General features: G+C 59.6%; 53 protein-coding genes and 1 pseudogene (2 of these 54 running past the window's edge). 29 read left to right on the top strand and 25 right to left on the bottom strand.

The features are described from left to right. The 10 genes from fliO to fliF all read right to left on the bottom strand — a co-directional run. Positions 1 to 346 carry the 5' portion of a flagellar biosynthetic protein FliO gene (gene fliO, locus BRD58_RS11240; RefSeq protein ID WP_012848984.1) on the bottom strand. Its footprint begins 50 nt before the window's first position, so 346 of the gene's 396 nt are visible here — the first part of the coding sequence; the start codon lies at positions 344 to 346; the stop codon falls past the left edge of the window. Between the two features lies 1 nt (position 347). Further along, on the bottom strand, positions 348 to 761 hold the full coding sequence (gene fliN / locus BRD58_RS11235) for a flagellar motor switch protein FliN (protein WP_012848983.1): 414 nt from the start codon (positions 759 to 761) through the stop codon (positions 348 to 350). Beyond that, complete coding sequence (gene fliM / locus BRD58_RS11230; protein WP_012848982.1) at positions 754 to 1,767, bottom strand: flagellar motor switch protein FliM; 1,014 nt, start codon at positions 1,765 to 1,767, stop codon at positions 754 to 756. The genes fliN and fliM overlap by 8 nt, the downstream gene beginning before the upstream one ends. Before the next feature lie 5 nt (positions 1,768 to 1,772). Next, positions 1,773 to 2,252: a flagellar basal body-associated protein FliL gene (gene fliL, locus BRD58_RS11225; RefSeq protein WP_012848981.1), complete on the bottom strand. Its 480-nt coding sequence runs from the start codon at positions 2,250 to 2,252 to the stop codon at positions 1,773 to 1,775. 150 nt (positions 2,253 to 2,402) lie between these two features. Further along, the gene (locus BRD58_RS11220) at positions 2,403 to 3,653 is read right to left on the bottom strand and encodes a flagellar hook-length control protein FliK (RefSeq protein WP_073382975.1); all 1,251 of its coding nucleotides are present in this window, start codon (positions 3,651 to 3,653) and stop codon (positions 2,403 to 2,405) included. Next, entirely contained in the window at positions 3,650 to 4,090 is a 441-nt protein-coding gene (gene fliJ, locus BRD58_RS11215) for a flagellar export protein FliJ (protein WP_015461803.1), read from the bottom strand. The genes BRD58_RS11220 and fliJ overlap by 4 nt, the downstream gene beginning before the upstream one ends. 30 nt (positions 4,091 to 4,120) lie before the next feature. Beyond that, positions 4,121 to 5,479: a flagellar protein export ATPase FliI gene (gene fliI / locus BRD58_RS11210; RefSeq protein ID WP_073382971.1), complete on the bottom strand. Its 1,359-nt coding sequence runs from the start codon at positions 5,477 to 5,479 to the stop codon at positions 4,121 to 4,123. Next, positions 5,476 to 6,228: a flagellar assembly protein FliH gene (fliH, locus tag BRD58_RS11205; protein WP_012848977.1), complete on the bottom strand. Its 753-nt coding sequence runs from the start codon at positions 6,226 to 6,228 to the stop codon at positions 5,476 to 5,478. Before fliH ends, fliI begins: the two co-directional genes overlap by 4 nt. Then, positions 6,221 to 7,213, bottom strand: a complete 993-nt coding sequence (fliG, locus tag BRD58_RS11200) for a flagellar motor switch protein FliG (protein ID WP_012848976.1) — start codon at positions 7,211 to 7,213, stop codon at positions 6,221 to 6,223. The genes fliH and fliG overlap by 8 nt, the downstream gene beginning before the upstream one ends. After that, the gene (gene fliF / locus BRD58_RS11195; RefSeq protein ID WP_012848975.1) at positions 7,210 to 8,928 is read right to left on the bottom strand and encodes a flagellar basal-body MS-ring/collar protein FliF; all 1,719 of its coding nucleotides are present in this window, start codon (positions 8,926 to 8,928) and stop codon (positions 7,210 to 7,212) included. The genes fliG and fliF overlap by 4 nt, the downstream gene beginning before the upstream one ends. Before the next feature lie 252 nt (positions 8,929 to 9,180). Here fliF and fliE point away from each other — a divergent pair, with 252 nt between their 5' ends. Continuing rightward, the gene (gene fliE / locus BRD58_RS11190) at positions 9,181 to 9,495 is read left to right on the top strand and encodes a flagellar hook-basal body complex protein FliE (RefSeq protein WP_012848973.1); all 315 of its coding nucleotides are present in this window, start codon (positions 9,181 to 9,183) and stop codon (positions 9,493 to 9,495) included. 817 nt (positions 9,496 to 10,312) lie between these two features. Next, positions 10,313 to 11,620, top strand: coding sequence for a GMC family oxidoreductase N-terminal domain-containing protein (locus tag BRD58_RS11180; protein WP_073382967.1), 1,308 nt, complete (start codon positions 10,313 to 10,315; stop codon positions 11,618 to 11,620). 178 nt (positions 11,621 to 11,798) lie between these two features. Here BRD58_RS11180 and cspE read toward each other — a convergent pair whose 3' ends face one another. Continuing rightward, a complete protein-coding gene (cspE, locus tag BRD58_RS11175; protein WP_012848969.1) occupies positions 11,799 to 12,014 on the bottom strand; it encodes a transcription antiterminator/RNA stability regulator CspE in 216 nt (71 codons plus the stop codon). Between the two features lie 554 nt (positions 12,015 to 12,568). On the opposite strand from cspE, the gene BRD58_RS11170 reads away from it, so the two are divergent. Then, entirely contained in the window at positions 12,569 to 12,865 is a 297-nt protein-coding gene (locus tag BRD58_RS11170; protein WP_073382964.1) for a hypothetical protein, read from the top strand. A 308-nt stretch (positions 12,866 to 13,173) separates the two neighbouring features. Here the strand turns inward: BRD58_RS11170 and fliT are convergent, their stop codons facing one another. Genes fliT through fliD form a run of 3 tightly spaced genes read right to left on the bottom strand, consistent with a single transcriptional unit; the run spans position 13,174 to position 15,378 of the window. Next, complete coding sequence (gene fliT / locus BRD58_RS11165; RefSeq protein WP_015461797.1) at positions 13,174 to 13,536, bottom strand: flagella biosynthesis regulatory protein FliT; 363 nt, start codon at positions 13,534 to 13,536, stop codon at positions 13,174 to 13,176. A gap of 4 nt (positions 13,537 to 13,540) precedes the next feature. Then, complete coding sequence (fliS, locus tag BRD58_RS11160; RefSeq protein ID WP_015461796.1) at positions 13,541 to 13,948, bottom strand: flagellar export chaperone FliS; 408 nt, start codon at positions 13,946 to 13,948, stop codon at positions 13,541 to 13,543. A gap of 14 nt (positions 13,949 to 13,962) precedes the next feature. Continuing rightward, positions 13,963 to 15,378 carry a flagellar filament capping protein FliD gene (gene fliD, locus BRD58_RS11155; protein ID WP_015461795.1) on the bottom strand — a complete coding sequence of 472 codons (1,416 nt, stop codon included), beginning with the start codon at positions 15,376 to 15,378 and terminating at the stop codon, positions 13,963 to 13,965. Between the two features lie 282 nt (positions 15,379 to 15,660). On the opposite strand from fliD, the gene BRD58_RS11150 reads away from it, so the two are divergent. The 7 genes from BRD58_RS11150 to aqpZ all read left to right on the top strand — a co-directional run bounded on the left by BRD58_RS11150 (position 15,661) and on the right by aqpZ (position 22,523). Next, positions 15,661 to 16,914 (top strand): flagellin FliC, encoded by a 1,254-nt coding sequence (locus BRD58_RS11150; RefSeq protein ID WP_015461794.1) that lies wholly within the window; start codon positions 15,661 to 15,663, stop codon positions 16,912 to 16,914. Positions 16,915 to 17,186: 272 nt separating this feature from the next. Continuing rightward, positions 17,187 to 18,446: a flagellin FliC gene (locus BRD58_RS11145; RefSeq protein ID WP_073382959.1), complete on the top strand. Its 1,260-nt coding sequence runs from the start codon at positions 17,187 to 17,189 to the stop codon at positions 18,444 to 18,446. 185 nt (positions 18,447 to 18,631) lie between these two features. Then, positions 18,632 to 19,354, top strand: coding sequence for an RNA polymerase sigma factor FliA (locus tag BRD58_RS11140; protein WP_015461792.1), 723 nt, complete (start codon positions 18,632 to 18,634; stop codon positions 19,352 to 19,354). A 33-nt stretch (positions 19,355 to 19,387) separates the two neighbouring features. Continuing rightward, positions 19,388 to 19,906, top strand: a complete 519-nt coding sequence (gene fliZ, locus BRD58_RS11135) for a flagella biosynthesis regulatory protein FliZ (RefSeq protein WP_073382955.1) — start codon at positions 19,388 to 19,390, stop codon at positions 19,904 to 19,906. 125 nt (positions 19,907 to 20,031) lie between these two features. Next, positions 20,032 to 20,808 carry an L-cystine ABC transporter ATP-binding protein TcyN gene (tcyN, locus tag BRD58_RS11130; protein ID WP_015461790.1) on the top strand — a complete coding sequence of 259 codons (777 nt, stop codon included), beginning with the start codon at positions 20,032 to 20,034 and terminating at the stop codon, positions 20,806 to 20,808. A gap of 515 nt (positions 20,809 to 21,323) precedes the next feature. Further along, positions 21,324 to 21,482: a hypothetical protein gene (locus BRD58_RS18105; protein WP_012848956.1), complete on the top strand. Its 159-nt coding sequence runs from the start codon at positions 21,324 to 21,326 to the stop codon at positions 21,480 to 21,482. Positions 21,483 to 21,824: 342 nt separating this feature from the next. Continuing rightward, positions 21,825 to 22,523 (top strand): aquaporin Z, encoded by a 699-nt coding sequence (gene aqpZ / locus BRD58_RS11125; RefSeq protein ID WP_012848955.1) that lies wholly within the window; start codon positions 21,825 to 21,827, stop codon positions 22,521 to 22,523. A gap of 96 nt (positions 22,524 to 22,619) precedes the next feature. Here the strand turns inward: aqpZ and BRD58_RS11120 are convergent, their stop codons facing one another. The 5 genes from BRD58_RS11120 to BRD58_RS11100 all read right to left on the bottom strand — a co-directional run bounded on the left by BRD58_RS11120 (position 22,620) and on the right by BRD58_RS11100 (position 27,504). Further along, the gene (locus BRD58_RS11120; RefSeq protein WP_073382952.1) at positions 22,620 to 23,804 is read right to left on the bottom strand and encodes an acetyl-CoA C-acetyltransferase; all 1,185 of its coding nucleotides are present in this window, start codon (positions 23,802 to 23,804) and stop codon (positions 22,620 to 22,622) included. Continuing rightward, a complete protein-coding gene (locus BRD58_RS11115; protein ID WP_073382947.1) occupies positions 23,801 to 24,463 on the bottom strand; it encodes a 3-oxoacid CoA-transferase subunit B in 663 nt (220 codons plus the stop codon). The genes BRD58_RS11120 and BRD58_RS11115 overlap by 4 nt, the downstream gene beginning before the upstream one ends. Before the next feature lie 2 nt (positions 24,464 to 24,465). Beyond that, on the bottom strand, positions 24,466 to 25,125 hold the full coding sequence (atoD, locus tag BRD58_RS11110; protein WP_012848952.1) for an acetate CoA-transferase subunit alpha: 660 nt from the start codon (positions 25,123 to 25,125) through the stop codon (positions 24,466 to 24,468). A 175-nt stretch (positions 25,126 to 25,300) separates the two neighbouring features. Continuing rightward, a complete protein-coding gene (locus BRD58_RS11105) occupies positions 25,301 to 26,068 on the bottom strand; it encodes a 3-hydroxybutyrate dehydrogenase (protein WP_034168060.1) in 768 nt (255 codons plus the stop codon). Positions 26,069 to 26,112: 44 nt separating this feature from the next. After that, positions 26,113 to 27,504: a GntP family permease gene (locus BRD58_RS11100; RefSeq protein WP_069578799.1), complete on the bottom strand. Its 1,392-nt coding sequence runs from the start codon at positions 27,502 to 27,504 to the stop codon at positions 26,113 to 26,115. A 257-nt stretch (positions 27,505 to 27,761) separates the two neighbouring features. Here BRD58_RS11100 and BRD58_RS11095 point away from each other — a divergent pair. Then, positions 27,762 to 28,657, top strand: a pseudogene (locus BRD58_RS11095) (LysR family transcriptional regulator). A gap of 363 nt (positions 28,658 to 29,020) precedes the next feature. Continuing rightward, entirely contained in the window at positions 29,021 to 30,667 is a 1,647-nt protein-coding gene (gene fumA, locus BRD58_RS11090; protein WP_073382943.1) for a class I fumarate hydratase FumA, read from the top strand. Positions 30,668 to 30,751: 84 nt separating this feature from the next. Here fumA and fetB read toward each other — a convergent pair whose 3' ends face one another. From fetB to pyrC, 3 genes are all read right to left on the bottom strand, one after another. Next, positions 30,752 to 31,510 (bottom strand): iron efflux ABC transporter permease subunit FetB, encoded by a 759-nt coding sequence (gene fetB / locus BRD58_RS11085; protein WP_015461783.1) that lies wholly within the window; start codon positions 31,508 to 31,510, stop codon positions 30,752 to 30,754. After that, positions 31,503 to 32,201, bottom strand: a complete 699-nt coding sequence (gene fetA / locus BRD58_RS11080) for an iron efflux ABC transporter ATP-binding subunit FetA (RefSeq protein ID WP_012848945.1) — start codon at positions 32,199 to 32,201, stop codon at positions 31,503 to 31,505. The genes fetB and fetA overlap by 8 nt, the downstream gene beginning before the upstream one ends. Positions 32,202 to 32,271: 70 nt before the next feature. Continuing rightward, positions 32,272 to 33,318: a dihydroorotase gene (gene pyrC / locus BRD58_RS11075; protein WP_073382939.1), complete on the bottom strand. Its 1,047-nt coding sequence runs from the start codon at positions 33,316 to 33,318 to the stop codon at positions 32,272 to 32,274. 351 nt (positions 33,319 to 33,669) lie between these two features. On the opposite strand from pyrC, the gene BRD58_RS11070 reads away from it, so the two are divergent. Next, positions 33,670 to 33,960 (top strand): putative quinol monooxygenase, encoded by a 291-nt coding sequence (locus BRD58_RS11070; RefSeq protein WP_012848943.1) that lies wholly within the window; start codon positions 33,670 to 33,672, stop codon positions 33,958 to 33,960. Between the two features lie 52 nt (positions 33,961 to 34,012). On the opposite strand, the gene rne is transcribed toward BRD58_RS11070, so the two are convergent. Continuing rightward, positions 34,013 to 37,255: a ribonuclease E gene (rne, locus tag BRD58_RS11065; protein ID WP_073382934.1), complete on the bottom strand. Its 3,243-nt coding sequence runs from the start codon at positions 37,253 to 37,255 to the stop codon at positions 34,013 to 34,015. A gap of 577 nt (positions 37,256 to 37,832) precedes the next feature. On the opposite strand from rne, the gene rluC reads away from it, so the two are divergent. After that, entirely contained in the window at positions 37,833 to 38,795 is a 963-nt protein-coding gene (gene rluC, locus BRD58_RS11055) for a 23S rRNA pseudouridine(955/2504/2580) synthase RluC (RefSeq protein ID WP_012848941.1), read from the top strand. 69 nt (positions 38,796 to 38,864) lie between these two features. On the opposite strand, the gene BRD58_RS11050 is transcribed toward rluC, so the two are convergent. Together BRD58_RS11050 and BRD58_RS11045 are read right to left on the bottom strand one after the other, a co-directional pair. Continuing rightward, positions 38,865 to 40,373, bottom strand: coding sequence for a YadA-like family protein (locus BRD58_RS11050; protein ID WP_073382929.1), 1,509 nt, complete (start codon positions 40,371 to 40,373; stop codon positions 38,865 to 38,867). Positions 40,374 to 40,922: 549 nt separating this feature from the next. Next, positions 40,923 to 41,513, bottom strand: coding sequence for a Maf family protein (locus BRD58_RS11045; protein ID WP_073382923.1), 591 nt, complete (start codon positions 41,511 to 41,513; stop codon positions 40,923 to 40,925). A gap of 141 nt (positions 41,514 to 41,654) precedes the next feature. Between BRD58_RS11045 and yceD the strand changes: the two genes are divergently transcribed. The 15 genes from yceD to BRD58_RS10970 form a co-directional block, all read left to right on the top strand. After that, on the top strand, positions 41,655 to 42,176 hold the full coding sequence (gene yceD, locus BRD58_RS11040; RefSeq protein ID WP_015461778.1) for a 23S rRNA accumulation protein YceD: 522 nt from the start codon (positions 41,655 to 41,657) through the stop codon (positions 42,174 to 42,176). Positions 42,177 to 42,192: 16 nt separating this feature from the next. Next, entirely contained in the window at positions 42,193 to 42,363 is a 171-nt protein-coding gene (rpmF, locus tag BRD58_RS11035; protein ID WP_005287307.1) for a 50S ribosomal protein L32, read from the top strand. Between the two features lie 28 nt (positions 42,364 to 42,391). Next, positions 42,392 to 43,426 carry a phosphate acyltransferase PlsX gene (gene plsX / locus BRD58_RS11030; protein ID WP_015461777.1) on the top strand — a complete coding sequence of 345 codons (1,035 nt, stop codon included), beginning with the start codon at positions 42,392 to 42,394 and terminating at the stop codon, positions 43,424 to 43,426. Positions 43,427 to 43,432: 6 nt separating this feature from the next. Beyond that, entirely contained in the window at positions 43,433 to 44,386 is a 954-nt protein-coding gene (locus tag BRD58_RS11025; protein ID WP_015461776.1) for a beta-ketoacyl-ACP synthase III, read from the top strand. Positions 44,387 to 44,410: 24 nt separating this feature from the next. After that, on the top strand, positions 44,411 to 45,340 hold the full coding sequence (fabD, locus tag BRD58_RS11020; RefSeq protein WP_073382918.1) for an ACP S-malonyltransferase: 930 nt from the start codon (positions 44,411 to 44,413) through the stop codon (positions 45,338 to 45,340). A gap of 12 nt (positions 45,341 to 45,352) precedes the next feature. After that, positions 45,353 to 46,087 carry a 3-oxoacyl-ACP reductase FabG gene (gene fabG, locus BRD58_RS11015; protein ID WP_015461775.1) on the top strand — a complete coding sequence of 245 codons (735 nt, stop codon included), beginning with the start codon at positions 45,353 to 45,355 and terminating at the stop codon, positions 46,085 to 46,087. A gap of 154 nt (positions 46,088 to 46,241) precedes the next feature. Next, positions 46,242 to 46,478 carry an acyl carrier protein gene (gene acpP / locus BRD58_RS11010; RefSeq protein ID WP_005293837.1) on the top strand — a complete coding sequence of 79 codons (237 nt, stop codon included), beginning with the start codon at positions 46,242 to 46,244 and terminating at the stop codon, positions 46,476 to 46,478. A gap of 82 nt (positions 46,479 to 46,560) precedes the next feature. Next, a complete protein-coding gene (gene fabF / locus BRD58_RS11005; RefSeq protein ID WP_015461774.1) occupies positions 46,561 to 47,802 on the top strand; it encodes a beta-ketoacyl-ACP synthase II in 1,242 nt (413 codons plus the stop codon). A 92-nt stretch (positions 47,803 to 47,894) separates the two neighbouring features. Continuing rightward, complete coding sequence (gene pabC / locus BRD58_RS11000; protein WP_012848931.1) at positions 47,895 to 48,707, top strand: aminodeoxychorismate lyase; 813 nt, start codon at positions 47,895 to 47,897, stop codon at positions 48,705 to 48,707. Between the two features lie 18 nt (positions 48,708 to 48,725). Further along, positions 48,726 to 49,748, top strand: coding sequence for an endolytic transglycosylase MltG (gene mltG / locus BRD58_RS10995; protein WP_012848930.1), 1,023 nt, complete (start codon positions 48,726 to 48,728; stop codon positions 49,746 to 49,748). Then, positions 49,738 to 50,379 (top strand): dTMP kinase, encoded by a 642-nt coding sequence (gene tmk, locus BRD58_RS10990; protein WP_012848929.1) that lies wholly within the window; start codon positions 49,738 to 49,740, stop codon positions 50,377 to 50,379. Before mltG ends, tmk begins: the two co-directional genes overlap by 11 nt. Beyond that, complete coding sequence (gene holB, locus BRD58_RS10985) at positions 50,376 to 51,362, top strand: DNA polymerase III subunit delta' (protein WP_015461772.1); 987 nt, start codon at positions 50,376 to 50,378, stop codon at positions 51,360 to 51,362. The genes tmk and holB overlap by 4 nt, the downstream gene beginning before the upstream one ends. A gap of 29 nt (positions 51,363 to 51,391) precedes the next feature. Next, a complete protein-coding gene (locus BRD58_RS10980; RefSeq protein ID WP_015461771.1) occupies positions 51,392 to 52,180 on the top strand; it encodes a metal-dependent hydrolase in 789 nt (262 codons plus the stop codon). A 307-nt stretch (positions 52,181 to 52,487) separates the two neighbouring features. Then, entirely contained in the window at positions 52,488 to 53,921 is a 1,434-nt protein-coding gene (ptsG, locus tag BRD58_RS10975; RefSeq protein WP_012848925.1) for a PTS glucose transporter subunit IIBC, read from the top strand. Positions 53,922 to 54,665: 744 nt separating this feature from the next. Beyond that, positions 54,666 to 56,915, top strand: partial view of a S6 family peptidase gene (locus BRD58_RS10970; RefSeq protein WP_073382914.1) — the start only. It continues 3,237 nt past the right edge of the window; 2,250 of the gene's 5,487 nt are visible here — the first part of the coding sequence; it begins with the start codon at positions 54,666 to 54,668; its stop codon lies off the right edge, out of view.

Genomic DNA, 56,915 nt, shown 5'->3' with positions numbered 1-56,915 from the left:
GCAGGTGCTGGAATGAGGTCGGTCGTCCGGCCGCATCGTGCTCCGTCGTCGCCGGCACATCAAAGGTATGTAGATGGGTGATGCTCTGAGCCGTGACGCCGAGCACCAGACATTGGTTATCCACCTCGACCACCACCAGACGCTCACGCTGCCCTAGGCTACAGCTGGCGCGGACGTTGAGCAGACGCTCACCGCGTGGACGGGCGGCGAATCCCAGACGCTTGACCAGCCAGGCCAGCGCCAGGATCAGCAGTAGAATGCCGCCCAGCGTACCGCCCACCTGGGTCAGTACGCTTTCCGTCGGCAGTGCGGGGGCGGCGGGGATCGCCGCGACGACGCTGGACATATCAGCGGCTCAGGCGACGCATGCGTTCTGACGGAGTGATGATATCGGTAATGCGGACGCCGAATTTATCGTTGACCACCACCACCTCGCCCTGGGCTATCAGATAGCCGTTGATCAGCACATCCAGCGGCTCCCCGGCCAGGCCATCCAGCGCCACCACGGATCCCTGCGACAGGCGCAGCAGCTCTTTGATGGTCATCTTGGTGCGGCCCAGCTCCACGGTCAGCTTGACCGGGATGTCCAGGATCAGATCGATATCCTGACCGCTGCCGGCGCCGAGCGTCGGCGTCTCATCCAGATTCTGAAAAATATCGCCGTTATTCTGACCGGCGGTCTGTTGTTCTCCCATTGCTTCCGCCCACAGGTCGGCGGCGTCATCCTGAGCGTCAGCTGACGGCTTGTTGGCGTCACTCATCGGAATTTCCTCGCGAAGTCGCATCTAAAATAGGGTTAATCATTTTTTCTACGCGCAGTGCATACTGGCCGTGATAGCAGCCATACTGGCAGGTTAACACCGGCACACCGTCTACGTTGGCCACCAGGCGGTCGGGCCGGTCGATGGGCAATACATCGCCGATCTGCAGCTTAAGAACGTCAGACAGACGCAGCGGAACGTCGACAAAATTGGCCACCAGCTCCAGCTCGGAGTGCTGTACCTGCTTGCTAAGGGTATCGCGCCAGTGCTGATCCTCCTGTTTGGAGTTCTCCAGCGGCGGGTTGACCAGCAGCTCGCGCAGCGGTTCGATCATTGAGAAGGGGATACAGATATTGAACTCCCCGCTCAGGGCTCCGACCTCAACGGTAAAGGGCGTCGTGACCACGATATCGTTAGGGGAGGTGGTGATATTGGTAAATTTTACCTGGATCTCTGAGCGGACATATTCGACGTCCAGCTTGAAGATGGCGCCCCAGGCATCGCGATAGGCGTCCAGCGCCAGTCGCAGCATGCGCTGGATCACCCGCTGTTCGGTGTGGGTAAACTCACGGCCGTCCACCTTGGTGGGGAAGCGGCCATCGCCGCCGAACAGGTTATCGACCGCCATAAACACCAGGCTGGGTTCGAAGACCATCAGCGCGGTACCGCGCAGGGGCTTCAGGTGCACCAGGTTAAGGTTGGTCGGCACCGGCAGGTTACGGGCAAACTCATGGTAGGGCTGAATACGCACCGCGCCTACCGTGATATCCGGACTGCGGCGCAGCAGGTTAAACAGTCCCATTCGGAACTGACGGGCGAAACGCTCGTTGACGATCTCCAGGGCCTGCAGACGTTCGCGCACGACGCGTCGTTGGGTGGTGGGATCGTAGGGACGGACGTCGCCGTCGTGATTTTCCAGTGACGCATGCTGCTCGCTGGGCGCGGCATCGCTGTCGCCATTGAGCAGCGCGTCTATTTCGGCTTGAGACAGAATGCTATCGGACATAACGGTTACCGCAGGATGAACGCTGTGAACATAACGTCATTGACCATCTGTGCGGGCTGGCCGCTGACGACCGGCGCGCGCAGGGTGGATTTAATTTCGTCCATCAACGCTTTTTTACCCTGCTCGGAGGCCAGCGTTGCAGCCTGCTGGCGAGAGAGCAGCATTAACAGACGGCTACGTACCTCAGGCAGATAGTCGTTTAGACGCTTACGAGTACCCTCATCAGGCAGACGCAGGGTAATGCCGACGTACAGGACGCGGTCGCTGTCGTCGCCGTTACTCAGCAGGTTAACCGTAAACGGATCCAGCGCCATAAAGACCGGCAGAGGAATCGGCGCCTGCTTGACGGTGTGCTGCTGTGTCTGTTGATAATAGTGCCAGCCGAAGTAGCCGCCGCCGGCGGCCAGCGCGGCAAAGAGCACCAACAGGATCAATACCCATTTGCGCCGTTTAGCGGAGCGGTTTGGGAGTGACATATCAGACATAAGGGGGATGATTCCTGTAGCTGTGTGCGCAACGCGCATGGAAATTCGCTAAAGCTATTATCCCTGCCGTCAGGCCGGAACAATGGCGGGAATAACGTCAAAAAACGGGGCTAATCGGGCGATTGCCCCGTTCGGTTTCTGTCAGGCGCGCTAAACGCTGATATCGACTGCGCCCAGATGGCGACGCACCGTGGTTGGCGCAACGGCGTCCAGCGGCGTCGAGACCGCATTGTCGGCCACGATAAACGGCGTGGCGTCCGGCTGCGGGGCCTGCCCCTGCTGTTGGCCATTGCCCCACTGCGATTGGGCCTCGCTGCCGATGCTGCTCTGTCCCAGCTGAATACCGCTCTCCGCCAGCGCCGTGCGCAGATGCGGCAAGGCGGCCTCTAGCGCGGCGCGGACCTGACCGTGCGCGGCGGCCATATGCAGCTGCGCCTGATTATCGTCCAGGCGCAGAGTGATCTGGACGGCGCCGAGATCCTGCGGGTGCAGGCGCAGCTCGGCCTGATGCTGGCCGTTGCGGGCAAACATCAGCACCTGCTGTCCCAGCGCCTGCTGCCACTCACCGCTGCCGAGGGGCGCGTTGAGCAGCGGAGCGCTGGCGGTGGCGGCAGAGGCCAGCGGCGTCGCGCTGAGCTGAGGCGTCGCCGGCAGCGGCGCGGCGTGCAGGGCGGTCGGCGTAATGGCCTGTGCGCTGTGGCTCGGCTGGAGGTCGTGCGGTAGACTGCGGCGATCCGGGGTATTCAGGCTGACCAGTGAACTGGCGGTATCCAGCGTATTGATCCCCGGCGTCGTGGGGGACGCCTTGGCGCTGAGCAGCGGGGCGATGTCGGCGCGCTGCGTCAGGGCGTCAGGGCGCGCGTTGGCGTTGCCCAGCAGCGAGGCCAGCGGGCTCTCCTGCGCCCCTCGGCGCGGGGAGAGCAGACGCATCAGGTCGTCGCCGGTGCGTGCGCTGCCCGGCGTAAAGGTCTGGGACGGGGCATCGGCGCGCGGCGGCAGCATCGCCAGCAGGGCAGCGATCGCCTGCTGGGTCGTTGCGTCGGCGGTTTCCGGCGCGATTTTCTGCGGGTGATCCGACGTCGTCAGCGCCGGGGTCTGGCGCGCCGCCGCGGCGATCTCCGCCGGGTCAAGCCGCTGGCCGTGCTGATTCTCTAGGCTGGCCAACAGCGCCTGACGCTGCGTGGCGCTCATTTGGGACAGGCGGCTGAGCAGGGCGCTGTGCGGCCCGGTCGGCGTCTGGCCTTCCGGCTGCTGCAGCGCCTGGATCAGCGCCTGCTTGCTGCCCGGCTGGCTGATCAGCGCCAGAATATCGGCAAACGGGAAGCCATCGCCGGCATCCGCCGCCGGGCTGTCCGTCGACGCGGAGGCGGTGTTAAGCGTGATGGCAACGGGCGTTGTCATGATTTTTCTCTCCTTTGGCTGGCACGCTGTGCGTACTCATCCATCCGTTTTTGATCCTGTTTATTCAGTACTATCTGGCGCTGCACCTCGGCGCGCTCGTGCAGGGCGCTGAAGGCGCTCAGGCGCTGCTGCTTCTGCTGCCAGCTGTGGGTCGCGTGCTCCAGACGGGAGTGGCACTGGGTCAGCTGCGCCCGGTGCTGCTCGATGGCCTGCTCCAGCGTCAGGATAAACTGCTGGTAGTTGTACCAGCTGGCCGCGGCGATCCCGCCGCTCATCCCCTGATTCAGGCGTTTGCGATACTCATCTTGATAGTTGAGTAGCATCTCCAGCTGCTGCTGAGCCTGTTGACAGGCCTGACGGGCATGCCCCAGCGCCCGGGTCGCCTGATCGACATCCTGCTGCGCCAGTTCGCGTAGGGTGTTTAATGCTGATGACATGCCAACCTCCCCTTAGGCCATCATCGATGGCTATGCGCTGAACAGCGCCTGCAGCGCCGTACAGGCCTGTTGATAGTCGCTGCGCTCAAAAATGCCCTGCTGCAGAAACGCCTCAAGCTGCGGATAGAGCGCGATGGCCTGATCCAGCAGCGGATCGCTGCCGCGCGCATAGGCGCCGACGCTGATCAGATCCCGGTTGCGCTGATAGCTGGAGAGCAGCTGTTTGAAGCTGCGCACCCGCGCATAGTGCGCCTCATCGATCAGCGAGGTCATGGCGCGGCTGATGGAGGCTTCGATATCGATAGCCGGGTAGTGGCCGGCCTCCGCCAGATGACGCGACAGCACCACGTGACCATCAAGGATGGCGCGCGCCGAGTCGGCGATGGGATCCTGCTGATCGTCACCCTCGGTGAGGACGGTATAAAATGCGGTGATGGAGCCACCGCCGCTGATCCCGTTGCCGGCGCGCTCCACCAGCGCGGGCAGCTTGGCGAAGACCGACGGTGGGTAGCCTTTGGTGGCCGGCGGTTCGCCGATAGCCAGCGCGATTTCACGCTGGGCCATGGCGTAGCGGGTCAGGGAGTCCATGATCAGCAGCACGTGCTGGCCCCGATCGCGAAAGTCTTCGGCGATACGGGTGGCGTAGGCGGCGCCCTGCATACGCAGCAGCGGCGAGACATCCGCCGGGGCGGCGATCACCACCGAGCGCTGGCGTCCCTCCTCGCCGAGGATATTCTCAATAAAGTCTTTGACCTCGCGGCCGCGCTCACCGATCAGCCCGACGACGATCACGTCGGCCTGGGTGTAGCGCGCCATCATGCCGAGCAGCACGCTCTTACCGACCCCGGAGCCGGCAAACAGCCCCATGCGCTGGCCGCGCCCCACCGTCAGCAGAGCGTTAATGGCGCGTACGCCGACGTCCAGCACCTGGGTGATCGGCGTTCGCTGCAGCGGGTTGAAGGGTTGGCTGCTCAGTCCGCCGTGGTCGCTTTCATCCGGCGGCGGCAGGCCGTCGAGGGGGCGGGCGCTGCCGTCGAGTACGCGGCCCAGCAGGGCGGGGCCCAGGGGAAGCTGCTTGCCGCTGTTTAAGGCGGCGGCCGGTGCCCAGACGCGGGCGCCGGGCACAATGCCCTCGACCTCTTCCAGCGGCATCAGGAATAACTGTCGGCCGTTAAAGCCGACCACTTCGGCCTCGACGTCCAGCACCTGGTGACCGTCGTGGCGTTCGACGCGGCAGGTGGCGCCGATCGGCAGCTGCAGGCCGGTCGCTTCCAGCACCAGGCCGGTCGCGCGGGTCAGCTTACCGTAGCGGCGCGCTTCCGGTAGGGTAGGGATACGGCGCTCAAGGTTGGCCAGCGCGCCGAGCCAGGTGTCAAGCCGACTGCTCATAGCGGCAGCTCCGGCGCGGCCAGCTTACACAGCTCCTGCCAGCGGGTCGCGATGCTGGCATCCAGCTCGCCGCCCTCGGCGCTGATCTTGCAGCCGCCGCGGTGCAGCTGGGTGTCCGCTAGCAGCTTCCAGCCCTGCTGCTCAAGCTGCACCCCCAGATGCTGCTGTACCAGCGGCAGATCCTGCGGGTTGACGCGCAGCTGCAGGCTGCCGCTGAACAGCGGCTCCTGGTGGATCAGCTGCTGGATTTGCTGCAGCACCCCGCTGGCGTCGCACAGCGGGGTCTGGCCGATGATCTGCTTCGCTGCGGTCAGCGCCAGCTGCATCAGGCGGGCGGCAATGACGCTATCAAGGGAGTTGAGGGAGCGCTGAAACTCGGCTGACAGGGTACGCCAGGAGTCCAGCATCGGCTGCTGTTCGGCCATCGCCTGCTGCATGCCCTGGGTGCGCCCTTCCGCCAGTCCCTGTTGAAAACCCGCGTCATAACCCTGTTTTTCACCCTGCTGTAGGCCGATCTGCAGCCCCTGCTGCTGTGCGTCGTGACGCAGACGCTCCGCTTCGGCCTGGGCGGCAGCCTGGGCTGCGGCACTGCTGGCGGCGCCGTCGCTCTGCTCGTCCGCCTCAATGCGCGGACGCAGCGGTCGGCGCGGCGCGGCAAAGTCATGCATTTCCCAGCGCTTCCAGCGCGGATCGCTGGCTTCGGGGCTGCCCTTGGGCAGCACCTGTTTACGGAATGGAGAGTTAGACATAGGTATCCTCGCCGCCGCCAATCACGATCTCGCCGGTCTCCGCCAGACGGCGGACGATGAGCAGGATAGACTTCTGCTCCGCCTCGACCAGCGACAGACGTATCGGACCGCGGGTCGCCAGGTCGTCGCGCAGGATATCGGCCGCACGCTGGGACATATTGCGCATGAACTTCTCGCGCAGCGCTTCGTCCGCGCCCTTCAGGGCGATCAGCAGCGACTCGTTCTCGACCTCCTGCAGAATCCGCTGGATACTGCGATCGTCGACGTCCACCAGGTTTTCGAACAGGAACATCTCGTCGATGATCTTCTGCGCCAGCTCGCCGTCGTGGGTGCGCATGGCATCGATGACCGACTCTTCCTGCTGGCTCTTCATCAGGTTGATAATCTCGGCCGCGGTGCGAATACCGCCCAGCTTGCTGCGCTTGAGATTCTGACCGTCGAGCAGGTTGTTGAGCACTTCGGTCAGCTCCTGCAGGGCGGTCGGCTGCACGCCGCCGAAGGTGGCGATACGCAGCATGACGTCGTTACGCTGGCGTTCGTCGAACTGCGCCAGAATATCGGCCGCCTGGGCACGCTTCAGGTGCACCAGGATAGTGGCGATGATCTGCGGGTGCTCTTCGCGGATAATATCCGCGGCCGCCTGCGGCTCCATAAAGTTGAGGGTTTCGATACCGTTGGCGGTATCGCGCGACTCCAGAATATCCTCCAGCAGGCTGGCGGCGCGCTCCTCGCCCAGGGCCTTGACCAGCACCGTACGCAGGTAGTCGCTGGCGTTGACGCTCAGGGCGGCGAACTGCTCCGCCTCATCCTGAAACTCGCCCAATACCTCGGTCAGCTGCTGATGGGAGACCTGACGCATGCCGGCCATGGTGGTACTGAGCTGTTGTACCTCCCGGGTAGAGAGGTGTTTAAACACTTCGGCGGCGCGGTCTTCGCCGATGGTCATCAAAAGTACCGCGCTTTTTTCGGTTGCAGTCAGGCTCATTGTTGTTCTGTGCTCATCCATTGGCGGATCACCAGCGCCACGACGCGCGGATCCTGTTCGGCCATTTCGCGTACGCGCTCGGTCTGCGCTTCGGCGGTGCTGCGCTGCTGCAGCTTACGACGCTGCTGCAGCTCCTCATTGCTCGGCTGTTTGGCCGGCTGCACCGATAGCGGCGGGGCGTCGACGCGCTGCTGCGCGGCGGCGGCGGCCCGCTGCTGTTTGGTCAGCATCGGTTTAACCAGCTTGCGCCACAGCAGCCAGGCGACCAGGGCGACCAGCAGATAGCGTCCCAGCGTGGTCAGCAGATCGATAAAGGACTGCTTCTGCCAGAAGGGCAGTTCACCGCCGTTGTCTTCCACGCTGTTAAACGGCGTGTTGACGACGCTCAGGGTATCGCCGCGGCTCTGGGAGAAGCCCATGGCTTCACGCACCAGATTGTTGATCTGGTCCATCTTCTCTTGGCTGAGGGCGATCTCTTTACCCTTGGTGTCGGTGGCGTAGTTAACCACCACGGCGACCGACAGACGCTCGATATTGCCGGCGCGGGCCTGGGTATGGCGAATCGTCCTGTCCACCTCGTAGTTGGTGGTTTCGTCGCGCCGGATATTCTCATTGCGGCTGGTCAGACGACCGTTATTGCTGATGGCGCTGCTGCGGCTCGGGGTCGGCGTATTGCGGCCCGCGGTCCCCTGCGCGCTGCGCGGCTTGTCGATGTTGCCGGTGGCCGGCGGCGCGGGTTCATTGGAGAGGGCGCCGGGCACGCCGCCGTTCAGCTGTCCGCCGGACTGATCGCTCTGGCTTATCTGCTGGCTGCGGATCGCGGCCTGGTTAGGTAACTGGTTGGGCTTGTACTCCTCGTCGGTCTGCTCCCGGCTGGCAAAGTCCAGCTGGGCCGTGACCTGGGCGTGCACGTTACCGCTGCCGAGCATCGGCTGCAGGATCGTTTCGATCCGGCGCTGCAGGCGGCCTTCGACCTCCGAGGTGAACTTCAGCTGGGCGGCGTTCAGATCCCGTCCGGTGCCGTCCGGCTGAGTCAGCAGGTGACCGAACTGATCGACGACGGTGACGTTGCCCGGCGGTAGGCCTGCGACGCTGCTGGAGACCATATAGACGATGGCGTTGATCTGACCATCGTCCAGCGCGCGTCCCGGCTCCAGCGTCAGCGTGACGGAGGCGGAAGGCTGCTTCTGCTCGCGGACGAACAGCGACGGCTTAGGCATCGCCAGATGCACGCGGGCGCTGACCACCGGGCCAAGGGTCTCGATGGTGCGCGCCAGCTCACCCTCCAGCGCACGCTGGTAGTTGATCTGCTCGCTGAACTGGCTGATGCCGAACTTCTCCTGATCGAGCAGCTCAAAACCGACGGCGCCCCCCTTGGGGAGCCCCTGCTGGGCCAGCTTCAGACGTGTGTCATACACCTTGTCCGCCGGCACCATGAGCGTGGCGCCGTTATTGGCAAAGCGATAGGGGATATTCATCTGGGTCAGCTGTGTGACAATGGCGCCGCCGTCGCGATCGCTAATGTTGCTGTACAGTACCCGATAATCGGGCGCGCGCGCCCAAAGCGCCAAAACAACCACGATGGCGATGGCGACGGCGCTGGCCAACAGTAAGGGAATTTTGGGATTGGCTCGCACGCGCTCCAGTATGGCTTTAATACTATTCTCAGCGCTTTTTGCTGCGGTGCCAGCGGTACCGGTGGCTGAAGCGTTCATGGGCTTACCTTATTGTTCAGTTGCGTCCGGACTTGAGGCCGGTATGAATGGATGTGTAACAAATCAGACTCCCTGACGCGGCAATGCGAATCGCGGAAAACCTGCAAAAGCAGGCACTTTATTATTGGCGCATGCGGCAAAATCGATGGCGGGAGAAAGGGTCATTTTTAGCGTTATTTACCCGCTTTGGGTTTCACGCCTTATGGTAGGTTGTCATGCAATCGGTAGTGTTCAATCATTAAGGAGCCTTTCGTGGCAGTCACCGGCATCGAGAACGTTTTACAGCAGCTTCAGGCCACCGCGCTTTCCGCCGCCAACCGCACCCCGCAGGATGGGGTGGCGCAGGGGACGTTTTCTTCCGAGCTGAAGTCGGCGATCGACCGTATCAGCGACAATCAGAACCATGCCCGCCTGCAGGCTCAGCAGTTTGAGATGGGGGTTCCCGGTGTGGCGCTGAACGACGTGATGCTGGATATGCAGAAATCCAGCGTGTCGCTGCAGATGGGGATTCAGGTGCGCAACCGCCTGGTCGCCGCCTACCAAGATATTATGAACATGCAGGTATAGATAGTTTAATTATTTGATAAATAATTAAATTTCCCGTGTGTTAACGATGCATGGGACATCAGTGGGCCTCCGTGATCAGGCACTGATTGAGGATGGCCAACTGAGCCGCATTTTTATCTGACATCCATTTCCCCTCAGCCTTATACATCCTCTGCGCATCGGCATGACCGAGCCGAGGGGCGGTAACGTTGGGGGGCGCCCGCACGTAAAGACCCGCGCGTAGGAGCGATGGGGCGCCGTTGCGGTAGCGTGTCTCGGTTCGCCGCATCGCAAGTTTCCCAAGGCGGGTGAATCGACGCGACGGCGTCATGATGCGCCGCCAGACCACGAGGCGTAACGATCCGTGGATTGAACACGAACGTGCATGGATGCTGTGTCCTCCACCCGAACGCCCTCCGTTTAACCTCAACGAGATACGGTGATCCTCACCGGGGCATTTCAGCCTGACTCCTCAGTACCTCTCTTTTAACCTGTAAGTCTTCCGCGCAGCCGGAATATCTGAAGTCTCGTACTACAATTGAAAAGCAAAATTCGGAGGGATGAAGGACTCTGCTCTCCAAAGCGTGAAAGACCTTGAGGACGACAATTGACGACGTAAACAGTGGGGGGCTGATCTCAGTCTGGAAACCGGCTCCTGCAAGGCGTTGTCGAAAAAATCGTTAAAACAGCGAGAAAGCGCGAACTTGTCAATTCTCTAAACGCGATAGATTACCTTCGCCAGGCATCCACGCCACGAGGGGCTGATATCGCTGGCGCGGGTAATGCCAGGTAGGTTACTTTATTGACCAAGTGAGGGTATTTTGTCTGGTTCAGCTGAATGAAAAAAGAATATTTTGATGCGATTGTCATTGGTACGGGACCTGGCGGTGCCGCGGCTTCTCTTGAGCTGAGCCGGAGGGGAATGAAGGTACTGGTGTTAGAGCGTGGCGGGGTCAATCAATCCAGCGGCTCGTTACTCAGCTTCATGGCTAAGGCCGCGATCCCGAGAAAACATGTGTTTTTGACTCATGATTGGTTGGTTATTCTGCGTGCTCTGACGTTGGGGGGCAGCGGTTTTATCAATTACGCTACGGCGAAGGCGCCGCCGTTCGATCTTTTCCAGCGTCATCGCATTGATCTTACCTCCGCCTTCTCGTCGGTTCAGCGTGAGTTGCCTATCGCTAAGCTCTCCTCTGACTTAATCGGACCAAGGGCTGGTTTAATTTATGATGCAGCCGCCTCGCTGGGCATTCCCTTTGAGCCATTAGATAAGATGATCTTTCAGTCATCATGCCGACGTGGATGTGATCTCTGTACATATGGATGCCCATATCAGGCTAAATGGCACCCTGGATTATGGGTGGCGTTGGCATGTGAGCAGGGTGCACAATTAAAAGCCGATGCGTTTGTGTCGCATATTCTTCATAAAAATAATCAGGCGTATGGTGTGGCCTTTCGGCAGCGGGGTGTTGAATCCTTCGCCTATGCACCCAAAATAATCGTCGCCGCCGGTGGTATTGGCACGCCTGTTATTTTACGTAAGTCGGGATTAGACGAGGTCGGTGATAGGTTGTTTATCGATCCGGTGATTGCGGTGATGGGCGTTGTTAATACCCCGGTAGTCAGCAAAAAAGAAATCGCCATGGTTTATGGCCACTATAACCACGACGCTGGCTATACTCTGTCTGATTTAGCATTGCCGTCAGCGCTGCAGCATCTTTTCTCCTCGCTGGTCGGCAAGATAGCGAACCCCGCGAAAACGTTATCTATCATGGTGAAAGCAAGAGATAATATGTCGGGGTGCATCAATGCGAAAGGACTCCCTGAGAAGGTTATGACCGATGATGATTTCGTCAGGCTCAATAGTGGATGCCAACAAGCCGAATCAATTCTCCGAGCGGCCGGGGCGCATAAACTGTTCCGCACTCGGCCTTTCGCTGCGCATCCCGGTGGGACGGTCGCCTTGGGGACCCATTTAGATACCGATTTACAGACCCGCCTATCAGGGCTATATGTCTGCGATGCCTCCGCCATTCCAGAACCTTGGGGCATACCGCCGACGTTAACGTTATTAACCTTAGGCCGTTATATGGCAGGGCGCTTATGCGCGGAGCGCAGTACCGTCATTGATGGTGTTACCCGGTAATCATTAGAATTCGTAATGCGGAGAGAGTGAATATAATAAGAAGGGTCTATTTTGGGGCATTCTAGAGGGATATAAAAACCGGAGCTGCGTTAGCTCCGGTTTTCTCATATAGGCTCTCTATTCTGTCTACTCCGGCTTTAGCCATCTTCGTTGTTGCAGGAGAGCGAGCCTATAAAACTTAGTTGATAGCAACTACGTTTACAGCTGAAGGACCTTTAGGACCATTCTCTACAGAGAACTCAACCTGTTGGCCTTCATCCAGAGTGCGGAATTCGTTGCTTTGAATGGCAGAGAAATGAACGAAAACGTCCTTGCTGCCATCAGCCGGGGAGATAAAGCCGAAGCCTTTATCGGCGTTGAACCATTTTACAGAACCAGTCATTTTATTAGACATAATATTACCTTCTCAATTTTGTGAGTCACTCAGCGTGACGAAAGAGGTCTGCTCTGACAGAATAACTTACTAAGGCATTGAAGGAGGAGACTCACGATAAAGGGAAATCAGAAGATAACACTGGAACTGAGGCTACTTTACTAAAACTGCTTTATTAAGGTCTGTTCTGCAAACCGTGTGGCTATTAACGCATAGTGGGTCAGTAAGTACAAGTTTTATTTTAGCCGTCCGGATGGGCTGATACCTGGCGCGCTCCCCCCACGTTTGCTCTTTATCTCTAGGTCGCTCGTGGAAATAGGCCGCCAATACCGTGGCGTTGCCGTGCCTTGGGCTTGCCAGGCGCGCCGCCACGAGCGCGGGCGCGGTACGCTTGGCGTCACGGCGGTGGTTCACTTTTCGATAATCCCTGCGTTACACTGATGTCGGTAAGACGGTGCAGTGCGCCGTTATACGCGGTGACTGGCGCGCGCGGCGCCGCTGTCGCACTATTCCGTCATCCGAGCGCGGGGCGCTACGTCGCCGCGCGATCCGAGATATCCCTTAAGGAGAGTATTATGCGTTGGCTCGGCCTATTCGCGCCGCTGTTCGTATTGAGCGCCTGCAGCAGCGCGCCGGGGCATTTTGTCCGCAGTGAAGAGGATCCGGTATCGCATTCGCTGGTATACCGTTTCGATCCCGAGGTGGTCGATCGGGCCGCGATGCAGGCCGATGCATTGGCCTACTGCCGCAGCCACGGCTTTGATCGTGCCGATGAGGTCGGCACGCTGAAACCGAGCGCGACGGGGCTAACGCGGGTGGCCTACCTGTGTGTTTATCAGCCGGTGCGGGCGCAGGTGACGACGCAAAAGTAATCAGATGCTCTGTATGCGCTGACGCTGGTGATCTGCGGCTAAACGTTGTATAGTTATATATATAGCGATGGCTGATCCCGATTGCTCACGGCCATTCGCTCACATTGTTTTTAACAGTCTGCTTTATTTTTGCTTTCACTCCCCGCGCTTTTGGGCGCGGGTTTTTTTATGGCCGGTAGAAAAGGTGCGGAAAGGGGAGTGACGCCCGGCGCACCACCTATTGTCGTGGTCGAATACCATGACAATGTGGGACGCCAGCGGGCAAAGATAAAGAGGGTCAGCCAGAGGCAGTGATGTTCGGCGTATGATTATAGGTGTTCGCCGGGCAGTAGGATCTCACCCGTGAACTGCCCATAGGCATGGCTTAGCGCCTGCTGACGGCTGCCGTTGCCGATCAGCTGGCGTAGCTCATCCATGCGTGCCTGGAGCCGCTGTTTGACGTGGGTTTCGTTGAGCAGGATCTGCTTAAGCACCTGGCGCAGATCCTCCTGCTGCGTTGGCGTAGGATTGGCCTGGGACATCAGTTTGGCTGTGCTTGACACCGCCGTCAGGTACTCCATTTCCAGCGCCACCAGCGCCTCCCACTCGTCGCGCTGTGCCAAATCGCGCATGCGCTCGCTTAAGGCCAGAACCTGGTGGTAGGCCTGGAGTAGCGGCGGTAGTCCATACATATTGTTACCCCTGCTGGGTGGTTGCAGCGTGTGGGCCTATCTGGCGCCAGGCATCTGCAATATTGTCGAGTAATTCCGTGACGTGGCGTACGGTGTCGGCGTCGTTATGCAGGTTAGCCTGCAGCAGGCGTTGCACCATATAGTCATACAGCGCGCTAAGGTTTTGCGCTACCTCGCCGCCTTTGTCCAGATCCAGTCCGGCCTTGAGACCGTTGTCGATAATGTTGATAGCCTTGCTGAGGGCCAGCCCCTTTAGCGGGATTTGCCCCGCCTCGATATGCAGCGCCGCGCGAACCAGGGCGCTATGCGCCCCGTCAAACAGCATGACAATCAGTTGATGCGGACTGGCACTCATCGCGCCGCTCTCCAGTCCGACTTTGGCATAGGCCTGTGTGCCCATTGCGTTATACATAGTGGCGGTTACCCTTACTTACTGTTACTCATGGCGTTAAACTGTTGGGTCAGGTAGGAACTGGTGCTGTTTAACTTGGCCATCATCTTGTCGAGCTGGACAAACTGCGCCTTGTAGCGGTTGATGGTTTCATCGATGCTCTGGTTGACGCTATCGATGCGGTCGCTCAGGTGCTGCAGGCTGTTATTGATGCTCTTGGTGGTGGAGTCGATGACGCCGTCGCTCTTGATATAGCTCTGGATTTCGCTGTGCACCATGTTGGCCATACCGGTGTCCTTGCCGTTGCCGACAAAGAAGTTCTGTACCTGGCCCGGATACTCATCAATGGCTTTCTTCAGCTTGCTGTCGTCGATGTTCAGCTTGCCGGTCTGCGGGTCGGTGCTGATGCCCAGGTTGCCCAGCCCTTTGAGGTTGGGGTTGTCCTGCGCCGAACTCATGACCCCTTTGACGCCGGACTGGATGGCGCGCAGGGTATTGTCACCGAGCAGCGGGCCGTTGGTGAAGTTTTCGGCTTCCCCTTTCTTGACCGGGGTAAACTTGGTCAGCGAGGAGAAGGTATCGATCAGCGAGTTGTAGCTGTCGACCCAGTCGTGGATCTTTTTGCTGACGCCTTCGCTGTCGCTGCTGATCACCAGGTTTTGGGTATCTTTGGTGACCGCCTTCAGCTCCAGGGTCACGCCCTGCGGCGCATCGGTGATCTTATTGCTGCTGCGGGTGATATCGATGCCGTTGAGCGTCATTTTGGCATCTCTTCCTTCTACGGTCTGCGCCATGCCGTTGGCGGCGCTGTCTTTATGACCATCGTAGTTCAGCATTCCCGCCAGCTTGCTGTCGCCGCTGACGTTCATCTTGATGTCGCTTTTCGCGCCGGTATCGGCGGCGGTCACCGACAGGGTGTACTCCTTGTCAGAGATCTGGATCACGCTGGCCTTGACGCCGGCGTCGGATTTGTTGATGGCGTCGCGCAGTCCGGTCAGCGAGGTCTGCTCGTCGCTGAGGGAGATCTTGGTCTCTTTCGGCGGCTCACCGACGGTAATGGTCAGCTCACGTCCGCTGGCGCCCGCGCTGCCCAGCTGGTCGGTCTGGCTGGTGGCGTGGGTTTTAGCCGTCAGGCTCTGCGCCTGAGCCAGCTGGGTCACATTGATGGCATAGTTACCCGGTACCGCGCTGGCGCTGGTGGTGACGCTAAACTGATCGTGGCTGCTGGCCTTGGTGATGGTAAAGGCATCGGTTTTGGCCAGATCCTTACTCACATCATCAAACTTTTCCAGCGCCCCTTTCAGGGTGCCATAGGCGGTCAGCTTGGCCTTGTAGCTGCTCTGTTGGGTGGTGTAGGGAGTCAAACGTTGCTTCTCGACCCCGGTCAGCTTGGTCAGCAGGGAGTTGAGGTCGAGCCCAGAGCCGATCCCCAGTGATGAAATGGTTGCCATGAATATTTCCTTTCTTAATGACGAGTGCGCTATACGCGTTATCGGCTCTGTTGGGCAAAAGTTTACAGAAAAATAATAAAAAACGATGGGTCAATAGAAGCAGGAAAATGGGGGCTTTTTCACCGATTGGCGCGAGGGTAAAAAAAATTAAAAAATTTACTAAAGGTTGCCAAGGGGAGCGCCGATACCTGAGGGGACGGTGGCTGATGACGCCGTAGGGCAATCAGGCCCGAACGATTAACCGTGATGCGCAGTGGCGCAACATTCGAAGGAAAGCACACTATGGCACAAGTAATTAATACCAACAGCCTGTCGCTGATGGCACAGAACAACCTGAACAAATCCCAGTCAGCGCTGGGCACCGCCATCGAGCGTCTGTCTTCCGGTCTGCGCATCAACAGCGCCAAGGATGACGCCGCCGGTCAGGCGATCTCCAACCGCTTCACTGCCAACATCAACGGCCTGACCCAGGCCTCTCGCAACGCCAACGACGGTATCTCCCTGGCGCAGACCACCGAAGGCGCGCTGAACGAAGTCAACGACAACCTGCAGAACATCCGTCGTCTGACCGTACAGGCGCAGAACGGCTCTAACTCCTCCAGCGACCTGCAGTCCATCCAGGACGAAATCACCCAGCGTCTGTCCGAGATCGACCGTATCTCCCAGCAGACCGACTTCAACGGCGTGAAGGTGCTGAGCAAAGATCAGAAGCTGACCATCCAGGTTGGCGCCAACGACGGTGAAACCATCGATATCGATCTGAAAAACATCAACGCACAGAGCCTGGGTCTGGATAAGTTTAACGTGGCTGACAGCGTTGACACGACTAAGGTCGCCGCTGCCGCTGCGACTAAAGTCAATGGCCCGATGGTTAATATTGACACGAACGGTAAAGATGCCGGTGGTAAGACAATTACTGGTTATGTCAAGGATGATAAGGGCGACGTATACGGCGCTTATGATGATGCTGGTACAACTAAGTATGCTAAAGCCACCATTGGCGATGATGGTAAGGTAACTGCATTCGATACAGCATCAGCTACGCCGTCAGGTACTTCCGCAGCTGTAACTCAGGTTCAGTCTAAAGTTGCACCGAAAGGGGCTGACGCGGCTAACGTCTATGCTTACACCGGTACCGAGAAAGGTGCTTCTGCCTATGTGATTAAAGAAGGCACTGGCGCTGACGCTAAATACTTTAAGGCTAGCGTTGCTGAAGACGGCACCGTGACCAAAGGCTCTGCCCTGTCTACCACGGCCAAGACTGCCGATCCGCTGGCAACCCTGGATAAAGCCCTGTCTCAGGTTGATGACCTGCGCAGCGGCCTGGGTGCGGTACAGAACCGTTTCGATTCCGTTATCAACAACCTGAACAGCACCGTGAACAACCTGTCCGCTTCCCGTTCACGTATTCAGGACGCTGACTACGCGACCGAAGTGTCCAACATGAGCCGTGCGCAGATCCTGCAGCAGGCCGGTACCTCCGTACTGGCCCAGGCTAACCAGTCTACCCAGAACGTCCTGTCCCTGCTGCGTTAATCGCGCATTACCGCGTGCGCGGCCCGCGTTGCCGCGCGCAAAAACCCGCCCATCGGCGGGTTTTTTTATGTCCGTAAACGCGGACTGGCGCATCACCCCTGCGGGGGGAGGGTGGGCAATCAAGGGCGCGATTGAGCGCGGTGGCCATATTGTCGGCGATTAGGATTAACTGCCGGTAAATTATACAAAAAAACAAAAACTCTGCTAAAGCTTTGCCGAAGGGGGTCGATAAATAGATTTGTATAACCAATCATGTAGTAAGGAAATTTATCATGGCACAAGTAATCAACACCAACAGCCTGTCGCTGATGGCACAGAACAACCTGAACAAATCCCAGTCTGCCCTGGGCACCGCCATCGAGCGTCTGTCTTCCGGTCTGCGCATCAACAGCGCCAAGGATGATGCCGCCGGTCAGGCGATCTCCAACCGCTTCACCGCCAACATCAACGGCCTGACCCAGGCCTCTCGCAACGCCAACGACGGTATCTCCCTGGCGCAGACCACCGAAGGCGCGCTGAACGAAGTCAACGACAACCTGCAGAACATCCGTCGTCTGACCGTACAGGCACAGAACGGCTCTAACTCCTCCAGCGACCTGCAGTCCATCCAGGACGAAATCACCCAGCGCCTGTCCGAGATCGACCGTATCTCCCAGCAGACCGACTTCAACGGCGTGAAGGTACTGAGCAAAGATCAGAAGCTGACCATCCAGGTCGGTGCCAACGACGGTGAAACCATCGATATCGATCTGAAAAACATCAACGCACAGAGCCTGGGCCTGGATAAGTTTAACGTGGCTGACAGCGTTGACACGACTAAGGTTGCCGCTGCCGCTGCGACTAAGGTTGACGGTCCGCAGGTAAATATCGACACCAATAGTAAGAAAGCGGGTACCGATGATATCACTGGCTATGTGAAAGACGATAAGGGCGACGTTTACGCAGTTTATAAAGCGGGCGGTACCGGTGCGGATAAATATGCGAAAGCAACTATCGGCGACGATGGTAAAGTGACCGCGGTAGACACTACTTCAGCTGCACCGTCAGGTACGACTAACGCGGTTAGCCAGGTGACCTCTAAAGTTGCACCGAAAGGGGCTGACGCGGCTAACGTCTATGCTTACACCGGTACCGAGAAAGGTGCTTCTGCCTATGTGATTAAAGAAGGCACTGGCGCTGACGCTAAATACTTTAAGGCTAGCGTTGCTGAAGACGGCACCGTGACCAAAGGCTCTGCCCTGTCTACCACGGCCAAGACTGCCGATCCGCTGGCAACCCTGGATAAAGCCCTGTCTCAGGTTGATGACCTGCGCAGCGGCCTGGGTGCGGTACAGAACCGTTTCGATTCCGTTATCAACAACCTGAACAGCACCGTGAACAACCTGTCCGCTTCCCGTTCACGTATTCAGGACGCTGACTACGCGACCGAAGTGTCCAACATGAGCCGTGCGCAGATCCTGCAGCAGGCCGGTACCTCCGTACTGGCTCAGGCTAACCAGTCTACCCAGAACGTCCTGTCCCTGCTGCGTTAATCGCACGCTGAGTCAGGTTAAACCCCGCTGCGGCGGGGTTTTTTTTACCTTTACTACGCGCAATGCCTGCGCGTTACGCAGAACAAAGCGGCTAAAAGGCCACTTTTTTACCGACTTATCGCGGCATTGGATTGGCATAGACACGGGATAATAAGCGGGCATTCATCAACCCGAGTTCTGTCGACGTGACTGATTTGTATACCGCCGAAGGCGTGATTGACAAAAATACGTTATGGCAGCGCTATGCGCCACTGGTTCGTCATGAGGCGCTGCGCCTGCAGGTTCGCCTTCCGGCCAGCGTAGAGCTGGATGATTTGCTGCAGGCGGGCGGCATCGGGCTGCTGCATGCGGTCGAGCGCTATGACGCCATGCAGGGGACTGCGTTTACCACCTATGCCATTCAGCGTATCCGCGGGGCGATGCTGGATGAACTGCGCAGCCGAGACTGGGTGCCGCGCAGCGTACGGCGGAATGCCCGCGGGGTATCTGCCGCCATGCAGCGTGCCGAGCAGCGTCTGGGGCGAACGCCGGGCGACAGCGAGATAGCCCAAGAGATGGGGATCCCGCTGGAGGAGTATCAGCAAATCCTGCTGGATACCAACACCAGCCAGCTGTTTTCCTATGACGAGTGGCGAGAGGAGCACGGCGACAGCGCTGAGCCAGCCTTGGAGCAGAGCGAAGAGGCCAACCCGCTGCGTCAGCTGCTGGAGAGCGATCTGCGCGGTCGGGTGATCGCCGCCATCGAGGCGTTGCCGGAGCGTGAAAAGCTGGTGCTGACGCTGTACTACCAGGAGGAGCTCAACCTCAAGGAGATCGGCGCGGTGCTCGAGGTCGGCGAATCGCGCGTCAGTCAGCTGCACAGCCAGGCGATAAAACGCCTGCGTACCCGTCTGCTCAGCCAGCGGTAAGTCGCCTTTCTGCCATAGCTATGGAGTGCAGAGATGCCATTGACCTCTTTTCCCTCATCCCCCGCCGGGCGCAGGCCGCTGAGCCGCTATCTGAAAGACTTTAAACATGCGCAGTGCTACTGCTCACACTGCGGTCGCCCGCTGGATCGCATCTCGCTGGTGCTGGACGGCACACTGCTGAATCGTGCGCGCCAGGCGCAGATGGAGCGGCTGATCGACGACGCCGGCTGGGCGGCCCTGCAGCAGGGGCTGCTGGCGCTGTGCCGCTTCTGTAGCGATGTCTACTGCCATGCGCAGTGCAGTCGTTTTGACATCATGGGGTTTAAACAGTATCTGTGCGAGCAGACCGACATGCGGCACAGCAGCATTCGTGAGTATGTGGTGCGTCTGCGGCGTTTGGACGAGCTGCTGGCGCACCATGTTCCGCCCTCGACGGCGCTGAGCGAGCTGTCCGATCGCTGGCTGGCGGCGCTGCCCCAGTGCAGCCAAAACAATTATCGTATCGCGCTGCGCAAGTATCAGCAGTATCTTCAGTTCGCGCAGGCGGCCTGACGCCTGTCGGCGGTTATTTCCCGCAATTATTAGCATATTACTTTTTATTCCTTTCCATGCCGTCACGCCTTGCTACAGTGACGGCTCGGAGCGTCGGCGTGCGGCGCGGAGGGGGAGAGAAGAGCGTGAGCGCCATCGAACTGACACAGCTGGTGAAGTCCTTTCACCATCAGCAGGTACTGCACGGCGTCGATCTGTGCGTTCAGCCGGGCGAGGTGGTCGCTATCATCGGGCCGAGCGGCTCGGGCAAGAGTACCCTGCTGCGCTGCATTAACCTGCTGGAGACGCCGGACGCGGGGAGCCTGCGGGTCGGCGATATTCGCGTGGACGCCAACCGCTCGCTGGCGCGTCAGAAGGCGCAGATCCGTCGTCTACGCCGCCAGGTCGGCTTTGTCTTTCAGAACTTCAATCTGTTTCCACACCTGACGGCGCTGGAGAACGTGACCGAAGGGCCGCGGGTGGTTAATGGGGTTGCGCCCGCAGAGGCCGAACGTCAGGGGAGGGCGCTGCTGGCGCGGGTCGGACTGGCCGATAAGGCCGATGCCTATCCCAAACGGCTCTCCGGCGGTCAGCAGCAGCGGGTGGCCATCGCCCGGGCGCTGGCCATGCAGCCGCAGGTTCTGCTGTTTGATGAGCCTACCTCGGCGCTGGATCCGGAGCTGGTGGGCGAGGTGCTCGCCACCCTGCGCGGCCTGGCGCAGGAGCAGCGTACCATGGTGATCGTCACTCATGAAATGCGCTTTGCCCGCGACGTGGCGCAGCGGGTGATCTTTATGGACGGCGGGCGTATCGTCGAGCAGGGCCCGGCCGAGATCCTGTTCAGCCGGCCCCGTCATCCGCGTACTCGTCAGTTCCTGGCCCAATATCTGGAGGAGATAATGGCGCCCGAGTTTGAAATCTAGACCAACCGCCGCTGTACGGGGTGTCACTCAGCCCTATCGGCAAGGGGTTGCGCCTTATTCACCGACGTGGGGTATCACTCTGCCTTATCGGCAGGGCTGACCCCTCTCTGCGCCGTGGGCGGTATTGCGCGCGTCTCAGCGTCGCGTGAGGCGCCATCCCGCTCCTCTTCAGCCTGCTTCCCAAGGGCGACTCCCTACCTTTCCCGCGCAGAAAGCGCCGTTCGCATAGCGGCGCCGTATTGATGATCCCTCTTAATTAACAGCGGGTTGTCGCCGTCGGTGGCTTGCATCTTTACCTAAGGCTGGCTAGGCTTGAGGTGTGAGTGTTAACAGAGAAACGCGTTCGGCACCTCCATGTAGCGCGTGTCTTTTCTGTGTCGGGGGCGTTTCATCTGTTGGCATTTTGTCTCTTTTCCCGCGTGCGTCGGGTGCGTAATCGGTAGCCGTAGAGCCATAGTTTAGCCTGGTGAGCATACACTGATGCCATCAGTGATAGGTGACACGGAATGGACCGAATGAAAATCAAACGATGGATGTTACTGGCTAGCCTGTTGGGCGGGGCGCTGTTTGCCTATGCGGTGCTGTACAGCGCAGATAAAGTGTGTGAGCATCAGGCGCTGTTTTCTGACTTTTGCCGCCGGGTTGATATTTCCCCCCCACATATACCTAAATAAATATTTTATTTCTAATAAGTAATCGGACATGTCTTAATTCTATTTTTATTAAGGCAGTCATTTCGCCTTGCTAGAAAAATCCCATATATTTTTTCTTGTGCCTATCCCGACTTATACAGAATAATATCCCGCAATTAAACGCAGTGATGACATCTTACGTCATGTGATGAGCGTTGGATGGTGCGTTTATTTCAAGCGGTTTTACTTGTTTTTGCCTGCATTGTTCCGGGCAAGGCGCCTCATTCTTTTTTTTGTGGTAACCCGCATGCTGCCCAGCACACTGCGCGGTGCGCTGGGTATCCCGATGGCGCGAACAATTCATTATTTATGTTGAGGTGGTTGATGTTTAATAAATTGGCGGCAGAGTTTTTGGGTACTTTCTGGCTGGTCTTCGGCGGCTGCGGCAGCGCCGTGCTGGCGGCGGCATTTCCCCAGCTGGGCATCGGCTTTCTGGGGGTCGCCCTGGCCTTTGGCCTGAGCGTGCTGACCATGGCTTACGCCGTCGGCCCTATCTCCGGCGGTCACTTTAACCCGGCGGTAACGCTGGGGCTGTGGGCCGGCGGTCGTTTCTCTGGCCGCACGGTACTGCCCTACATGCTGAGTCAGGTGATCGGTGGGATCGCCGCCGCCGCCGCGCTGTATGTTATCGCCAGCGGTAAGGCCGGGTTCGATGCCACGGCCAGCGGGTTCGCCAGCAATGGATACGGTGCCCATTCGCCGGACGGCTTCTCGATGCAGGCGGGGATGGTGGTCGAAATTATTCTTAGCGCCTTTTTCCTGCTGGTGATCCAGGGCAGCACGGATAAGCGAGCCCCGGCCGGATTTGCCCCGCTGGCGATCGGTCTGGCGCTGACCTTAATCCATCTGGTCAGCATTCCGGTGACCAATACCTCCGTTAACCCGGCGCGCAGCACCGCGGTGGCGCTGTTCCAGGGCACCTGGGCGCTGCAGCAGCTGTGGTTCTTCTGGGTGATGCCGCTGGTCGGCGGCGTACTGGGCGGCCTGCTGTACCGCTGGCTACTGGCGGAGCGCGGCGAGTAACCGTCTTGACGAGTCCCGTAACGGCCCGTGCAGGGCTGTACATCGTCTCCGTCACGGGGCCGATTCTGGCTCTATGACGGGGAGGCTTACCGAGGCTCAGTTGAGCCTTTCCACAATCATGGCCATTCCCTGACCGCCGCCGATACAGAGCGTAGCCAGCCCCAGCGATTTATCGCGGGCGCGTAGCGCATGTAACAGCGTGACCATAATGCGAGCGCCGCTGGCGCCAATTGGGTGGCCAAGGGCAATCGCGCCGCCGTTAACGTTGACTTTATCCCCATCCCACGCCATTTGATTGCTCACGGCCAGGAACTGGGCGGCAAAGGCTTCGTTTGCTTCAATTAGGTCAATGTCGGTAAGCGTCAGTCCGGCTTTTTTCAGCGCGCGCCAGCAGGCTGGTACCGGCCCCATCCCCATCAGGGCCGGTGCGACGCCGCCGCTGGCATAGCTGCGTATCCGTGCTAAAGGGCGAACGCCCAGCGCCCTGGCGCGCTGCTCCTCCATAATGACCAGCGCGGCGGCGCCATCATTAATGCCCGAGGCATTGCCCGCCGTGACGGTCCCGAGTTTATCAAAGGCCGGTGAGAGCTTGGCCAGCGTTTCCTGCGTGGTATCGGCGCGGGGGAACTCATCTTGCGCTATCTGCCGTGTGACCCGACGCGAGGTGATCGGGATCGACACGATTTCGTCCGCAAATGCGCCGCGCGCAATGGCTTGGCTGGCTTTTTGCTGGGAGTGTAGAGCCAGTGCGTCTTGGGCTTCACGACCTATGCCATACTGTTTGGCGATATTCTCAGCCGTGATCCCCATGGCGTAGCCTTCAATGGCACAGGTCAGGCCATCTTGCAAGATGACGTCCAGCAGTGAATTATGGCCCATCCGGTATCCCCAGCGCGCAGTGTGCGCCAGCAAATAGGGCGCCTGGCTCATGTTTTCCATCCCCCCGGCGACAATGACCGAGGCATCGCCCGCCTGGATTGCCTGTGCGGCCAGCGCAATACTTTTCAGGCCGGAGCCGCACACTTTATTGACCGTATACGCCGTGACGCTATCCGGCAGGCCGCTTTTTAACGCCGCTTGCCGCGCCGGGTTTTGTCCGAGGCCGGCCTGTAGCACGTTCCCCATAATGACTTCGTCGATCATCGTCTGCTCCAGCGCGGCTCGCTTGAGCGCCTCTGCAATGACGGTGGCCCCCAGCGCGACGGCGCCGAGGTGAGCAAACGCACCGCCGAAGCTGCCAATAGCGCTGCGAACGGCGCTGCCAATCACAATGTTTTTCATTCGCAGGCATCCTGTGGTTGGGGCATGGTTGAGAGGCGAGGGGATACCGTGAAGTGCGCCGTTGTTTTCCGCTGCAGAGTGTTGAGATCGATGCCCGGCGCCAGCTCAGTGAGCACCATTTGCCGGTGTTCAAAATGAAACACGGCCAGTTCAGTGACCAGCATATGCACGGCATTGACCGCGGTCAGCGGCAGGGTACAGCGGGGGAGAATTTTGGCCGCCCCCGTTTTGGTGCAGTGTTCCATTCCGATAATGACTTTGCGTGCGCCGGTCACCAGATCCATTGCGCCGCCCATGCCGGGCACCATTTCCCCCGGAATAACCCAATTGGCCAGATTGGCCAGTTGATCGACCTGTAGCCCGCCCAAGACACAGACGTCCAAATGGCCCCCGCGGATGAGGGCAAAAGATAACGCACTGTCAAACATGGCGGCACCGGGTATCCTGCCGCAGGGTTGTCCTCCGGCATTGACCAGGTTACGTTGAACCTGGTTCAGTGGGCCAAGGCCAAGAAAGCCGTTCTCGGATTGCAAAATAATATCTACGCCCGGAGGTAAATAGTCGGCGACGAGGATGGGAATGCCTATCCCCAGATTAACAATATCGCCATCGTTAAACTCCTGTGCGATGCGATAGGCAATGCGCTGTTTTGCATTCATCTCTATTTCTCCTCTGGCGACAGGATATAATCAATCACGGCACCGGGCGTGACGATAAGGTCGGGATCTAATTCTCCAGCGGTTACTATATGGTCGGGTTCTGCAAGGGTGATATCGGCAGCTAAGGCGATCAGTGGATTAAAGTTGCGCGCGCTCAGTTGGTAACATAAGTTGCCCAGCGTATCGGCCTGGTAGGCTTGGATGAGGGCCAGATCGGCCCTCAGTGGGCGCTCCAGTAAATAAGGTTTTCCCCCCAGCGTTATTTTTTGTTTCCCTTCTTCAACCAACGTGCCGACGCCGGTTGGCGTAAGCACGCCGCCTAACCCGGCCCCGCCGCAGCGGATTTGCTCTATGAGGGTCCCCTGGGGAACCAGTTGGACCTCCAGCTCTCCGGCGATCATTAGACGGCCGGTCTCCGGGTTAGTCCCAATATGCGAGGCAATCACTTTTTTCACCCGGCCGTGGTGGATGAGAATACCGATTCCGCTATTGATAAACGCCGTGTCGTTAGCGATGATCGTTAACTCTTTAGCGCCAGAGTCGAGCAATGCCTGAATTAATCGCGGCGGGGTACCACAGCCCATAAAACCGCCGATCATGAGGGTTATTCCATCAGCAAAATGTGCATAAGTCTGCGCTACTGTGATTTGTTTATTCTGCATGACGATTCCTTGTTACTGACTGACCATCTCAGGGAGATGGGCTCGCCCAGGCGGCGCCATTAAATCGATGTAGAAGGGGCCATCTGGGGCGACTTACTGTCTGCGCTCTCGCCGTATCGGCTAAGGCGGCATACGCCCGTATATCGGCTGCCTATCCGGTGGCTACGGCAGGCCGCTATTGAGCCAGCCAGCCCCCGTCCACATTCCACGCCGCACCGCGCACCTGATCGGCCGCCGGGCTGCATAAAAATAGCGCCAGCGCGCCTAATTGCTGCGGCGTCACAAAATCCAGCGACGGCTGCTTCTCTGCCAGTAGCGCATCCCGAGCCTGCTGGGTATCACCGTCGGCAGCCCGCGCCGCTATCTGCTGTTGCACCAGGGGCGTGAGTACCCAACCGGGGCAGATGGCATTACAGGTGACCGGGCTGCGCGCGGTTTCCAGCGCAATCACCTTCGTCAGCCCCACCACGCCATGCTTGGCCGCCACGTATGCCGCCTTTTGCGTGGAGGCGACCAAGCCGTGCACGGAGGCGATATTGATTATGCGGCCCCAGCCCTTCTCCCGTAGGGCAGGCAAGGCCAGGCGGCTGGTATGAAATACAGAAGAGAGGTTGACTGCGAGGATTGCATCCCATTGCTCCTCCGGGAAATGCTCTACGCTGGCGACATGCTGTATTCCCGCGTTATTGACCAGAATGTCCACGCCGCCGAACTGTGTAGTGGCGTAATCCATCATGGCGGCGATATGGTCGGGATGGCTCAGGTCAGCCGAGTGGTAGCCCGGGGGGAGGCCGCACGCGGCTATTTGCCCGGTGGCGTGCGCAACGTCGCCAAAGCCATTCAGAATGACCTGCGCGCCCTGCTGCGCCAGCGTTTTCGCAATACCCAACCCGATTCCACTGGTTGAGCCGGTTATCAATGCGACTTTGCCCTGTAGGTTTATCATATGAACTCCGTATCATTCATTGCGCCGCACAGCGGCACGCGTTAAACAATGCCGGTCAGATAGAACACGGCGATGACAAAAAAGACCGCAAGGGTTTTAATCAGGGTGATGGCAAAGATGCCGCCATAGGATTGGCGATGGCTTAAGCCGGTAATGGCCAGTAATGTAATGACGGCACCATTGTGCGGCAGCGTATCCATACCGCCGCTGGCCATGGCGGCGATGCGGTGCAGGACTTCCATAGGGATGCCGTTTGCGTTGGCCGCCGCAATAAAAGTGTCGGACATCGCCGCCAGCGCAATACTCATCCCGCCGGAGGCAGAGCCGGTAATCCCGGCCAACAGCGTGATGCTGATCGCCTCGTTGACTAAGGGATCGGGAATGGCCTCCAGCCCTTTGGCGAGTAACAGAAAGCCGGGGAGCGCGGCGATAACGGCGCCAAAACCATATTCTGACGCGGTATTCATGGCGGCGAGGATGGCGCCGGAGACGGCATTTTTACTGCCCTCAGCCAGACGCCCACCGATATTGCGAAAGCCGAAGAGTGCGACCACCAGAATGCCGACCAGCAGCGCCGCCTCTACCGCCCAGATCGCGGTGACCTTCTCTATGGAAATCACGATCGGGCTTGTCATGCCGGGCAGGGCGAATGAGTGTAATGTGCCATACCATTGCGGAATATAATGCGTGAACAGTAGGTTACAGATACCCACCAGAAGCAGTGGCGCGAGCGCGATAACAGGATGAGGTAAGTTAAGCGTGTCGGGGGTTTCGGGCTCATTTACTAAATCGGTGCCGTAACCTTCATGGGCCTGGTGGGCTTTACGCCGCTGGCGCTCAAGGTAGGCTAGGCCGAGCGCGAGCATAAAAAGTGCGCCGGTAAGGCTCAGCAAGGGGGCCGCCCAGGCATTGGTGTTAAAGAAGGCGGCCGGGATAATATTTTGGATCTGCGGTGTTCCGGGCAAGGTATCCATGGTGAATGAAAATGCTCCCAGGGCGATCGTGGCCGGGATTAAGTGCTTGGGAATATTGCTTTGCCGGAACATCTCTGCGGCAAAGGGATAGACGGCGAAGGCGACAACAAACAGAGACACGCCGCCATAGGTGAGCAGAGCGCAGACGATGACAATCACCGGCATGGCATGCCGCTGCCCGAGTATACGAATAACGGTCACCACAATGGCGCGCGAGAAACCAGCGAGCTCAATCAGTTTGCCAAAAAGGGCGCCCAGCAGGAATACCGGAAAATAGAGCTGGATAAAACTGACCATTTTATCCATGAATAGTCCGCTGAACGCTGGGCCGACAGCACTGGGGTCGGTAAACAGTACGGCGCCGAGTGCGGCTAAGGGGGCAAAAAGAATGACGCTGTAACCCCGGTAAGCGGCTAGCATAAGTAAACTTAGGGATGCGATGGCAACTATAATGCTCATTTACTATTCCTTAGTTAATTATAATTAATTCGGCTTACTGCTATTTATCGTTATCGGGAAATAAAAAACATAAATTGCCAAGTTATATTCATCATCAAAGTTGGTATCGATAGCGGCGAATGTCATTAGCCACTTTTGTGGTGAAATAATTGACAAGGTCGAGCGTTTTGTTAAGTTTGTTTTTCCAATGTATTAGTTTATTATTTTTATTAATTATGAATTAGTCCCTGATTAATAAATGGTTGGGGAGATAACCGATGGCAATGAGTATTAAGCAATTGCGTGCATTTTTAGCTGTTGCTCACACTTTAAACTTTGCGCAGGCTAGCGTGAGATTGAACCTTTCTCAGCCGGCGTTGAGTCTGGCTATCCGTAGCCTGGAGGACGCTTTGGGGGGGGCGCTGTTTGTGCGAACGACGCGTCAAGTGAGGCTAACGCCTGAAGGCGAGGCGTTTTTCCCGCTAGTGCGTCAGCTGCTGGTGGACTGGGATAATACGACTGAAACGATAAGACAGCGTTTTACATTACAGGTCGGTAAAGTCGCCATTGCCGCGATGCCCTCGTTTGCCGCGAACCCATTACCGTTTATTTTGCAACGTTTGCCGGGGTCAACGTGGTGGTGCATGATGTCATTAATGAAGCCGTGTATGAAATGATTGCTGAAAGGCGGGTAGAAATGGGCATCGCCTTTGAACCGGAGCCTGGTGCGCGATTGCATTTTACCCCGCTGGGCATGAATCGGTTTATTGCCATTGTTCCGCCGGGGTGTCCTTTTGCCCGGCAGCAGGATATCGGTTGGCGGCAGTTGCTCTCGCTGGACTTTATTACGCTACAGCGCCCTTCGTCCATGCGCCTGCTGCTGGAGCAGCGTCTGGCACAGAACGGTAAACAATTGCCGGTGGCGTTTGAAAGTCACCAATTGATAACGGTAGGCAATATGGTCGCAAACGGGCTGGGCGTCAGTGCGGTACCGGCGTGGTGCGCCCGGCAAATGCGGCAGTTGGGCGCAGTGTGCCTGCCGTTGATCGAGCCGGTGATTGAAAACCGCTTCGGCTTAGTAAGCCTCATGCATCACCCGTTCTCCTGCGCTGCGCAGGCTATGGCAGATACGATTTGTGAATATGCGCAGGCGGATGAGGGATGCCTGAGGTAAGGCGGGCTGGGCAATATGCGTGGGCCTGGATACGTCGATTTTAGCCATTTTGTTCATTTTCTTTTTAAATCAAGGTGATTAACCTCTCCTTTCCCCAAACATACGACAATTAATCCCCCATAGTTTGATTTTGATCCTGTTACCTCGCTTGGGTTATTTGGCAGGATGGATTCACCTGATGATTAGGTTGAGTCCCGTTTCATGCCGATACTGAGCGCGGTCGCACAACGCTTATTGTAAATAACATGTTAACATCGGGCGGTAAAGTTAACAGGCCGCGCGGTTTTTCTTATCGAGCATCACGCCGATGGTGCTGCGCGGCTCGGTAAATTTATAGAAGCTGACGTTGTAAGCGAGAGAAAAATGTCAAATAAACCCTTCCATTATCAAGATCCGTTTCCGCTGCAAGGCGATGACACCGACTATTATCTGCTGAGCAAGGAGCATGTCTCCGTGGTCAGCTTTGAAGGCCAGGATATGCTGAAGGTCGAGCCGCAGGCGCTGACGCTGTTGGCCCAGCAGGCGTTCCACGACGCCTCGTTTATGCTGCGCCCGGCTCATCAGCGCCAGGTCGCCGCGATTCTTGACGATCCGCAGGCCAGCGAAAACGATAAATACGTCGCGCTGCAGTTCCTGCGTAACTCCGAGATCGCCGCCAAGGGGGTACTGCCGACCTGTCAGGACACCGGGACGGCGATTATCGTGGGTAAAAAAGGCCAGCGCGTGTGGACCGGCGGCGGCGATGCCGAGGCGCTGTCGCGCGGGGTTTATAACACCTATATCGAAGATAACCTGCGCTACTCCCAGAATGCCGCGCTGGATATGTATAACGAGGTCAATACCGGAACCAACCTGCCGGCGCAGATCGACCTGTACGCCACCGAGGGCGAGGAGTACAAATTCCTGTGCGTCGCCAAAGGCGGCGGTTCAGCCAATAAAACCTACCTGTATCAGGAGACCAAGGCGCTGCTGACGCCGGAGAAGCTGAAGGCTTTCCTGATCGAGAAGATGCGTACCCTGGGTACCGCGGCCTGTCCGCCGTACCACGTGGCCTTCGTTATCGGCGGTACGTCGGCGGAGTCTACGCTGAAGACGGTGAAGCTGGCGTCGACCAAGTACTATGATGCGCTGCCGACCGAGGGCAATGAGCACGGCCAGGCGTTCCGCGATGTGGCGCTGGAGCAGGAGCTGCTGCTGGCGGCGCAAGCGCTGGGGCTGGGTGCACAGTTCGGCGGCAAATACTTTGCCCACGACGTGCGGGTGATCCGCCTGCCGCGCCACGGCGCCTCCTGTCCGGTTGGCATGGGGGTTTCCTGCTCGGCGGATCGTAATATCAAGGCCAAGATTAACCGCGAGGGGATCTGGATCGAGAAGCTGGAGCATAACCCAGGTAAATATATTCCTGAGCATCTGCGCCAAGCCGGCGAGGGGGAGGCCATCAAGGTGGATCTCAACCGTCCGATGAAGGCGATCCTGGCGCAGCTCTCCCAGTATCCGGTCTCTACCCGTCTGTCGCTCTCCGGTACCATCATCGTCGGGCGTGATATCGCCCACGCCAAGCTGAAGGCGCTGCTGGACGAAGGCAAGCCGCTACCGCAGTATGTGAAGGATCACCCGATCTACTACGCAGGCCCGGCCAAGACGCCGGCGGGCCATGCCTCTGGCTCACTGGGGCCAACCACGGCAGGCCGTATGGACTCCTATGTCGACCTGCTGCAGGCCAACGGCGGCAGCATGATCATGCTGGCCAAAGGGAACCGCAGCCAGCAGGTCACCGACGCCTGCCATAAACACGGTGGCTTCTATCTGGGCAGCATCGGTGGCCCGGCGGCGGTACTGGCCCAGCAGAGCATCAAGAGCCTGACCTGCGTGGCCTATCCTGAGCTGGGGATGGAGGCTATCTGGAAGATTGAGGTAGAAGACTTCCCGGCCTTCATCCTGGTGGATGACAAGGGAAATGACTTCTTCCAGCAGATTTTGAGCAGCCGCTGCAGTAGCTGCATGAAATAAGCGACGAATCCCGGTCGCGCTACCGCTACCGGTCAGGTTATCGCGTTGATCCCCACGCCATGGCGTGGGGATTTTTGTATGGGCTTAACGCAGCTGATCGCGGGCCGTGTAGAACTTGGCGTAGGCGAGGTAGCCCGCGATGATGGTGGAGAGGCTGGCGGTGGAGATCAGCATAAAGGTCACCATAATCTGATAGCGGATGGCCTTGACCGGATCGATACCGGCGAAGATCAGGCCCGACATCATGCCCGGCAGGCTGACCAGTCCGACGGTTTTGGCGGAGTCGACGGTGGGGATCATCGCCGCCTTGATGCTGGCGCGGATAATCCTCGCCGACGCCTGCTTCGGGGTCGCGCCCAGGCTGAGCATCTCCTGCACCCGCTGGCGTTCGTCGTGAAAGCGCTGACGCAGGTTGTTATAGCACAGGCCGACGGCCACCATGGCGTTACCGGCGATCATTCCGGCGATGGGGATCACCTGCATCGGGGTAAATTCGATGGAGCCGCTGACGATCAGGATCGCCAGGGTCAGCGCGGTGCCGGTGACGATGGCGATCAGCGACATGGCAAAGGCATTGCTGAGGTTCTTACTGCGCTTCTTCGCGTTCCAGGCCGCGTTGACGCAGATAAACAGCACCATCAATAGGGTCAGCAGGGCGCTGTCCAGATGAAAGATATACTTTAAAACGTAGCCTACCAGGATCAGCTGGACGATGGCACGACTGACGCTCCACAGAATGTCTTTGCCGAGCCCCAGCTTTTCCCGCCCGCTGATGACCAGCGCAATGGCGACCAGCGCCAGGGCCATGACCAGAGACTGATCGGTAATGTTATGGCTATTCATGGCGTAGCTCCCCGTTTGACTGAGTCCCGTCTTCCTCTGCGTCGTCGCTATCGGCCAGGCGCGGTAGGGTTATCACATTGTCGCACTGGGTAATCTCGTCGCTGCTGTGCGTGACCCAGATAATGGCGATCCCCTGCTGCTGATTGAGGTGCGTGATGACCTCATGCACGATGGTTCGATTGTGCTCATCCAGCGCGCTGGTGATTTCGTCCAGCAGCAACACCTGCGGCATATATTGAATGTTACGCAGCAGCGCCACGCGCTGACGCTCGCCGCCGGAGAGATCTTCGATGCGCTGATCCAGCGTATGCAGCGGCAGGCCGAACTGCATCAGGCCACGACGGATGCGATCCATATCCGGCGCGTCGCCGCGGATCTGGTAGGGAAACAGCAGGTTGTCGCGCACCGTATCGCCGAACAGCACCGGCGTTTGGAAGCTATAGGAGACCTGTTTGCGATACGCCTCCGGAGGATAGGCGCTCAGGGGGGTTCCCTGCAGCAGGATCTCGCCGCGCTGCGGCTCCAGCAGTGAGGCCGCAATCTTGAGCAGCGTGCTCTTGCCGCAGCCCGAGGGGCCCGTGATTACTTTGAATTCGCCGGGCTGTAGCGTCAGCGATACGTCGTGCAGAATGGGGCGTCCATTAGCGCTGAAGTCGATGTGATTAAGCGCCAGTAGCGGTGTTGCGGTCATATTCTCCCTCACGGGTACCAACAAAAAGGCCTGTCCTAAGGGACAGGCCGGAGTAAATAGCGTCCTGAGCCTACGCGCGTACCGACCATCGCAGCGTTTCCCCTGCCAAGAAGGGGATCAGGGTTTCATCACCGCTGGCGATACTGTCGACGACAGACGCAGGCTCTTGTACCAGCTCAATATACGCCTCATTGGCCGGGAGTCCATAAAAAGCCGGTCCGTTCAGCGAACAGAAGGCCTCCAGGTGCTGCAGCGCCTGCTCCTCGTCAAAGACCGTTGCGTAGGCCTGTAGCGCCGTCGGCGCGTTGAAGACCCCGGCGCAGCCGCAGGCTGACTCTTTGCGCCCGCGCAGGTGCGGCGCGGAGTCGGTGCCGAGGAAGAAGCAGGTTTTTCCGCTGGTGGCCGCCTTGCGTAGCGCCTGTTGGTGTACGCTGCGCTTGAGGATCGGCAGGCAGTACAGGTGCGGACGAATCCCGCCGACCAGCATGTGGTTGCGGTTGAACATCAGGTGCTGAGGAGTAATGGTCGCCGCCAGATAGCGATCGCCCTCGGCGACAAACTGGGCCGCTTCGCGGGTGGTGATGTGCTCAAAGACGATACGCAGTTCGGGGAAGTCGCGGCGCAGCGGTAGCATCACCTGCTCGATAAAGCGCGCTTCGCGATCGAATATGTCGATATCCGCCTGGGTGACTTCGCCGTGGATCAGCAGCGGCATACCGCTCTTCTGCATCGCCTCAAACAGCGGGTACAGTCCGGGAATGGAGGTCACGCCGCAGGCCGAGTTCGTGGTGGCGTTGGCCGGATACAGCTTGGCGGCGGTGAATACGCCTTCCCGCTGGCCGTGCATCAGCGAGTCTACCGAGAGGGCGTCGGTCAGATAGCAGGTCATCAGCGGGGTAAACGCGTGTCCCTGCGGCACGGCGTCGAGAATGCGCTGGCGATAGGCGATGCACTGCTCCACGGAGGTGACCGGCGGAACCAGGTTGGGCATCACCACGGCCCGGGAAAAGTGGCGGCTGGTATAGGGTAACACGCTGTGCAGCATCTCATCATCGCGCAGATGGAGGTGCCAATCGTCAGGGCGGCGGATCTTCAGGGTGTGCTGCATTACGGTCATTACGGACTCCGGCTGGTGGATATGTCTGATGGACTGCGCAGGCTTCTGGTCGCTGTAGGGGCAGGGCGCCAGGGCGCAGTGAACATTTCTGTGCCGGGCGGTAAGGATAACGGGAAACGGGCTTGGATGCATCCGATTGTTGTATCGCGTCATCAATTTGTGCGCTTGAGCAAGGCGGTGGGGCGATTAGGGGCCGAGGGCTCATGTCGCGGACGGCAAAAACGGGTAAGGTGATCGGGTAGGCATTCGTCGCGTACCACGACGGATGTATTCCAGGCGGCGTCCGCCGCGGTTCGATACGCTTGCGCCGTACCGCAGGGCGAGGCGCCCCGGTCTCAAGAGGAGTGTGTTATGAGTGAAGTTCGCATTGTCGCGACGCTGGTCGCATCCGCGGGGCAGCAAGAGGCGGTACGCCACGCCGCGCTGCAGTTGGTTGAGCCCAGCCGCGCCGAGGCGGGAAACGTGCGTTATGACCTCCATCAGGAAGAGGGGCAGGCCGCAACGCTGGTGTTCTTTGAGATCTGGCAATCGCCGCAGGCGCTGACGCAGCATGAAAAAAGCGCCCACTTTGCCGCTTTTCTGCAGGCGATAGAAGGGCGGTGCGCCAGCGTTGAGATCACGCGACTGCGCCAGATAGCCTAGCGCCGATATAAAAAAACCCGCCTTTCGGCGGGTTTTTTGGGCTAGCCGCCTCTTACTCCTGCGGCATGACCGGTTTCGTGGCTGGCGCCGCGGCCTGATTGGTCGCGGCGTCTGCACCGGCGGCACCGCGGCCGTGGAAGTCATATTCCGGGCGAACCCAGGTGCTGACTACCGTGACCGGTGCAACGTAGGCCGGCGCCGGGGCCGTAGTCATCGGCGCGCTAGCGCGACCGTGTTCGTGCGTATCGCTCGGGGCCATTGCCGACGGCTGTACCTGGGCGTCGACTACGCTGGCTTCGGCTTCGGCTTCGGCTTCGGCTTCGGCTTCGGCTTCGGCTTCGGCTTCGGTAGCCTGTGTTTCGGCCTCGGCTTCGGCAGCCTGTGCTTCGGCCTGGGCCAATGCAGGCAGCGCCTCTTCCAGCGTCGGTGCGGCGGCGGCACAGACGGCGTGCGCGGCGCTCTCCTCTGCGACTACCGGCGCCGGCTGCTGCGCGATCGCGTCGCGGGTCGGCTCCTCAACGGCTGCGGCCGGGGCGATGATCGCCTGCACCACCGGCTCGGCGGCCACGGCGTCGTTGACGACGGTCTCGGCGGTGACGCTCGGACGTGCGGCTTCCACCGGTGCGGCGGCGAGGGTCTCTACCGCTACCGCGGTGGCGCTCTCCTCTGTGGCGCGCGGCGCTTCGCGCTCGACGCTCTCGACGGCCGCAGGGGTGGCGATAGGATAGCTGATCCACACCTTGCCAGAGGCCATCTCCGGAGAGTAGACCGCCAGCGTCAGCGGCATCGGTGACTGCTGCGGATAACGCTCGTCGCGATAGCGGCGACGGCGCTGCCCGCTGACGCGCAGGTGACGCGGTGAGCGACGTGAGCGACGCGGCATGCCATTCTCATGGCGCGGCGCGTTATCCTCTTCCGCGGCGACGGCGGCGCTCTCCTGAGGCTGAGCGCTAACCACCGGCAGAGCCGGAGCGGCGGTCGCGTCGGCGACCGGTGCCACGGCGGCATCTGCGTCGGCGCTGACAACGGCTGACGCGCTCTCGCCGATGCGGATTTTCTGGCTCAGCTGGCGGCGTTGACGGCGCTGGGCCGGTACGCTCTCCTCTGCGATCTCTTCCTCAGGCTGTGCGGCGGAGTCCAGTGCCTTGACCTCTTGCTGGGCCTGGCGCTTCTCTTCCTGACGACGGCGCTGACGCTCGTTGCGCTGCTCGCGGCGCTGCTGCTGCTCTTCGCGCTGCTGGGCATTCTCTTCTACGCCGTTCTCTGTCACCGGCGTCGGCTGAGCCTGACGGCGGCCACGGCGCTGTTCGTCGCGGTTTTCACGGCCGTCGCGGTTCGCACGCTCTGGACGTTCACCGCGCTCCGGGCGTTCACCGCGCTCCGGACGATCGCCGCGTTCACCGCGCTCCGGACGATCGCCGCGTTCACCGCGTTCACGACGCGGATTCTGGCGACGACCGCGGCGCTCCTGCGAGGAACGGCTCTCGTCACGCGGACGCTCTGCGCTGGCGGCAGGTTTCTCTTCCTGCACCGGCGCCGGGGCGTCGTCGCCGGCGAAGATCCCTTTCAGGGAGGCCACCAGGCGACCAAACAGACCCGGACGGGCGTCGGCGACCGGCTGCGGGCGTTCGGTCGGCGCGACGTCGACAGCGACAGGCTTATCCTGCGCGGCGTCGATCGGCGGTGCGGCCACATCCAGGCTAAAGGCGGCCAGCGCCGGTTGCTCCGGGCGCTTGCGCTCTGCCGGTACTTCTTCCTCACCGCAGGCTTCCGCTTCGTGCAGCTGCGGCAGCTTGTAGCTCAGGGTATGGGTCTCTTCGCCTTTACGAACCCGCATAACGGCGTAGTGCGGGGTCTGCATTTGCTCGTTAGGCACCACGATGACGCGCACGTCCGGCTGGCGTTTTTCAATGGCGCTTACGGCGTCACGCTTCTCGTTCAGCAGATAAGAGGCGACCGGTACCGGCACGATGGCGTGCACTTCACGGGTGTTCTCCTTCAGCGCTTCCTCTTCGATCAGACGCAGGATGGACAGCGCCAGCGATTCGTTGTCACGCACGGTACCGGTGCCATTACAGCGCGGGCAGACGTGGTGGCTGGATTCGCCCAGAGAGGGGCTGAGGCGCTGGCGGGACATCTCCAGCAGGCCAAAGCGGGAGATCCGACCGATCTGAATACGGGCGCGATCCTGACGCACGGCGTCACGCAGGCGGTTTTCGACCTCGCGCTGGTGGCGTACCGGGGTCATATCGATAAAGTCGATCACGATCAGACCACCCAGGTCGCGCAGACGCAGCTGGCGGGCGATTTCATCGGCGGCCTCCAGGTTGGTGTTGAACGCCGTCTCTTCGATATCGCCGCCGCGGGTAGCGCGGGCGGAGTTGATATCGATGGCGGTCAGCGCCTCGGTGCTGTCGATAACGATAGAGCCGCCGGAGGGCAGGCGGACTTCACGCTGGAAGGCGGACTCGATCTGTGACTCGATCTGATAGTGGCTGAACAGCGGGATTTCCCCGGTGTACAGCTTGATTTTGCTGCTGAAGTCCGGACGGCCCAGGGCGGCGATATGCTGCTTGGCCAGGTCGAGGATCTTCGGGTTATCGATCAGGATTTCGCCGATGTCCGGGCGCAGATAGTCGCGGAAGGCGCGGACGATGACGTTGCTTTCCTGATGGATCAGGAACGGCGCAGAGCGGCCTTCGGCGGCTTTCTTGATGGCGTCCCAGTGCTTCAGGCGGAAGGAGAGATCCCACTGCAGGGCTTCGGCGGATTTGCCGACGCCGGCGGTGCGGACGATCAGCCCCATGCCGTCGGGAATTTGCAGAGAGGAGAGCGCTTCCTTCAGCTCGGTGCGGTCATCGCCCTCGATACGGCGGGAGATACCGCCGGCGCGCGGGTTGTTGGGCATCAGCACCAGATAGCTGCCCGCCAGGCTGATAAAGGTGGTCAGCGCAGCCCCTTTGTTGCCGCGCTCTTCCTTATCAACCTGAACAATGACCTCCTGCCCTTCGCGCAGCACGTCCTTAATGTTGGGACGGCCGTGGGCGGAGTAGTTGCTGGGGAAATATTCGCGGGCGATCTCTTTAAGGGGCAGGAAACCGTGTCGTTCGGCGCCGTAGTCAACAAAGGCTGCTTCCAGACTGGGCTCAATACGGGTGATTTTACCCTTGTAAATGTTTGCTTTCTTCTGTTCGTGACCCGGGCTTTCAATATCCAGATCGTACAGTCGCTGACCATCCACAAGGGCGACACGCAACTCCTCCTGCTGAGTTGCGTTGATTAACATTCTTTTCATCGTTAACGTACTCGTTTTTTTTGCATTGGCAACTTAAGCTGCGGGCGAAAAGACCTTTCTGACCGGGAGGAAGACCGATGACCCCGAGTCTTATCGCAAAGTCGTCAACCTCACGGTTGTCGCCTGCATAGGGGCGCAATATTCGGTAAGCCTGCATTTCTTTGTGAAAGGCAGCGCTGTTTATCAGGATGACACCGCAGAAAAAGGATGCGGCCAACTGACTCCATGTTGTTGGTCAGACTGCGACCCGCAGCCCGCTAATTACTTGATTTCGCACTACGTCTTACGCCATTGCTGCATTTCTGCGCTATCAGGTAAACGTTGAATCCCACCTCTTTTTTCGCTTTGATGGAAAAAAGCGCGGAAAACTACTCCATTATTTCACTGCAATGACAAATATAGCAAGACGCCATTGCGGGTTGTTCGCAGAAAATTGCCCTATGACGACATGTCACACCATAAACTCTGCTGATAGGTATGTCCGTGCGTCGCCGTCGCGCGCGCTATCGCTGAATTATTGCACAGCGGCTGAAAATAGCAGTAGCGCGGCGGCGCGGCGCTCTTTAAAATCGCGCCCATGAATACACAAAACATCTCCGTCAAGTTAGTCACGATCGCCGCCGATGAGGCGGGACAGCGAATCGATAATTTTTTGCGCAACCAGTTAAAGGGTGTGCCGAAGAGTATGATCTATCGCATCGTGCGTAAGGGTGAGGTGCGGGTCAACAAGAAACGCATCAAGCCGGAATATAAGCTGGAAGCCGGGGATCAGGTCCGGATCCCGCCGGTGCGGGTGGCCGAACGCGATGAGGCGCCGGTGTCAGCCCGTCTGGATAAGGTCGCCGCGCTCAATGACTGTATCCTGTATGAAGATGACTACCTGCTGGTGCTGAATAAGCCCTCTGGCACCGCGGTACACGGCGGCAGCGGCCTTAGCTTTGGCGTGATTGAGGGGCTGCGTGCCCTGCGCCCAGAGGCCCGTTTCCTGGAGCTGGTGCATCGGTTGGATCGCGAGACCTCCGGGGTGCTTCTGGTGGCGAAGAAGCGCTCGGCGCTGCGCTCGCTGCATGAGCAGCTGCGTGAGAAGGGGATGCAGAAGGATTATCTGGCGCTGGTGCGCGGCCAGTGGCAGTCACACTGTAAAGTGGTACAGGCGCCGCTGCTGAAAAATACCCTGCAAAGCGGTGAACGCGTCGTACGGGTGAACGCCGAAGGCAAGCCGTCGGAAACCCGCTTTAAGGTAGAGGAGCGCTTTGCTAACGCCACGCTGGTTAAGGCCAGCCCGGTGACCGGGCGAACCCATCAGATCCGCGTTCATACCCTGCACGCCGGCCACCCGATCGCCTTTGACGATCGCTACGGCGACCGCGACTTCGACCGCGAGCTGGCGGATACCGGCTTAAACCGCCTGTTCCTGCACGCGGCGGCGCTGCGCTTTGTGCATCCGCACAGTGGTGAGACCCTGCGCGTCGAGGCGCCGCTGGATGCCGCGCTGCGCCACTGTCTGAGCGTGCTGCGCGCACGCAGCGCGCTTAGCTGAGGCGAGGCGGCGTAGGTGTGACAAAGTAGGCCCCGCGTTAGCGGGGTCTACTGCGTTGGACGCTACGGCTTAAAACTCCAGATTGACCCCAACGTTGTAAGCGGCAGAGCCGCTGCCAAAGGCGATGCCCGCCTTGGCGGCGAAGGTTTCATTGACGCGATAGCCGACGCCGACGGCGGCGGCCTGCTCATCCTTATATCCGCCCATGGCCGCCGTCACGTTGACGTTTCCGATCCCATAGGGCTGGAACAGGCCGGAGAGCGCCGCCGTTTTCGCGGCGGTCTGGCGCAGCTCTTTGCGGTTATTGTCGACCTCGCGGTAGAGATCGTTGATCTGCCGCTGGGCGGTGTCCTGCCAAGCCTGAGTCAGCTCCTGCCGAAGATCGGTATAGCCTATCGCCGCATTGAGCGTCCGCTCGGCCTGCACTTTGGCCTCGGCGTTGGCAATCGTCTCGGTATAGCTTTTCAGCCCCTGGCTTAGCTCGCTCTCCAGCGTCGTAACGCGCTGATCCAGCGGGGACCCCTCCGTGGGGTCAATCGTATCAAGCCGCGCATTGATCGCGTTGGCCAGCGCCTGTATCTTCCCATCGCTCGCTGCCTGCGTTACCTGCAGCTTGGCATCGGTTGCCTCCTGTCCGGCATCGTGCACACCCTGCAAGACGCGGGAGAGGCCAGAGTTCGCCGGCGTTCCCTCTTCGGACGGCGTCAGGGTGAAGTCGCGCTGCAGCTGGGTGACCAGCCGCTGCAGGTTCGCGGTATTACCCTCATCGATGGCTTGCTTCAGGTCGTTGATATAGGTGGTGAATGCGGAGGGGGTGACCGCGCCGTCATCCGCCGCGCTATCGATAAATGCTGCCTGCAGCGCCGTTTTTAGCGTGTCGATTTCAGCCTTGGCCTCAGTCGTCGCGGTATTTACGCTGGCGAGCTGCTCTTTTACCGCCGGCAGTTTCAGGAATTCTTCCAGCGAGCTCGGGCCGCTGCCATCCTCTCCGGTGGCGCTGAAGGCGCCGGAAAGGTTGGCAAAGACGCCGTTCAGCCCGCCCAGGCTGGTCTGCAGCGTGGTGAGCGCCTCCGCGTTCGTATCGGCTTTGTTATCTGCGGTGCTGGCCTTAGTATCCGCGGCCCGCACCGCCGTTCTTAGTCCGTTGATATCAGCCTTGGCATCTACCATATCGTCATCTACTCTGTCGATCAGCCTTTTTACCGACGGCAGGCCCAGAAATGTTTCCAGCGAGCTCGGGCCGCTGCCATCCTCTCCGGTGGCGCTGAAGGCGTTGGAAAGGTTGGCAAAGACGCCGTTCAGCCCGCCCAGGCTGGTCTGCAGCGTGGCGAGTGCCTGCGTGTTCGCTTCGGCTTTGGTCTCTGCAACGCTGGCCTTAGTATCAGCCTGATTTATTTTTGGGATAATATGTTGCTCCAACGTATTTAGCGACTCTGAAATAGTGATGGGATCTTCCCATTTTCTATTTTCTACGCCCTCGAGGGTAATGTCGCCACGTTCCGGTGCCGCCGCGAAGGCCTGGCATGTCATGATAAATAGGCTAGCGCTAATAGCAGAGGTAATAATATTTTTCTTCATCTTATCAATCCTTGTCTAAGTATCTTGCTACTGAATTAATAAATAATTAACGTTATGGCGCGTCTCGTTCTTTCTTCGGTGGGGAATTGATTTAAATGATTTAAAATCAATCTGTTGTATATTTTATCTCCGCGTATTTTAATCTGTGCTGGGCTGTGATATATCTCATTGTTTTCCCTCGGCGTGGCTTGTCGCGTTATGCCGCTGGCGTGAGGCGTTGTTTCACTGTTTCCATGTATTTGGATAAGGGGTATTTACTCTGCGCTGTAAACATTACTCCGAAAAATATACCGATTTTAATATAGGTATCTTATTGTCTTTTGCGCGAATGAAATGTTGGAAAATATAATTATCAAGAATTTATTAGAAATGATGAATATGGTGTGTGGGTATTATTCCGTGCATCCGGGCGGGAGAGAATGAAGACGGTAGTACGGCAATGCAGTAAATAGTGCAGTAATAAAAGGGGGGGAGGTCGTCACGGCTTAAGTATGAGGGCAAGGGCGTCTTAGCGGCATCCGCAAAAGGCACCCTTCCGCCGCCGGTCGATTATCGGGCGGCCAGCAGCGGATTCACGCCGTGGCGCAGCAGCAGCGTATTCAGCGCGATCAGCGGCAGTCCAATCAGGGCATTGGGGTCTCGCCCCTCCAGACGGTCGAACAGCAGAATGCCGGCGCCTTCGCACATAAAGCTGCCGGCACAGTGGAGCGGCTGCTCCAGCGTCACATAGGCCTCGATCTCGGCATCGCTCAGCGACCGAAAGTGAACATGAAACGGCTCACACAGCGTATGGCAGGCGCCGCTGGCGCTGTTGAGCACGCTCAGGCCGCTATAAAACGTAATGCGTTGTCCGCTGGCGGCGCGCAGCTGGGCGCAGGCGCGCTCATGGCTTAGGGGTTTCCCGGTGATTTGGCCGTTGAGTACGCAGACCTGATCGCTGCCGATGATCAGGTGCGCCGGATAGTCGGCGGCCAGCGCGCGCGCCTTGGCCTCGGCCAAGCGACAGACCAGCGCCTGGGCGGTTTCATTGGGCTGCGGCGTTTCGTCCGTGTGTGGCGCTGCGCAGATAAAAGGCAGCGCCAGCTTCTCCAGCAGGGCGCGGCGGTAGGGCGAGGTCGAGGCGAGCAGCAGGGGCAACATATTTTTTCCCGAAAGCATGGCGTTAATGATGGCATCATTTTAAACTGTCCGCCGCTCAGGAAGCGAATATTGGGGGAAAGGGGCGCGAGAGTGGCCTTTTCCTTTGACTCTATGGCTTTACAAAGTTAATATGCGCGCCCTATGCAAAAGGTAAAATTACCCTTGACCCTTGATCCGGTACGCGCTGCGCAGAAGCGTTTAGACTATGTTGGTGTCTATGCTTCCGAGCAGTTAACGCGCTTAGCTGAATCTGTGGTCAGCGTGGACAGCGATGTCTCCGCTGAGATGTCCTTTTCAATCGACAATCAGCGGTTGGCTGTGATCCGTGGGCATGCCGACGTTAGCGTAACGTTGCAGTGCCAGCGCTGTAATCAGCCATTCCAGCATCACCTCCACGTAACGTATTGTTTCAGTCCGGTCGCCAATGACGAGCAGGCTGAAGCATTGCCGGAAATTTACGAGCCGATCGACGTCAATGAATACGGCGAAGTCGATCTGCTGGCGATGGTCGAAGATGAAATCATCCTCGCCTTGCCGGTGGTTCCGGTGCATGAATCTGAACACTGTGAAGTGTCCGACGCGGACATGGTGTTCGGTAAGCTGCCTCCCGAGGCGGAAAAACCGAATCCATTTGCCGCACTAGCCAGTTTAAAGCGAAAGTAATCAAGGAGTAAGGTCCATGGCCGTACAGCAGAACAAAAAAACCCGCTCTTGCCGTGGTATGCGTCGTTCCCACGATGCGCTGACCACTGCAACCGTCTCTGTTGACAAGGTTTCCGGTGAAACTCACCTGCGTCACCACGTCACTGCGGACGGTTTCTACCGCGGTCGCAAGGTCATCGCTAAGTAATACAGCTCTGTATTAACAAGGCGATACTTTGACTCGTCTAACCCTTGCGTTAGATGCGATGAGCGGGGACTTTGGTCCCTGCATCACAGTGCCTGCCGCGCTGCAGGCACTGACTTCAACTTCGTCACTGTCCCTTTTGTTGGTCGGCCAGCCCGACGCCATCGCGCCTTACCTTTCCGCCGCAGACGCTTCACTGCGCTCCCGGCTACGGGTGGTGGCAGCCGAAACCGTGATCCCCAACGACGCTAAGCCGTCACACGCTATCCGCAACAGTCGCGGCAGCTCAATGCGCATTGCGCTGGAGCTGGTGAAGCGCGGCGAGGCTCAGGCGGTGGTCAGCGCGGGAAACACCGGCGCACTGATGGGACTGGCGACGCTGTTGCTAAAGCCGCTGGAGGGCATCGACCGTCCGGCGCTGGTGACGGTGCTGCCCAATCAGCGCAAGAGTAAGACCGTGGTGCTGGATCTCGGGGCCAACGTGGCCTGCAGCAGCGCCATGCTGGTACAGTTCGCCGTGATGGGCGCGGTGCTGGCAGAAGAGATTGTCGGTATCCCGGCGCCGCGCGTCGCGTTACTGAATATCGGGGAAGAAGAGTGTAAGGGACTGGACAATATCCGCGAAGCCGCCGCTGTGCTGAAGACGACGCCGGCCATCGACTATATTGGTTATCTGGAAGGCAATGACTTGCTGAGCGGAAAAACCGATGTCTTGGTCTGTGACGGCTTCGTGGGTAATGTTACGCTGAAAACCATGGAGGGAGTGGTGCGCATGTTCCTCTCCCTGCTGAAGCCGGCGGGCGATAAACCGCGCAGTGCCTGGTGGCTGCGCTGGCTGGGTCGCTGGATACAAAAAAGAGTGGCAAAGCGTTTCGGGCATTTGAACCCCGACCAGTATAATGGCGCTTGTCTGTTAGGATTACGTGGCACCGTAATCAAGAGCCATGGGGCGGCCAACCAACGGGCGTTCGCCGTCGCCATACAACAGGCTGTGCAGGCGGTGCAACGGCAGATCCCCGAGCGGATCGCGCTGCGCCTTAAGGCTGTATTACCCAAGAGTGACTAATCGTACATGCATACAAGAATTCTCGGTACGGGGAGCTACCTGCCCGTACAAGTACGCACCAATGCTGATTTAGAGAAAATGGTGGAGACCTCTGACGAGTGGATCGTCAGCCGTACCGGCATCCGTGAGCGGCGCATTGCCGCGGCGGACGAGTCCGTCGCCACTATGGCATTTGAAGCTGCCAAACACGCTCTGGAAATGGCACAGATCGACAAGGATGACATCGGCCTGATCATCGTGGCGACCACCTCGGCCAATAACGCGTTTCCCAGCGCGGCCTGCGAAGTCCAGAATATGCTGGAGATCCGTAACGGCTCTCCGGCTTTCGACGTCGGTGCGGCCTGTGCCGGGTTCACCTACGCGCTGAGTATCGCCGATCAGTACATTAAAGGCGGCGCGGTACGCTACGCGCTGGTGATCGGTTCGGATGCGCTGGCGCGCACCGTGGATCAGCAGGATCGCGGCACGGTGATCCTGTTTGGCGACGGCGCCGGTGCCGTGGTGCTGGGCGCCGCTGAGCAGCCGGGCATCCTGTCGACCCATATTCATGCCGACGGCCGCTATGGCGAGCTGCTGACGCTGCCTAACCGCCCGCGCCATACCGAGGATCAGGCGTACCTGACCATGGCGGGGAACGAGGTGTTTAAAGTGGCCGTGACCGAGCTGGCGCATATCGTGGATGAGACGCTGCAGGCTAACCAGCTGTCCCGCGACGATCTGGACTGGCTGGTGCCGCATCAGGCCAACCTGCGCATCATCAGCGCGACCGCGAAGAAGCTGGGCATGAGCCTGGACAGCGTGGTGGTGACGCTGGATCGCCACGGTAATACCTCGGCGGCCTCGGTGCCGGCGGCGCTGGACGAGGCGGTACGCGATGGCCGTATCCAGCGTGGTCAACTGATTCTGCTGGAGGCCTTCGGTGGCGGTTTCACCTGGGGCTCCGCGCTGGTTCGTTTTTGATTTTTTTTGTTCAGGAAAACACTCATGTCTACATTTGCAATGGTATTCCCCGGGCAGGGGTCACAGACCGTGGGTATGCTGGCCGATTTAGCCGCACAGTACCCGGTGGTCGAGCAGACCTTCGCCGAGGCCTCCGAGGCGCTGGGTTATGATTTGTGGAGCCTGGTGCAGCAAGGGCCGGCCGAAGAGCTGAACAAGACCTGGCAGACCCAGCCGGCGCTGCTGACGGCCTCCGTCGCAATTTATCGCGTCTGGCAGCAGAACCATGGCAAACAGCCGGCGATGATGGCTGGGCACAGCCTGGGTGAATACTCTGCGCTGGTCTGCGCCGGCGTCCTCGACTTTACGCAGGCGGTACGCCTGGTCGAGCTGCGCGGCAAGCTGATGCAGCAGGCGGTGCCGGCAGGCACCGGTGCGATGTATGCCATCATCGGTCTGGACAACGACGCCATCGCCGCCGCCTGCGCCGAGGCGGCGCTGGGGCAGGTGGTCGCGCCGGTCAACTTCAACTCGCCGGGGCAGGTGGTGATCGCCGGTGAAAAAGAGGCCGTCGAGCGCGCCGGCGCCGCCTGTAAGGCCGCCGGTGCCAAGCGTGCGCTGCCGCTGCCGGTCAGCGTACCGTCGCACTGTGCGCTGATGAAGCCGGCCGCGGACCAGCTGGCCGAGGCGCTGAAGGCGATCGACTTCCATGCGCCGTCCTGTCCGGTGATCAATAATGTCGATGTGACGGCGGCGAGCGACGCTGATGCGATACGCGATGCGCTGGTGCGCCAGCTCTACAGCCCGGTTCGCTGGACGGAGACCGTGCAGCTGATGGCCGCCGAAGGCGTTGACCATCTGCTGGAGATGGGCCCGGGCAAAGTGTTGACCGGCCTGACCAAGCGTATCGTCGATACCATGACCGCTGCGGCGGTGAATGACTGCGCATCCCTGACCGCCGCTCTCGAACAGTAATACGAGGAAAACATGAGCTTAGAAGGTAAAATTGCACTGGTAACCGGCGCAAGCCGTGGCATCGGCCGCGCCATCGCCGAGACGCTGGTCGCCCGCGGCGCCCGCGTCATCGGTACGGCCACCAGCGACAAGGGCGCAGAGGCGATCAGCGCTTATCTGGGCGATAACGGTATGGGAATGGCGCTGAACGTGACCGACTCTGCCTCTATCGACAGCATGCTGGAGCGCGTGCGCGCGGAGTTTGGCGAGATCGATATTCTGGTCAATAACGCCGGGATCACCCGCGACAATCTGCTGATGCGGATGAAGGATGATGAGTGGCAGGATATCCTGGACACCAACCTGACGTCGGTGTTCCGCCTGTCAAAAGCCGTCATGCGCGCTATGATGAAGAAGCGCTGCGGGCGTATTATTACCATCGGCTCCGTGGTAGGCACCATGGGGAACGCTGGGCAGGCGAACTACGCCGCGGCTAAAGCGGGCCTTATCGGCTTCAGCAAGTCGCTGGCGCGTGAAGTCGCCTCCCGCGGCATCACCGTTAACGTGGTGGCGCCGGGATTTATCGAGACCGATATGACGCGCGCGCTCTCCGATGAGCAGCGCAGCGGCATTTTGGCCGCGGTGCCGGCCGGTCGTCTGGGTGATGCTAAAGAGATCGCCTACGCCGTTGCCTTTTTGGCCTCGGATGAGGCGGCCTACATCACCGGCGAGACGCTACATGTCAACGGCGGCATGTACATGATCTAAAAATCACGAAAACTATTTGCCTTTATTGAGCAAAACACCGCAAAATAGAGCAAAATCGTGGTTTGACCAGCCGGGATTTGGTTGCATCTTTTTCAACTTTCAATACACTACGAAAACCATCGCGCAAGCGAGTTTTGATAGGAAATTTAAGAGTATGAGCACTATCGAAGAACGCGTTAAGAAAATCATTGTTGAACAGCTGGGTGTTAAAGAAGACGAAGTTGTGAATTCAGCTTCTTTCGTTGACGATCTGGGTGCTGATTCTCTTGACACCGTTGAACTGGTTATGGCTCTGGAAGAAGAGTTTGATACTGAGATTCCGGACGAAGAAGCAGAGAAGATCACCACTGTTCAGGCCGCTATCGACTACATCGAAGCTGCAAACAAGTAAGTGAACTCATCTAGGCGGTCATTCGACCGCCTACGTTTTTCCTGCATTCATCAAGTATCACTTCCCTCCCTGGAGGACAAACGTGTCTAAGCGTCGAGTTGTTGTGACCGGACTGGGCATGTTGTCTCCTGTCGGCAATACCGTAGATTCCACATGGAATGCGATTCTTGCCGGTCAGAGTGGCATCAGCCTGATCGACCATTTCGATACTAGCGCCTATGCAACGCGTTTTGCGGGCTTAGTAAAGGATTTTAATTGCGAAGAGCATATTTCGCGCAAAGACGCGCGTAAGATGGATCTCTTCATCCAGTACGGGATCATGGCCGGTATTCAGGCCTTTCAGGACTCTGGACTGGAAATTACGGAAGAAAATGCCCCGCGTATTGGCGCCGCTATCGGCTCCGGGATCGGCGGCCTCGGCCTGATCGAAGAAAACCACGGTGCACTGATGCACGGTGGCCCACGCAAGATCAGCCCGTTTTTCGTTCCGTCAACCATCGTCAACATGGTGGCAGGGCATCTCTCCATCATGCTGGGGCTGCGTGGACCGAGCATCTCCATTGCGACGGCCTGCACCTCTGGCGTGCATAACATTGGCCACGCGGCGCGAATGATCGCGTATGGCGACGCCGATGCCATGCTGGCCGGCGGCGCAGAAAAGGCGAGTACTCAGCTGGGCGTCGGCGGATTTGGCGCCGCACGCGCGCTCTCGACCCGCAATGATAACCCGCAGGCGGCGAGCCGTCCGTGGGACAAAGATCGCGACGGCTTCGTGCTGGGCGACGGCGCCGGTATTCTGGTGCTGGAAGAGTACGAGCACGCCAAGGCGCGCGGTGCCAAGATCTATGCCGAGCTGGTTGGCTTTGGCATGAGCAGCGACGCCTACCATATGACGTCACCGCCGGCCGATGGCGCCGGTGCCGCGCTGGCGATGGAAAATGCGCTGCGCGATGCGGGGGTTACCCCGAGCCAGGTTGGCTATATCAACGCCCACGGCACCTCTACGGCGGCCGGCGATAAGGCGGAGACCCAGGCGGTCAAGAATGTCTACGGCGCCGATGCGGCCGGTGTGATGGTCAGCTCGACCAAGTCGATGACCGGCCACCTGCTGGGCGCCGCCGGTGCGGTAGAGTCCATCTTTACCATTCTGGCGCTGCGCGACCAGGTGATTCCGCCGACCATTAACCTGGACAACCCGGATGAGGGTTGCGATCTGGACTTCGTTCCGCACGAAGCCCGCCAGGTCAGCGGCCTGGAGTATGCGCTGTGCAACTCCTTCGGCTTTGGCGGTACCAACGGCTCCATTATTTTCCGCAAGGTGTAATGGCGTATCGCTGGGAAATGGCTCCTTCGGGGGCCATTTTTTTGTCCCGGCGGTTAGAATAGGGCGATGCGCACGGATGAAGGGAGACGCGAATGTATTGGCTTGACGGAGAGGCGCGCCAGCAGATCGACCTGTGCGATCGCGGGCTGCAGTATGGCGACGGCTGTTTTACCACGGCGCGCATCGTCAACGGCCGGGTCGACGGACTGCGGGCGCACCTGGCCCGGATGCAGCACGCCTGCGAACGCCTGATGATCCACGGCGTGGACTGGCCGCGCTGGCAGGCCGAGGCCGAGCAGTCTGCGGCGACCCGCGATGAGGGCGTGCTGAAGGCGATCGTCACCCGCGGCTGCGGTGGACGCGGCTATGATCCCGCCGGGAGCCATTCTCCGCGGCGGATCTTCAGCACGGGGCCGCTCCCTGCGCACTATCCGGCGCTGCGCGAGCGCGGGATCAGCCTGGTCGTGAGCCCGGTCAGGCTGGCGCACCAGCCGCTGCTGGCGGGGATCAAGCATCTGAATCGGTTAGAGCAGGTGCTGATCCGGGCCAGCCTGGCGCAGACGCAGGCGGATGAGGCGCTGGTGCTTGACACCCAGGATAACCTGGTGGAATGCTGTGCGGCCAATCTGTTCTGGCGCAGCGGCCAGCGGGTGTTTACCCCGCGCCTGACCCGCTGCGGCGTGGATGGGCTGATGCGCCAGCGCATCTGCCGGGTGCTGGCGCACAGCGAGTATCACCTGGCCGAGGTCGATGCGGCGCTGCCGGCGCTGCTGGCGGCCGATGAAGTCGTGGTGTGCAATGCGCTGATGCCGCTGCTGCCGGTGCGCCGGGCAGCGACGCAGGTTTTCAGCGAGCGCACGCTGTATCAATTTTTATTACCGCACTGCCTGCGGGTTGAGGCATAGCGGTGTAACGGCGGTTGAATGAAGAGAAAAATCATCGCGCTGATCGCGGCGCTATTGCTGCTGATGGCCGGGATCGGGCTGGGCTATCACCGGGTGATGCAGTTTGCCCATACGCCGCTGCCCCTGAGCCAGGCGACGCTGTTCAAGCTGCCCGCCGGCAGCGGGCGGGATAAGCTGCAGGCGCTGTTGGTCCGCGATCGCCTGATCCACAGCGGGCGCTACTTGCCCTGGCTGCTGCAGCTGGAGCCGGATCTGGCGCAGTTTAAGGCCGGGACCTACCGGCTGACGCCCGGGATGACGGTGCGCGACATGCTGACGCTGTTCAGCAGCGGCCGCGAGGCGCAGTTTGACGTGCGCTTTATTGAGGGCACCCGGTTTAGCGACTGGCGTAAGGTGCTGGCCGATGCCCCGCAGGTGCAGCAGACGCTGCGCGGGGAGAGCGAGGCGCAGATAGCCCAACGACTGGGGATCACGACGGGGCAGTCGCTGGAGGGGTGGCTATACCCCGACACCTACCGCTACACCGCCGGCACCAGCGATCTGATGCTGCTGAAGCGCGCACATGCCCGGATGGAGCAAGAGGTGGCGCAGCAGTGGGCGCAGCGTGACGTCGCGCTACCCTATAAGAGTCCGCAGCAGATGGTCACCATGGCCTCGATCGTAGAGAAAGAGACCGGGCTGGGAGAGGAGCGTCCCAAGGTGGCCTCCGTATTCATCAATCGTCTGCGGATCGGTATGCGCCTGCAAACCGATCCGACCGTGATCTATGGATTGGGAAATGCCTATAATGGCAACCTGACGCGGCGTGACCTACAGCAGCCGACGCCCTATAACACCTACGTCATCGCCGGTCTGCCGCCGACGCCCATCGCGATGCCGAGCAAGGCATCGCTGAATGCGGCGGCGCACCCGGCCAAAACGCCCTATCTCTATTTTGTGGCGGACGGCAAGGGGGGGCATGTATTCAGTACCAACCTGCAGAGCCATAATCAGGCGGTGCGCGCCTATCTGCAGGCATTAAGGGATAAGAATGGAAAGTAAGTTCATCGTAATTGAGGGGCTGGAGGGCGCCGGTAAGACGACGGCGCGCGACGTGGTGGTGGATGAGCTGCGCCGCCACGGCATTCAGGAGGTGGTCTTCACCCGTGAGCCGGGCGGAACGCCGTTGGCCGAGCATCTGCGCACCCTGGTGAAAGAGGGGGTGGAGGGCGAAACGCTGACCGACCGCGCCGAGGTGCTGATGCTGTATGCCGCCCGGGTTCAGCTGATCGAAAATGTGATCAAACCGGCGCTGGCGCGCGGCGCCTGGGTGGTGGGCGATCGTCACGATCTGTCGTCCCAGGCCTATCAGGGCGGGGGGCGGGGCATCGATACCCACCTGATGCAGACCCTGCGCGATACGGTGCTGGGTGACTTTAAACCCGATTTGACGCTGTATCTGGATATCCCGCCGCAGCAGGGGCTGGCGCGGGCGCGCAGCCGCGGTGAGCTGGATCGCATTGAGCGGGAGTCTCTGGCCTTCTTTGAGCGCACCCGTGACCGCTATCTGGCGCTGGCCGCCGCGGATGCGACGATCGTGACCCTGGACGCCGCGCAGCCGCTGGAGCAGGTGAGCGCGGCGATCCGTCGGGCGCTGCGGGCCTGGCTGGCGTCTCAGGAGGCGCAGGCGTGAACTGGTATCCCTGGCTCAATGCGCCGTACCGCCAGCTGCTGGCGCAGCATCAGGAGGGGCGCGGTCACCATGCGCTGCTGCTGCATGCCATCGACGGCATGGGCGAGGAGTCGCTGGTGTACGCCCTGGCCCGCTGGCTGCTCTGTCAGCGCCCGCAGGGGGAGAAGAGCTGTGGCGAATGCCATGCCTGCCGCCTGATGATGGCGGGCACCCATCCCGACTGGCACGTGCTGCAGCCGGAGAAGGGCAAGTCGACGCTGGGCATTGAGCCGGTGCGCCAGGTCATTGAACAACTGCAGAACCATGCCCAGCAGGGGGGCGCCAAGCTGGTGTGGATCGCCCGCTGCGAGCAGCTTAGCGAAGCCGCGGCCAACGCTCTGCTGAAGACGCTGGAGGAGCCGCCCGCGCAGACCTATTTCCTGCTGGGAACCCGCGAGCCGGCGCAGCTGCTGCCGACGCTGCGCAGCCGCTGTTTTTATCTTTATCTCGCGCCGCCGGCCGAGGACGCCAGCCTGCGCTGGCTGGCGCAGCAGATGCCGGGGGATGCGCAGGCGCAGCGCAGCGCCCTACGCTTGAGCGCGGGCGCGCCGGTGGCGGCGCTGGCGCTGCTGCAGCCGCCGCGCTGGGCCCAGCGTGAGTCGCTGTGTCAGGCGCTGGAGCAGGCGTTGGAGAGCCGCCAGTGGCTGACGCTGCTGGGCGCGTTGAACCACGATGACGGCACCGAGCGGCTGGGCTGGCTGTGCGCTCTGCTGCTGGATGCCCTGAAGCTGTGCCACGGCGCCGCGGCCAGCGTGGCGAACTGCGATCGTCTCCCGCTCATCCAGCGGCTGGCGACCGGTCTCGGCGAGGCCGATCTGCGGCGCCTGCTGCAGGCGTGGATCGCTTGCCGCCACCAGCTGCTGGCGACGCCGGGCGTAAACCGTGAATTGATGCTCATGCGCCAGCTGTGCGCATGGGACGCACCCGCACCGGCCCACCCGTGAGCCGGTCATAGACAGACTGTAGGTTTTTTATGTATCTAGTGGATTCTCACTGCCATCTTGATGGCTTGAACTATGAGACGCTGCACGACGGCGTCGACAGCGTGCTGGCCGATGCCCGTGCGCGCGGCGTGGGCTTTGTGCTGGCGGTCGCTACGACGCTGCCGGGCTACCGCAGCATGCGTGAGCGGATCGGCGAGCGACGCGATGTAGCATTTTCCTGCGGAGTCCATCCGTTGAACCTGGACGGTGGCTATGACAGCGAGGCGCTGCGCAGCCTGGCGGCGCAGCCGGGCGTCGTGGCGCTGGGGGAGACCGGGCTCGACTACTACTACCAGCAGGATAATATCGCGCTGCAGCAGGCGTCGTTTCGCCAGCATATCCGCATCGGCCGTGCGCTGGGGAAACCGGTGATCGTGCATACCCGCGACGCGCGGGACGATACGCTGGCGATCCTGCGCGAGGAGGGGGCGGAGGCGTGCGGCGGCGTGCTGCACTGCTTTACCGAAGATCGCGCGACGGCGGCGGCGCTGCTGGATCTCGGGTTTTACATCTCGTTCTCCGGCATCGTGACGTTTCGCACGGCGGACGCCCTGCGTGAGGTGGCCCGCTATGTGCCGTTGGATCGCCTGCTGGTGGAGACCGACTCGCCCTATCTGGCGCCGGTGCCGCACCGCGGAAAGGAGAACCAGCCGGCCTACGTGCGCGATGTCGCGGAGTACCTGGCTGTGCTGAAGGGCGTCGATCCACAGCAGCTGGCCGCGCAGACCAGCGCGAATTTTAGTCGTTTGTTTGGTGTGACCCTGCCCGAGGCGGATTAATATATTTTATGCTGTGTAAAAATGCCCGCCAGCGGGCATTTTTTGTGCGGTACGCTGCGGTGCCAAGGGGATAATAATTCAACAAAATAGCCAATAAAGGCGCCTTTTTTTTCTGCAAATGTTAAATAGATCGCTGTAATGTGTGAAACGTGACAGCCATCAAACACAATCCGACCTATTTATTTTACTCTGCGTAAAAAATACGAGGGTGCATAGACACCCGACGTCCGGGGCTCTCTTCCCTGCGGCGGCGCGCTGTTTCCGGCGCGGATGAAAAGAGCATTTTTACTCAGGAGCACACTCAATTATGTTTAAAAACGCATTTGCCAACCTGCAAAAGGTCGGTAAGTCACTGATGCTGCCGGTATCAGTCTTACCTATCGCAGGTATCCTTCTCGGCGTCGGCTCGGCAAACTTTAGCTGGCTGCCCGCGGTGGTTTCCCATGTGATGGCGGAGGCCGGTGGTTCGGTATTCGCCAATATGCCGCTGATCTTTGCCATCGGCGTGGCGCTGGGGTTTACCAATAATGACGGGGTATCGGCCCTGGCCGCCGTGGTCGCCTATGGCATCATGGTGAAAACCATGGCCGTGGTGGCGCCGCTGGTGCTGCATCTGCCGGCGGAAGAGATTGCTTCCAAGCATCTGGCGGATACCGGGGTGCTCGGCGGGATCATCGCCGGCGCTATCGCCGCCTATATGTTTAATCGCTTTTACCGCATCAAGCTGCCGGAGTATCTGGGCTTTTTTGCCGGTAAACGCTTTGTGCCGATCATCTCCGGCCTGGCCGCCATCGCCCTGGGCGTGGCGCTCTCCTTCGTTTGGCCGCCGGTTGGCTCCGCGATCCAGCACTTCTCCCAGTGGGCCGCCTATCAGAACCCGGTGGTTGCATTCGGCATCTATGGCCTGGTTGAGCGCGCGCTGGTGCCGTTTGGCCTGCACCATATCTGGAACGTACCGTTCCAGATGCAGATTGGCGAGTATGTGAATGCGGCGGGGCAGGTGTTCCACGGCGATATTCCGCGCTATATGGCCGGCGATCCGACGGCGGGTAAACTCTCCGGCGGCTTCCTGTTCAAAATGTACGGTCTGCCGGCGGCGGCGATCGCCATCTGGCATTCGGCGAAGCCGGAAAACCGCGCCAAGGTGGCCGGTATCATGATCTCCGCGGCGCTGACCTCATTCCTGACCGGGATCACCGAGCCGATCGAGTTCGCCTTCATGTTCGTGGCGCCGATCCTGTATGTGATCCACGCGATTCTGGCCGGTCTGGCGTTCCCGATCTGTATTCTGCTGGGGATGCGCGACGGAACCAGCTTCTCACATGGCCTTATCGACTTTATCGTTCTGAGCGGCAACGGCAGCAAGCTGTGGCTGTTCCCGATCGTCGGCCTGTGCTACGCACTGCTGTACTACGTGATCTTCCGCGTGCTGATCGTCAAACTGAACCTGAAGACGCCGGGCCGCGAAGAGAGCAGCAGCGAGCAGAGCGCGCAGAGCGGTAACGACATGGCCGCGTCGCTGGTGCAGGCATTTGGCGGTAAAGAGAACATTACAAACCTGGACGCCTGTATTACCCGTCTGCGCGTCAGCGTCGCCGACGTCGCCAAGGTGGATCAGGCCGGGCTGAAGAAGCTGGGGGCCGCCGGCGTGGTGGTGGCGGGCTCTGGGGTTCAGGCTATCTTCGGTACCAAGTCCGATAACCTGAAAACCGAAATGGACGACTATATTCGTAGCCATTGATGCAAGTGCGTGATGCGCCTTTGACAGGGTGATTACGTTCGTTCGCCCCCGCTGTGACGGGGGCTTTTTTTTGCCCGCCGCACCGCCATTTTGCCCGCCGCACCGCAATCAGGCTGCGCTCCCTCCTCTGCCGCTGCGCGCTCTTTTCGTTCTCACCTGCGCGCATTAGTAAATAGATTCAGTTGATAAATTTAACTGAATGCAATTCAATTTTTAATTCTTGCGGCATTAACTCTTATTTTAATATTACTAAATCATCCCGGTGTTACTCTTTGACTGGATTTTTCCCTTTCGGTGCGCTCTCGCGCCGGCCTAATTCCGCTCGGCTGCTTTTTGTTATAGGGGACGAGTTAAATAGATGTCAAAAGGGATTAAGTAATTTTTATTTGTTATATATGGACAGGTATATCGGTCCGCACGAATAAATCGGCTCCGTCAACGCCGGCGGCGCGCCTATTTCCACACCATGGCCGAGAGGGGGACATCGAACAGGGCGCGCGGCCCCTCTGTATTCTATAGACAGATAAATCAACGGGGATTTCTCAGTGCGCGCCGCGGGGCATCGCGCGCGGCGTCTTGGCACGTGTCGCGGCGCCCGTCTGCGCGAAGATGGGGCGTGGCAAAGCGCGCCGTCGGTGGCAGATTGTCTGGGGGGATACCCTGTAATATTTTTCGTGCTTATTCCATTGTCTCTGAATCATTTTTTTATCAATGGCAACGGCGCGTTCATCATAAGGATTTGGTATGAACAAAATATTCTCACTAAAATACAGCAATATCTCCGGTGGCTATATCGCGGTGGCCGAGATCTGTCGCGGCGCGAAAAAGTCGGGGCGGCAAAAGCGCAGTCTGGGGGGGACGCTGCTGCTGTTTTTGGGCGCCTGGCTGAGTGTGTCGCCGGGTATTGCCAGCGTGGTCAGCGACGAGATCCCGTATTCGGTATTTCGCGACTTTGCGGAAAATAAAGGGGTGTTTCAGCCCGGCGCTGAAAATATAAAAATTTATAATAAAGTGGGCGAACTGGTCGGGGTGCTTGATAAGGCGCCGTTTCCTGACTTCAGCTCCGCCTCCGCCTCCTCTGGTATCGCGACGCTGGTGGCGCCGCAGTACATCGTCAGCGTCGCCCATAACGGCGGCTACTCTGCGGTCTCGTTCGGCGCCAGCAGCGATGGCAGCAATAACTATTCTCTGGTGGACCGCAATGTGTATAGCGGGGGGGATTTCCATATTCCCCGGCTAAATAAAATCGTTACCGAAGTGGCACCCATCCCGATGACGACGGCGGGCACCGGTCGGGATACCTATAAGAACACCACCCGTTTCCCGATCTTTTACCGCGTCGGGAGCGGTACTCAGTACACAAAGACGCGAAGCGGGGAATTACGGTACCTGCAGGGTGCCTACAGCTATGTGACCGGGGGGACCATCGGGGTGCCGTTGATTTCAGATCACTCGATTGTCACCAACCCGGGCAATATCTTTGATCCGGTCAATGGGCCGCTGGCCAGCTACGGAACACCGGGAGACAGCGGTTCGCCGCTGTATGCCTATGATGCCCAGGAGGGGCGCTGGGTGCTGGTGGCGGTGCTGCGGGCCTACAATGGCGATTCCGGTGCCACCAACTGGTGGGTAGTGCTGCCGCCCGATTTCATCCGCGAGGAGATGGCGAAGGACAGCGATCCGGCGGTCACCTTTAAGACGGATCAGGGCGCGCTGCAGTGGACCTACGATAGCGGGGCGAACCGTGGTTCTCTTTCCCAGTCGCAGAGCGGCGCTCAGTTTACCATGCATGGGCAGGCGGGGAATGATCTGAATGCCGGTAAAAACCTGGTCTTTCAAACGGATGGCCCAGGTACGCGCGGTGAGATCCTGCTGAAGAGTCATATTAACCAGGGGGCCGGGGTGCTGACCTTTGACGCCGACTATCGGATCAGCGCGCAGAACGGGCAGACCTGGCAAGGCGCCGGGGTGATCGTCAACCCGGATAAGCAGGTCGATTGGCAGCTTAACGGCGTCGCCGGGGATAATTTACATCGCTTGGGGACGGGGACGCTGCATGTTAACGGGGTGGGGGTGAACCCGGGCGGACTGAAGGTGGGCGACGGGCTGACGCTGCTGGATCAGCGCCCCGATGCGGCAGGCAAGGTGCGGGCCTTTAGCTCCCTGAATATCGCCAGCGGCCGTCCAACGGTAAAATTGATGGCGGAGCGACAGATCGATCCGGACTCGGTGACCTGGGGCTTTCGCGGCGGGCAGTTAGACGTTAATGGCCATGATCTGACCTTTCACCGGCTAAATATGGCCGACGCCGGCGCAGTATTAACCAATAGCGCCAGCGAGGCGGCGACGGTCACGCTCGCGTTGAACGGTACCGCCCTGGTTCATGGTCAGTTCCGCGGCAAGCTGGATCTGGTCGCTCAGATATCGCCGTCGAATGCCCGGCTGATCGTTGACGGCGGCATCGATATTGACGGCAACGTCAGCGCCAGCGGGGGGCATCTGCAGTTTCAGGGGCATCCGGTGATCCACGCGCGCGATTACTCTACCGGTAGCCCGCCGGTCTCCACGACGCAGCCTGACTGGGAAGATCGTCTGTTTAGGTTGAAAACGCTGACGTTGACGCAGTCCATCTTTAGCCTAGCGCGTAATGCAACCCTGCGCGGGGATATCCAGGCCAATGCCAGCCATATCCTATTCAACGACAGCCGGGTGTTTGTGGATAACAAAGACGGCGAAGGCGTAGCGACGGAGATTAAGGGGGGGCAATCGCCTGCACCCGCGCCGGCGCGCAGTCGCTATCACGGCAATATTCACCTCACTAACGATTCGAAACTGGACTCTAGCGCGCTGACGCAGGGTGATATTAGCGCTGATAACAGCGACATCAGCCTGCTGTCGAGTGCCGAGCATCAGGGCAATATCGCGCTGAGCGCCGATGCCAGCCTGGCCCTCTGGGGCACGAGTCAGGGCAGCATCACGGCCGACGGCAGCCGA

The sequence above is a fragment of the Edwardsiella piscicida genome (assembly GCF_001896205.1).
In the GTDB taxonomy this organism is placed as follows: domain Bacteria; phylum Pseudomonadota; class Gammaproteobacteria; order Enterobacterales; family Enterobacteriaceae; genus Edwardsiella; species Edwardsiella piscicida.
Note: the sequence above shows the minus strand (reverse complement) of the source record. Positions and strands in the feature narration are given on the sequence as shown.

Excerpts from the sequence above, each read along its gene's own strand:
- mltG (WP_012848930.1), top strand. The coding sequence starts at position 48,726 with ATGAAGAGAAAAATCATCGCGCTGATCGCGGCGCTATTGCTGCTGATG.
- fliS (WP_015461796.1), bottom strand. The coding sequence starts at position 13,948 with ATGTATAACGCAATGGGCACACAGGCCTATGCCAAAGTCGGACTGGAG.
- fabD (WP_073382918.1), top strand. The coding sequence starts at position 44,411 with ATGTCTACATTTGCAATGGTATTCCCCGGGCAGGGGTCACAGACCGTG.
- cspE (WP_012848969.1), bottom strand. The coding sequence starts at position 12,014 with ATGTCTAATAAAATGACTGGTTCTGTAAAATGGTTCAACGCCGATAAA.
- acpP (WP_005293837.1), top strand. The coding sequence starts at position 46,242 with ATGAGCACTATCGAAGAACGCGTTAAGAAAATCATTGTTGAACAGCTG.
- fumA (WP_073382943.1), top strand. The coding sequence starts at position 29,021 with ATGTCAAATAAACCCTTCCATTATCAAGATCCGTTTCCGCTGCAAGGC.
- fetB (WP_015461783.1), bottom strand. The coding sequence starts at position 31,510 with ATGAATAGCCATAACATTACCGATCAGTCTCTGGTCATGGCCCTGGCG.
- fliZ (WP_073382955.1), top strand. The coding sequence starts at position 19,388 with ATGCCATTGACCTCTTTTCCCTCATCCCCCGCCGGGCGCAGGCCGCTG.
- fliN (WP_012848983.1), bottom strand. The coding sequence starts at position 761 with ATGAGTGACGCCAACAAGCCGTCAGCTGACGCTCAGGATGACGCCGCC.
- rpmF (WP_005287307.1), top strand. The coding sequence starts at position 42,193 with ATGGCCGTACAGCAGAACAAAAAAACCCGCTCTTGCCGTGGTATGCGT.
- fliF (WP_012848975.1), bottom strand. The coding sequence starts at position 8,928 with ATGAACGCTTCAGCCACCGGTACCGCTGGCACCGCAGCAAAAAGCGCT.
- BRD58_RS11070 (WP_012848943.1), top strand. The coding sequence starts at position 33,670 with ATGAGTGAAGTTCGCATTGTCGCGACGCTGGTCGCATCCGCGGGGCAG.
- aqpZ (WP_012848955.1), top strand. The coding sequence starts at position 21,825 with ATGTTTAATAAATTGGCGGCAGAGTTTTTGGGTACTTTCTGGCTGGTC.
- BRD58_RS11050 (WP_073382929.1), bottom strand. The coding sequence starts at position 40,373 with ATGAAGAAAAATATTATTACCTCTGCTATTAGCGCTAGCCTATTTATC.
- fliM (WP_012848982.1), bottom strand. The coding sequence starts at position 1,767 with ATGTCCGATAGCATTCTGTCTCAAGCCGAAATAGACGCGCTGCTCAAT.
- BRD58_RS11045 (WP_073382923.1), bottom strand. The coding sequence starts at position 41,513 with ATGTTGCCCCTGCTGCTCGCCTCGACCTCGCCCTACCGCCGCGCCCTG.
- fliL (WP_012848981.1), bottom strand. The coding sequence starts at position 2,252 with ATGTCTGATATGTCACTCCCAAACCGCTCCGCTAAACGGCGCAAATGG.
- BRD58_RS11170 (WP_073382964.1), top strand. The coding sequence starts at position 12,569 with ATGCGTTGGCTCGGCCTATTCGCGCCGCTGTTCGTATTGAGCGCCTGC.
- fliH (WP_012848977.1), bottom strand. The coding sequence starts at position 6,228 with ATGTCTAACTCTCCATTCCGTAAACAGGTGCTGCCCAAGGGCAGCCCC.
- BRD58_RS11120 (WP_073382952.1), bottom strand. The coding sequence starts at position 23,804 with ATGAAAAACATTGTGATTGGCAGCGCCGTTCGCAGCGCTATTGGCAGC.
- fabG (WP_015461775.1), top strand. The coding sequence starts at position 45,353 with ATGAGCTTAGAAGGTAAAATTGCACTGGTAACCGGCGCAAGCCGTGGC.
- pabC (WP_012848931.1), top strand. The coding sequence starts at position 47,895 with ATGTATTGGCTTGACGGAGAGGCGCGCCAGCAGATCGACCTGTGCGAT.
- BRD58_RS11220 (WP_073382975.1), bottom strand. The coding sequence starts at position 3,653 with ATGACAACGCCCGTTGCCATCACGCTTAACACCGCCTCCGCGTCGACG.
- atoD (WP_012848952.1), bottom strand. The coding sequence starts at position 25,125 with ATGCAGAATAAACAAATCACAGTAGCGCAGACTTATGCACATTTTGCT.
- BRD58_RS11115 (WP_073382947.1), bottom strand. The coding sequence starts at position 24,463 with ATGAATGCAAAACAGCGCATTGCCTATCGCATCGCACAGGAGTTTAAC.
- BRD58_RS18105 (WP_012848956.1), top strand. The coding sequence starts at position 21,324 with ATGAAAATCAAACGATGGATGTTACTGGCTAGCCTGTTGGGCGGGGCG.
- fliT (WP_015461797.1), bottom strand. The coding sequence starts at position 13,536 with ATGTATGGACTACCGCCGCTACTCCAGGCCTACCACCAGGTTCTGGCC.
- BRD58_RS11145 (WP_073382959.1), top strand. The coding sequence starts at position 17,187 with ATGGCACAAGTAATCAACACCAACAGCCTGTCGCTGATGGCACAGAAC.
- yceD (WP_015461778.1), top strand. The coding sequence starts at position 41,655 with ATGCAAAAGGTAAAATTACCCTTGACCCTTGATCCGGTACGCGCTGCG.
- rne (WP_073382934.1), bottom strand. The coding sequence starts at position 37,255 with ATGAAAAGAATGTTAATCAACGCAACTCAGCAGGAGGAGTTGCGTGTC.
- BRD58_RS11150 (WP_015461794.1), top strand. The coding sequence starts at position 15,661 with ATGGCACAAGTAATTAATACCAACAGCCTGTCGCTGATGGCACAGAAC.
- rluC (WP_012848941.1), top strand. The coding sequence starts at position 37,833 with ATGAATACACAAAACATCTCCGTCAAGTTAGTCACGATCGCCGCCGAT.
- BRD58_RS11100 (WP_069578799.1), bottom strand. The coding sequence starts at position 27,504 with ATGAGCATTATAGTTGCCATCGCATCCCTAAGTTTACTTATGCTAGCC.
- fliG (WP_012848976.1), bottom strand. The coding sequence starts at position 7,213 with ATGAGCCTGACTGCAACCGAAAAAAGCGCGGTACTTTTGATGACCATC.
- fetA (WP_012848945.1), bottom strand. The coding sequence starts at position 32,201 with ATGACCGCAACACCGCTACTGGCGCTTAATCACATCGACTTCAGCGCT.
- pyrC (WP_073382939.1), bottom strand. The coding sequence starts at position 33,318 with ATGACCGTAATGCAGCACACCCTGAAGATCCGCCGCCCTGACGATTGG.
- fliI (WP_073382971.1), bottom strand. The coding sequence starts at position 5,479 with ATGAGCAGTCGGCTTGACACCTGGCTCGGCGCGCTGGCCAACCTTGAG.
- fliJ (WP_015461803.1), bottom strand. The coding sequence starts at position 4,090 with ATGTCATCAGCATTAAACACCCTACGCGAACTGGCGCAGCAGGATGTC.
- ptsG (WP_012848925.1), top strand. The coding sequence starts at position 52,488 with ATGTTTAAAAACGCATTTGCCAACCTGCAAAAGGTCGGTAAGTCACTG.
- BRD58_RS10980 (WP_015461771.1), top strand. The coding sequence starts at position 51,392 with ATGTATCTAGTGGATTCTCACTGCCATCTTGATGGCTTGAACTATGAG.
- BRD58_RS11025 (WP_015461776.1), top strand. The coding sequence starts at position 43,433 with ATGCATACAAGAATTCTCGGTACGGGGAGCTACCTGCCCGTACAAGTA.
- fliD (WP_015461795.1), bottom strand. The coding sequence starts at position 15,378 with ATGGCAACCATTTCATCACTGGGGATCGGCTCTGGGCTCGACCTCAAC.
- tmk (WP_012848929.1), top strand. The coding sequence starts at position 49,738 with ATGGAAAGTAAGTTCATCGTAATTGAGGGGCTGGAGGGCGCCGGTAAG.
- BRD58_RS11180 (WP_073382967.1), top strand. The coding sequence starts at position 10,313 with ATGAAAAAAGAATATTTTGATGCGATTGTCATTGGTACGGGACCTGGC.